General features: G+C 73.8%; 52 protein-coding genes (1 of these 52 running past the window's edge). 24 read left to right on the top strand and 28 right to left on the bottom strand.

Going from position 1 to position 56013, the window contains the following annotated elements; translation table 11 throughout:
- Positions 1-2969, top strand: the 3' portion of a protein-coding gene (locus ACFWJB_RS07510) for an alpha-mannosidase (RefSeq protein ID WP_386920834.1). 52 nt of this gene lie to the left of the window's left edge; only the last 2969 of its 3021 coding nucleotides appear in the window; the start codon falls outside the window, past its left edge; the stop codon is at positions 2967-2969.
- Positions 2970-2981: 12 nt separating this feature from the next.
- Here the strand turns inward: ACFWJB_RS07510 and ACFWJB_RS07505 are convergent, their stop codons facing one another.
- Positions 2982-4385 (bottom strand): lipase maturation factor family protein, encoded by a 1404-nt coding sequence (locus tag ACFWJB_RS07505; RefSeq protein WP_385462352.1) that lies wholly within the window; start codon positions 4383-4385, stop codon positions 2982-2984.
- A 103-nt stretch (positions 4386-4488) separates the two neighbouring features.
- On the opposite strand from ACFWJB_RS07505, the gene ACFWJB_RS07500 reads away from it, so the two are divergent.
- Together ACFWJB_RS07500 and ACFWJB_RS07495 are read left to right on the top strand one after the other, a co-directional pair.
- On the top strand, positions 4489-6573 hold the full coding sequence (locus ACFWJB_RS07500; RefSeq protein ID WP_385462355.1) for a SpoIIE family protein phosphatase: 2085 nt from the start codon (positions 4489-4491) through the stop codon (positions 6571-6573).
- Between the two features lie 107 nt (positions 6574-6680).
- Positions 6681-7544, top strand: coding sequence for an Fpg/Nei family DNA glycosylase (locus ACFWJB_RS07495; RefSeq protein ID WP_386920831.1), 864 nt, complete (start codon positions 6681-6683; stop codon positions 7542-7544).
- Positions 7545-7567: 23 nt separating this feature from the next.
- On the opposite strand, the gene ACFWJB_RS07490 is transcribed toward ACFWJB_RS07495, so the two are convergent.
- The 3 genes from ACFWJB_RS07490 to ACFWJB_RS07480 all read right to left on the bottom strand — a co-directional run bounded on the left by ACFWJB_RS07490 (position 7568) and on the right by ACFWJB_RS07480 (position 9577).
- Positions 7568-8218, bottom strand: a complete 651-nt coding sequence (locus ACFWJB_RS07490) for a zf-HC2 domain-containing protein (RefSeq protein ID WP_386920829.1) — start codon at positions 8216-8218, stop codon at positions 7568-7570.
- A 162-nt stretch (positions 8219-8380) separates the two neighbouring features.
- Positions 8381-8890, bottom strand: a complete 510-nt coding sequence (locus ACFWJB_RS07485; RefSeq protein WP_385462363.1) for a hypothetical protein — start codon at positions 8888-8890, stop codon at positions 8381-8383.
- A 141-nt stretch (positions 8891-9031) separates the two neighbouring features.
- Positions 9032-9577 (bottom strand): sigma-70 family RNA polymerase sigma factor, encoded by a 546-nt coding sequence (locus ACFWJB_RS07480; RefSeq protein WP_385462366.1) that lies wholly within the window; start codon positions 9575-9577, stop codon positions 9032-9034.
- 232 nt (positions 9578-9809) lie between these two features.
- Here ACFWJB_RS07480 and ACFWJB_RS07475 point away from each other — a divergent pair, with 232 nt between their 5' ends.
- The gene (locus ACFWJB_RS07475) at positions 9810-10961 is read left to right on the top strand and encodes a CapA family protein (protein ID WP_386920827.1); all 1152 of its coding nucleotides are present in this window, start codon (positions 9810-9812) and stop codon (positions 10959-10961) included.
- A 24-nt stretch (positions 10962-10985) separates the two neighbouring features.
- On the opposite strand, the gene ACFWJB_RS07470 is transcribed toward ACFWJB_RS07475, so the two are convergent.
- Positions 10986-11459, bottom strand: a complete 474-nt coding sequence (locus tag ACFWJB_RS07470; protein ID WP_385462372.1) for a MarR family winged helix-turn-helix transcriptional regulator — start codon at positions 11457-11459, stop codon at positions 10986-10988.
- 57 nt (positions 11460-11516) lie between these two features.
- Between ACFWJB_RS07470 and ACFWJB_RS07465 the strand changes: the two genes are divergently transcribed.
- Positions 11517-12332: an alpha/beta fold hydrolase gene (locus tag ACFWJB_RS07465; RefSeq protein WP_385462375.1), complete on the top strand. Its 816-nt coding sequence runs from the start codon at positions 11517-11519 to the stop codon at positions 12330-12332.
- Here ACFWJB_RS07465 and ACFWJB_RS07460 read toward each other — a convergent pair.
- Together ACFWJB_RS07460 and ACFWJB_RS07455 are read right to left on the bottom strand one after the other, a co-directional pair.
- A complete protein-coding gene (locus ACFWJB_RS07460) occupies positions 12329-13741 on the bottom strand; it encodes an amino acid permease (RefSeq protein WP_386920824.1) in 1413 nt (470 codons plus the stop codon). The two genes, ACFWJB_RS07465 and ACFWJB_RS07460, sit on opposite strands and share 4 nt — an antisense overlap.
- 102 nt (positions 13742-13843) lie before the next feature.
- On the bottom strand, positions 13844-14305 hold the full coding sequence (locus ACFWJB_RS07455; RefSeq protein ID WP_385462381.1) for a universal stress protein: 462 nt from the start codon (positions 14303-14305) through the stop codon (positions 13844-13846).
- 172 nt (positions 14306-14477) lie between these two features.
- Between ACFWJB_RS07455 and ACFWJB_RS07450 the strand changes: the two genes are divergently transcribed.
- The gene (locus ACFWJB_RS07450) at positions 14478-15314 is read left to right on the top strand and encodes a polysaccharide deacetylase family protein (RefSeq protein WP_385462384.1); all 837 of its coding nucleotides are present in this window, start codon (positions 14478-14480) and stop codon (positions 15312-15314) included.
- A 30-nt stretch (positions 15315-15344) separates the two neighbouring features.
- On the opposite strand, the gene ACFWJB_RS07445 is transcribed toward ACFWJB_RS07450, so the two are convergent.
- Entirely contained in the window at positions 15345-16010 is a 666-nt protein-coding gene (locus ACFWJB_RS07445) for a class F sortase (protein WP_385462396.1), read from the bottom strand.
- Positions 16011-16342: 332 nt separating this feature from the next.
- On the opposite strand from ACFWJB_RS07445, the gene ACFWJB_RS07440 reads away from it, so the two are divergent.
- On the top strand, positions 16343-16837 hold the full coding sequence (locus ACFWJB_RS07440; protein ID WP_385462387.1) for a hypothetical protein: 495 nt from the start codon (positions 16343-16345) through the stop codon (positions 16835-16837).
- 149 nt (positions 16838-16986) lie between these two features.
- Here the strand turns inward: ACFWJB_RS07440 and ACFWJB_RS07435 are convergent, their stop codons facing one another.
- The 3 genes from ACFWJB_RS07435 to ACFWJB_RS07425 all read right to left on the bottom strand — a co-directional run bounded on the left by ACFWJB_RS07435 (position 16987) and on the right by ACFWJB_RS07425 (position 18660).
- Positions 16987-17505, bottom strand: coding sequence for a hypothetical protein (locus ACFWJB_RS07435; RefSeq protein WP_385466558.1), 519 nt, complete (start codon positions 17503-17505; stop codon positions 16987-16989).
- Between the two features lie 242 nt (positions 17506-17747).
- Positions 17748-18512 carry a hypothetical protein gene (locus tag ACFWJB_RS07430; protein ID WP_385466555.1) on the bottom strand — a complete coding sequence of 255 codons (765 nt, stop codon included), beginning with the start codon at positions 18510-18512 and terminating at the stop codon, positions 17748-17750.
- A 16-nt stretch (positions 18513-18528) separates the two neighbouring features.
- Positions 18529-18660 carry a hypothetical protein gene (locus ACFWJB_RS07425; RefSeq protein WP_385466553.1) on the bottom strand — a complete coding sequence of 44 codons (132 nt, stop codon included), beginning with the start codon at positions 18658-18660 and terminating at the stop codon, positions 18529-18531.
- A gap of 776 nt (positions 18661-19436) precedes the next feature.
- Between ACFWJB_RS07425 and ACFWJB_RS07420 the strand changes: the two genes are divergently transcribed.
- The 3 genes from ACFWJB_RS07420 (at position 19437) to ACFWJB_RS07410 (ending at position 23538) form a co-directional block, all read left to right on the top strand.
- Positions 19437-20381 (top strand): SCO0930 family lipoprotein, encoded by a 945-nt coding sequence (locus ACFWJB_RS07420; protein ID WP_386920915.1) that lies wholly within the window; start codon positions 19437-19439, stop codon positions 20379-20381.
- Between the two features lie 203 nt (positions 20382-20584).
- A complete protein-coding gene (locus ACFWJB_RS07415) occupies positions 20585-21397 on the top strand; it encodes an SAM-dependent methyltransferase (RefSeq protein WP_385466550.1) in 813 nt (270 codons plus the stop codon).
- A complete protein-coding gene (locus ACFWJB_RS07410; protein WP_385466547.1) occupies positions 21394-23538 on the top strand; it encodes a putative bifunctional diguanylate cyclase/phosphodiesterase in 2145 nt (714 codons plus the stop codon). Before ACFWJB_RS07415 ends, ACFWJB_RS07410 begins: the two co-directional genes overlap by 4 nt.
- 141 nt (positions 23539-23679) lie before the next feature.
- Here ACFWJB_RS07410 and ACFWJB_RS07405 read toward each other — a convergent pair whose 3' ends face one another.
- Entirely contained in the window at positions 23680-24564 is an 885-nt protein-coding gene (locus ACFWJB_RS07405; protein ID WP_385466544.1) for a LysR family transcriptional regulator, read from the bottom strand.
- 130 nt (positions 24565-24694) lie between these two features.
- Here ACFWJB_RS07405 and ACFWJB_RS07400 point away from each other — a divergent pair, with 130 nt between their 5' ends.
- From ACFWJB_RS07400 to ACFWJB_RS07375, 6 genes are all read left to right on the top strand, one after another.
- A complete protein-coding gene (locus ACFWJB_RS07400) occupies positions 24695-25366 on the top strand; it encodes a succinate dehydrogenase (protein WP_385466566.1) in 672 nt (223 codons plus the stop codon).
- Between the two features lies 1 nt (position 25367).
- On the top strand, positions 25368-27317 hold the full coding sequence (locus tag ACFWJB_RS07395) for a fumarate reductase/succinate dehydrogenase flavoprotein subunit (protein WP_385466541.1): 1950 nt from the start codon (positions 25368-25370) through the stop codon (positions 27315-27317).
- Entirely contained in the window at positions 27314-28063 is a 750-nt protein-coding gene (locus ACFWJB_RS07390; RefSeq protein ID WP_385466538.1) for a succinate dehydrogenase/fumarate reductase iron-sulfur subunit, read from the top strand. Before ACFWJB_RS07395 ends, ACFWJB_RS07390 begins: the two co-directional genes overlap by 4 nt.
- Before the next feature lie 257 nt (positions 28064-28320).
- Positions 28321-29094: a GNAT family N-acetyltransferase gene (locus ACFWJB_RS07385; RefSeq protein ID WP_386920819.1), complete on the top strand. Its 774-nt coding sequence runs from the start codon at positions 28321-28323 to the stop codon at positions 29092-29094.
- Positions 29091-29933 (top strand): lysophospholipid acyltransferase family protein, encoded by an 843-nt coding sequence (locus ACFWJB_RS07380; protein ID WP_386920817.1) that lies wholly within the window; start codon positions 29091-29093, stop codon positions 29931-29933. Before ACFWJB_RS07385 ends, ACFWJB_RS07380 begins: the two co-directional genes overlap by 4 nt.
- A 72-nt stretch (positions 29934-30005) precedes the next feature.
- On the top strand, positions 30006-30911 hold the full coding sequence (locus ACFWJB_RS07375) for a DUF2382 domain-containing protein (RefSeq protein WP_386920815.1): 906 nt from the start codon (positions 30006-30008) through the stop codon (positions 30909-30911).
- A gap of 43 nt (positions 30912-30954) precedes the next feature.
- On the opposite strand, the gene ACFWJB_RS07370 is transcribed toward ACFWJB_RS07375, so the two are convergent.
- Complete coding sequence (locus ACFWJB_RS07370; RefSeq protein ID WP_386920813.1) at positions 30955-33300, bottom strand: ATP-binding cassette domain-containing protein; 2346 nt, start codon at positions 33298-33300, stop codon at positions 30955-30957.
- Positions 33301-33355: 55 nt separating this feature from the next.
- Positions 33356-34375 carry an LLM class flavin-dependent oxidoreductase gene (locus ACFWJB_RS07365; RefSeq protein WP_386920811.1) on the bottom strand — a complete coding sequence of 340 codons (1020 nt, stop codon included), beginning with the start codon at positions 34373-34375 and terminating at the stop codon, positions 33356-33358.
- A gap of 87 nt (positions 34376-34462) precedes the next feature.
- Here ACFWJB_RS07365 and ACFWJB_RS07360 point away from each other — a divergent pair, with 87 nt between their 5' ends.
- Complete coding sequence (locus ACFWJB_RS07360) at positions 34463-34954, top strand: hypothetical protein (RefSeq protein WP_386920809.1); 492 nt, start codon at positions 34463-34465, stop codon at positions 34952-34954.
- 51 nt (positions 34955-35005) lie between these two features.
- Here the strand turns inward: ACFWJB_RS07360 and ACFWJB_RS07355 are convergent, their stop codons facing one another.
- Positions 35006-35221 carry a dodecin gene (locus ACFWJB_RS07355; RefSeq protein WP_385466518.1) on the bottom strand — a complete coding sequence of 72 codons (216 nt, stop codon included), beginning with the start codon at positions 35219-35221 and terminating at the stop codon, positions 35006-35008.
- 279 nt (positions 35222-35500) lie between these two features.
- On the opposite strand from ACFWJB_RS07355, the gene ACFWJB_RS07350 reads away from it, so the two are divergent.
- Positions 35501-36766: an extracellular solute-binding protein gene (locus ACFWJB_RS07350; RefSeq protein WP_386920806.1), complete on the top strand. Its 1266-nt coding sequence runs from the start codon at positions 35501-35503 to the stop codon at positions 36764-36766.
- Between the two features lie 29 nt (positions 36767-36795).
- Here the strand turns inward: ACFWJB_RS07350 and egtD are convergent, their stop codons facing one another.
- Genes egtD through egtA form a run of 4 tightly spaced genes read right to left on the bottom strand, consistent with a single transcriptional unit; the run spans position 36796 to position 41238 of the window.
- A complete protein-coding gene (gene egtD / locus ACFWJB_RS07345) occupies positions 36796-37758 on the bottom strand; it encodes an L-histidine N(alpha)-methyltransferase (protein ID WP_386920804.1) in 963 nt (320 codons plus the stop codon).
- The gene (gene egtC, locus ACFWJB_RS07340) at positions 37755-38564 is read right to left on the bottom strand and encodes an ergothioneine biosynthesis protein EgtC (RefSeq protein WP_386920802.1); all 810 of its coding nucleotides are present in this window, start codon (positions 38562-38564) and stop codon (positions 37755-37757) included. The genes egtD and egtC overlap by 4 nt, the downstream gene beginning before the upstream one ends.
- Positions 38564-39943 carry an ergothioneine biosynthesis protein EgtB gene (egtB, locus tag ACFWJB_RS07335; protein WP_386920800.1) on the bottom strand — a complete coding sequence of 460 codons (1380 nt, stop codon included), beginning with the start codon at positions 39941-39943 and terminating at the stop codon, positions 38564-38566. The genes egtC and egtB overlap by 1 nt, the downstream gene beginning before the upstream one ends.
- Positions 39940-41238 (bottom strand): ergothioneine biosynthesis glutamate--cysteine ligase EgtA, encoded by a 1299-nt coding sequence (gene egtA / locus ACFWJB_RS07330; protein WP_385466503.1) that lies wholly within the window; start codon positions 41236-41238, stop codon positions 39940-39942. The genes egtB and egtA overlap by 4 nt, the downstream gene beginning before the upstream one ends.
- 289 nt (positions 41239-41527) lie before the next feature.
- Between egtA and ACFWJB_RS07325 the strand changes: the two genes are divergently transcribed.
- Positions 41528-42367: a TIGR02452 family protein gene (locus ACFWJB_RS07325; protein ID WP_386920798.1), complete on the top strand. Its 840-nt coding sequence runs from the start codon at positions 41528-41530 to the stop codon at positions 42365-42367.
- On the opposite strand, the gene ACFWJB_RS07320 is transcribed toward ACFWJB_RS07325, so the two are convergent.
- Entirely contained in the window at positions 42352-42816 is a 465-nt protein-coding gene (locus ACFWJB_RS07320; RefSeq protein ID WP_385466497.1) for a type II toxin-antitoxin system PemK/MazF family toxin, read from the bottom strand. The two genes, ACFWJB_RS07325 and ACFWJB_RS07320, sit on opposite strands and share 16 nt — an antisense overlap.
- A 119-nt stretch (positions 42817-42935) precedes the next feature.
- Here ACFWJB_RS07320 and ACFWJB_RS07315 point away from each other — a divergent pair, with 119 nt between their 5' ends.
- Positions 42936-43853, top strand: a complete 918-nt coding sequence (locus ACFWJB_RS07315) for an NAD(P)-dependent oxidoreductase (protein ID WP_386920795.1) — start codon at positions 42936-42938, stop codon at positions 43851-43853.
- Between the two features lie 53 nt (positions 43854-43906).
- Positions 43907-44332, top strand: a complete 426-nt coding sequence (locus tag ACFWJB_RS07310; RefSeq protein WP_385466491.1) for a PPOX class F420-dependent oxidoreductase — start codon at positions 43907-43909, stop codon at positions 44330-44332.
- 32 nt (positions 44333-44364) lie between these two features.
- Here the strand turns inward: ACFWJB_RS07310 and ACFWJB_RS07305 are convergent, their stop codons facing one another.
- From ACFWJB_RS07305 to ACFWJB_RS07295, 3 genes are all read right to left on the bottom strand, one after another.
- Positions 44365-45528, bottom strand: coding sequence for an LLM class flavin-dependent oxidoreductase (locus ACFWJB_RS07305; protein WP_386920793.1), 1164 nt, complete (start codon positions 45526-45528; stop codon positions 44365-44367).
- 34 nt (positions 45529-45562) lie between these two features.
- Positions 45563-46117, bottom strand: a complete 555-nt coding sequence (ssuE, locus tag ACFWJB_RS07300; protein ID WP_386920791.1) for an NADPH-dependent FMN reductase — start codon at positions 46115-46117, stop codon at positions 45563-45565.
- 223 nt (positions 46118-46340) lie between these two features.
- A complete protein-coding gene (locus tag ACFWJB_RS07295; protein ID WP_385466564.1) occupies positions 46341-46427 on the bottom strand; it encodes a putative leader peptide in 87 nt (28 codons plus the stop codon).
- Positions 46428-46591: 164 nt separating this feature from the next.
- Between ACFWJB_RS07295 and ACFWJB_RS07290 the strand changes: the two genes are divergently transcribed.
- Both ACFWJB_RS07290 and ACFWJB_RS07285 read left to right on the top strand, forming a co-directional pair.
- Entirely contained in the window at positions 46592-46828 is a 237-nt protein-coding gene (locus tag ACFWJB_RS07290; protein ID WP_385466482.1) for a hypothetical protein, read from the top strand.
- Positions 46829-47359: 531 nt separating this feature from the next.
- Positions 47360-47956, top strand: coding sequence for a LuxR C-terminal-related transcriptional regulator (locus ACFWJB_RS07285; RefSeq protein ID WP_386920789.1), 597 nt, complete (start codon positions 47360-47362; stop codon positions 47954-47956).
- Between the two features lie 27 nt (positions 47957-47983).
- On the opposite strand, the gene ACFWJB_RS07280 is transcribed toward ACFWJB_RS07285, so the two are convergent.
- The 5 genes from ACFWJB_RS07280 to ACFWJB_RS07260 all read right to left on the bottom strand — a co-directional run bounded on the left by ACFWJB_RS07280 (position 47984) and on the right by ACFWJB_RS07260 (position 55272).
- Positions 47984-49771: an ATP-binding cassette domain-containing protein gene (locus tag ACFWJB_RS07280; protein WP_386920787.1), complete on the bottom strand. Its 1788-nt coding sequence runs from the start codon at positions 49769-49771 to the stop codon at positions 47984-47986.
- The gene (locus ACFWJB_RS07275; protein ID WP_386920912.1) at positions 49768-51567 is read right to left on the bottom strand and encodes an ABC transporter ATP-binding protein; all 1800 of its coding nucleotides are present in this window, start codon (positions 51565-51567) and stop codon (positions 49768-49770) included. The genes ACFWJB_RS07280 and ACFWJB_RS07275 overlap by 4 nt, the downstream gene beginning before the upstream one ends.
- A 134-nt stretch (positions 51568-51701) precedes the next feature.
- Positions 51702-51830, bottom strand: a complete 129-nt coding sequence (locus ACFWJB_RS07270; RefSeq protein ID WP_003972313.1) for a SapB/AmfS family lanthipeptide — start codon at positions 51828-51830, stop codon at positions 51702-51704.
- 32 nt (positions 51831-51862) lie between these two features.
- A complete protein-coding gene (lanKC, locus tag ACFWJB_RS07265) occupies positions 51863-54481 on the bottom strand; it encodes a class III lanthionine synthetase LanKC (RefSeq protein ID WP_386920785.1) in 2619 nt (872 codons plus the stop codon).
- Between the two features lie 152 nt (positions 54482-54633).
- A complete protein-coding gene (locus tag ACFWJB_RS07260; protein WP_386920783.1) occupies positions 54634-55272 on the bottom strand; it encodes a LysE family translocator in 639 nt (212 codons plus the stop codon).
- Between the two features lie 169 nt (positions 55273-55441).
- Here ACFWJB_RS07260 and ACFWJB_RS07255 point away from each other — a divergent pair, with 169 nt between their 5' ends.
- On the top strand, positions 55442-55870 hold the full coding sequence (locus tag ACFWJB_RS07255; RefSeq protein WP_386920781.1) for a VOC family protein: 429 nt from the start codon (positions 55442-55444) through the stop codon (positions 55868-55870).
- Positions 55871-56013: the final 143 nt, after the last annotated feature.

Here is a 56013-nt window from a genome sequence, read left to right as displayed (position 1 = left end):
AGCGCGTCCGCCCCGCCGTGTACCCCGACTCCGTGCCGCTGGACGTGGCGGTCTGGCACGCGCCCGGCGAGCCCGTCCCGGTCGCGGAGGGACTCGCGGCGGAACCCGCGCCCATCGAGGTGGGCGCCCGCTGGGGCGCGCCCTGGGGCACCAGCTGGTTCCGGGTCACCGGCACCGTGCCCGAGGAGTGGGCCGGCCGGACCGTCGAGGCGGTCCTCGACCTCGGCTTCGACGAGAACATGCCCGGCTTCCAGTGCGAGGGCCTCGTCTACCGGCCCGACGGCACCCCGGTGAAGGGCCTCAACCCGCGCAACCAGTGGGTGCGGATCGGTTCCCCCGTGGAGGGCGGCGAGGAGGTGCGCCTGCACGTGGAGGCCGCGTCCAACCCGGTCGTCTTCGGCCCCCGCCCCTTCGTGCCCACCCCGCTCGGCGACAAGGACACGGCGGGCGACGAGCCGCAGTACACGCTCGCCCGCATGGACCTGGCCGTCCTCGACGAGACGGTGTGGAATCTCGTGCTCGACCTGGAGGTGCTCGGCGAGCTGATGGCCGAGCTGCCCGTGGAGTCGCCGCGGCGCTGGGACATCCTGCGCGCCGTGGACAGGGCTCTCGACGCCATCGACCTCCAGGACGTGAACGGCACGGCGGAACGGGCCCGTGCGCGCCTCACCGAGGTGCTGTCCGCCCCCGCCGTCGCTTCCGCGCACCGCATCAGCGCCGTCGGCCACGCGCACATCGACTCGGCGTGGCTGTGGCCGCTGCGCGAGACCGTGCGCAAGGTCGCCCGCACCGTCTCCAACGTGACCGCCCTCCTGGAGGACGAGCCGGACTTCGTCTTCGCCATGTCGCAGGCCCAGCAGTGGGCGTGGGTGCGCGACCACCGGCCCGAGGTGTGGGCGCGGGTGAAGAAGGCCGTCGCGGACGGGCGCTTCGTGCCGGCCGGCGGCATGTGGGTCGAGTCCGACACCAATATGCCCGGCTCGGAGGCGATGGCCCGGCAGTTCGTTCACGGCAAGCGGTTCTTCCTCGACGAGTTCGGCGTCGAGAACGACGAGGCGTGGCTCCCGGACACCTTCGGCTTCGCCGCCGGACTGCCGCAGATCATCAAGGCGGCCGGCGCCAGGTACCTGCTGACGCAGAAGATTTCCTGGTCACGGACGAACGCCTTCCCGCACCACACCTTCCGCTGGGAGGGGATCGACGGCACCCGGATCTTCACGCACTTCCCGCCCGTCGACACCTACAACTGCTCCATGAAGGGCAGCGAGATCGCCCACGCGGCGCGGAACTTCAAGGACAAGGGGGTCGCCCGGCACTCCCTCGCCCCCACCGGCTGGGGAGACGGAGGCGGCGGCACCACCCGCGAGATGATCGCCAAGGCGGCCCGGCTGCGCGACCTCGAGGGCTCGGCGACGGTCGAGTGGGAGACCCCGCACGCCTTCTTCGAGAAGGCCGAGGCCGAGAACCCCCGGCCGCCCGTCTGGGCCGGCGAGCTCTACCTCGAGCTCCACCGCGCCACCCTCACCAGCCAGGCGAGGACCAAGCAGGGCAACCGGCGCAGCGAACACCTCCTGCGCGAGGCCGAGCTGTGGGCGGCCACGGCCGCCGTGCGCGCCGGCTTCCCCTATCCGTACGAGGACCTGGACCGCATCTGGAAGACGGTGCTGTTGCACCAGTTCCACGACATCCTGCCCGGCTCCTCCATCGCCTGGGTGCACCGCGAGGCACGCGCGACCTACGACCGCGTCGCCGCTGAGCTGAACGGGATCGTCGACGCCGCCCAGCGCGCGCTCGCGGGCGAGGGCGGCACCCCGCTCCTCTTCAACTCCGCCCCGCACACCCGCGCCGGCGTCCCGGCGGGCGCCGCCGCCACGCCCGCCGTCGAGGGACGCACCGGCCTCACGCCCCGCCCCGGCGGCGGGCACGTCCTCGACAACGGTCTGCTGCGCGTGGAGATCGACGCGCGCGGCCTGGTCGTGTCGGCGTACGACATCGCCGCCGACCGCGAGACCATCGCCCCGGGCGGGGCGGGCAACCTGCTCCAGCTCCACCAGGACCTCCCCAACATGTGGGACGCCTGGGACGTCGACGAGTTCTACCGCAACACGGTCACCGACCTCACCGACGCCGACGAGGTCGCCCCCGGCGACGACGGCGCATCGGTGCGGATCGTCCGCTCCTTCGGCTCCTCCCGCGTCACCCAGCTGCTGACGCTGGCACCGGGGGAGCGGCGGCTGGACGTGGACACCGAGGTCGACTGGCACGAGACGGAGAAGTTCCTCAAGCTCGCCTTCCCCCTCGACGTGCACGCCGGACGGTACGCGTCGGAGACCCAGTTCGGGCACTTCCACCGGCCCACGCACACCAACACCAGCTGGGAGGCCGCCAAGTTCGAGGCCTGCAACCACCGCTTCGTCCACTTGGAGGAACCCGGCTGGGGCGTCGCCGTGGTCAACGACTCGACGTACGGGCACGACGTCACCCGGACCGTCCGCACCGACGGCGACGCCGGCACGACCACCACGGTCCGCGTGTCCCTGCTGCGCGCCCCGCGCTTCCCGGACCCCGAGACCGACCAGGGCGTGCACCGCTTCCGGCACGCGCTGGTGCCGGGCGCGGGCATCGGCGACGCCGTGCGCGAGGGCTGGCGGATCAACCTCCCGGAGCGGCGGGTCACCGGCGCCCGGGAGGTCGCGCCGCTGGTGACCGTGGACGGGGACGCCGTCGTGGTGACCGCCGTCAAGCTCGCCGACGACGGCAGCGGAGACCTGGTCGTCCGTTTCCACGAGGCCCACGGCGGCCGGGCCCGCGCCACGCTCACCACCGGGTTCGCGGCCACGGACGTCCAGGTGACCGACCTGCTGGAACGCCCGCTCGCGGACGCGGAGGCACCCAGGCCGGACGGCGGCCGGATCGCCGTACGGCTGCGGCCGTTCCAGCTGATGACCCTGCGGCTGAAACGCGCCTGACGGCACCGGCGCTCACACCAGCCGGGTCGGCGGCAGGAACTCCCGGACATACGTCCGCTCCCACCAGGCGCCCGTCTCCCGCAGCTCGCGCCAGGTCGTGTACCGGTAGCGGAACAGGCGCGCCCGGACGAAGCGGGGCGGCGCGCCGGGCGGGAACGGGGAGTGGCGCAGCAGTCCCAGCGTGGCCCGGTCGTCCTCCAGCAGCCGTTCCACGAAGGCGCCGAACCACGGTCCGGCGTACGACGGCGACAGCGCGGCGAACCACATCAGCCAGTCCAGCCGCAGATGGTAGGGCGCGAACTGGCGCGGCCGGCGCCGCGGGTCCCCGGGCTTGCCCCGGAACTCGTACTCCCGCCAGTCCGAGTCCTCGCGCGCCACCTCGTCGGCGGTCCCCTCGATCACCACCTCGTAGCGGACCCGGCTGACGCTGCCGAACGCGCCGTAGGTGTTGACCAGGTGCAGCGGGTCGAAGGACCGGTTCATCACCTGCCGGCGGGAGATCATGTTGAGGACCGGCCGGTGGCTGAGGAAGACCAGGAGCGCCGCCACCGCGAGGACCACGACCACGTACCACAGCGGAGCGCCGGGCACGGACGGCGGACGGGCCGGGAACCGGATCGCCGACAGGGCCAGCACGATGGTGATCCAGTTCAGCCAGGCGAAGTTGCCCGACAGCACCAGCCAGAGCTGGGTGACGATCATGAGCGCCGCGGCGGCGGTCGCGACGGGCTGCGGTGTGAACAGCAGGAAGGGCACCACCAGCTGCGTGACGTGGTTCGCGGCCACCTCCACGCGGTGCGCCGGCCGGGGCAGGTGGTGGAAGTACCAGCTCAGCGGACCTGGCATCGGCTGGGTCTCGTGGTGGTGATCCAGGCAGGTGAGCTTCCGCCAGCACTCGTCGCCGCGCATCTTGATCAGTCCCGCCCCGAACTCGACGCGGAAGAGCAGCCAGCGCAGCAGGAAGAGGACGACGATCGGCGGGGCCACCTCCTCGTTGCCGAGGAAGACGGCGAGGAACCCCGTCTCCAGCAGCAGGGACTCCCAGCCGAACGAGTACCAGGTCTGTCCGACGTTCACGACCGACAGGTACAGCGCCCAGGGCACCAGCCACAGCAGCATGGCCCCCCACAGCGGCAGTAACGAGTCCAGGCCCGCCACCAGCGCCGCCGACACCGCGCAGCCCGCCCAGACACAGCCCGCGAAGAAGCGGTCCGAGTAGCGCAGCTGGAACAGGCTCGGCGCCCGTTTGAACGGCACCCGCTCGACGAACCGGGGCACCGGCAGCATGCCGCGTTCTCCGATCAGCGCGCGGAACTGCAGGGCCGCCGTCACGAACGCGACCAGGTACATGACGGCCAATGCCCGCTGGAAGACCAGCCGGGTCAGCCAGTAGTCGGGTGCGGTGAACCACTCCACGGCGGGCTCCTCTCGTGCCACGCCCCGGGTACCCCGGCCGCCCGGCGTCCCGGCAGCGGATCAGGAGTCGAATAATCGGGCAAATGCTGGCAAGGTGGGGCGCATGGTTGATCGGGGAGCGAGCGCCCTGGCACTCCCGGACGACTGGCCCGCCCACCCGGAGCCGATCCTGGCGCTGAACCGCATGGGGAGCTTCGACTGGGACCTGGACGCCGGGTTGCTGCACATGGACGCCCAGGCGCACGAGGTGTTCGACCTGCGCCAGGACGAGTTCGACGGTCGCCCCGAATCCCTGGCGGTCCGGGTCCCGACGGCCGAGGGACACCGCCTGGACACCCTGGTCGCCCAGGCGATGAAGGACGGCAGCGAGAACTACGGCACCTACTTCCGCATGCGCTGCCGCGACGGCAGCCTGCGCTGGGCCCACACCCAGGGCTACATCCGGCGCGACGGGACCGGCCGGCCCCGCCGCATCATCGGCATCGTGCGCGACGCCACCCAGGAACTCGGCGACATAGAGGCCCGCCGCGAGCAGGCCGCCCAGGACGAGGCCCGCCGGCAGCAGACCAACGTCGTGCAGCTCGCCACGGCCGCCCTCGCGCACGCCCGCACCGTGGACGACGTGATCGGCACCCTCAAGGACACCCAGGGCCTCACCCACCTGGGCGCCACCAGCGTCGTCATGGGCCTGGTGGAGGCCGACCGCATCCTGCTGGTCGCCGAGGGGCCCGACGGCAGTTTCGTCCACGGCACCCGTGTCACCGGCGTCGACGAGGCCTACCCGATGAGCGAGGCCGTCCGCACGCTCAGCCCGCGCTTCATCGAGTCGCCCCAGGAGTTCGCGGAACGCTATCCGATCCTGTGGCCGCACCTCACCGGTCTGCACATCACCGCGGCGGCCTATCTGCCGCTGATCGCCCAGGCACGGCCCATCGGCGCCCTCGGCCTGCTGTACAGCGACCGGCAGGGGTTCTCGCCCGAGGACCGCAACGTGCTCGTGGCCCTCGGCAGCAGCATCGCGCAGAGCCTCCAGCGCGCCATGCTCTACGAGCAGGAGATGGACCTCGCCGAGGGCCTTCAGCAGGCCATGCTGCCGCGCACCATCCCCGACGTCCCCGGCTGCGACGTCGCCGTCCGCTACCGGGCCGCCAGCATCGGCGGCTCCCTCGGCCGCGACATCGGCGGCGACTGGTACGACCTGATCCCGCTGCCCCGCGGACGCGTCGGCGCCGTGATCGGCGACGTCCAGGGCCACGACACGCACGCCGCCGCCGTCATGGGCCAGCTGCGCATCGTGCTGCGCGCCTACGCCGCGGAGGGCCACCCGCCGGCCACGGTGATGGCGCGGGCCTCGGTCTTCCTCCACGAGCTCGACACCGACCGCTTCGCGACCTGCCTGTACGCGGAGGCCGACCCGGTCACCGGAGTGGTCCAGGTGGTCCGCGCCGGGCACCTCGACCCGCTGCTGCGGCACGCCGACGGCAGCTGCCGCCGCGTCCCCGTGGAAGGCGGGCTGCCGCTCGGCCTGTCCGCCGAGTTCGGGCGCCTCGCCTACCCGGTCGGCACCGTCGAGCTGGATCCGGGCAACACCCTGCTGCTGTGCACCGACGGGCTGGTCGAGGAGCCCGGCGCCGACCTCGACGACGGGATGCGGGCCCTCGCGGAGCTGGTCGCCTCCGGCCCGCAGAACGCGGGCAGGCTCGCCGACCGGCTGATCGAGGCGGCCGAGCAGCGCCGCGGCGACGACGACATGGCCCTGCTCGTGCTGCGCCGCCGGGCCCCGGACTCGCCCCGGATCGGCGGCCGGGTCCGCCGGTACGTCGCTCCGGGCGACCCCGAGGCCCTCGCCGGGGCCCGGCACGCGATCCGCGCCGCGGTGCGCGGCTGGGGCGACGAGGACCACGCCGACGCGATCGAGCTGGTCGCCGACGAGCTGCTGACCAACTCCCTCATGCACACCGAGGGCTCCGCCATCGTCACCCTGCGCTTCCTCTCCGGCACCGACCGCCGGCTGCGGGTCGAGGTCGAGGACACCTCCAGCGCGCTGCCGCGCCGCCGCGACGCCGGGGACTCCGGGGTCTCCGGACGGGGACTGTGCCTGGTCGAGACCCTCGCGGACGCGTGGGGCGTCGAGGCGCGCGGCAGCGGCAAGTGCGTGTGGTCGGAGTTCGTGATGCCGCACGCCTGACGCCGCACGCCTGATGCCGCACGCCTGAGAGCGCAGGCCCGAGACCGCACCGTCGAGGGCGCGTGCCGTGGCCCGGCGCCGCCGGCCGGCGGTGGCACCCTGGACACATGCCCGAACTGCCCGAGGTCGAGGCGCTCAGGGACTTCCTGACCGAGCATCTCGACGGCCGCGAGATCGTCCGGGTGCTGCCCGTCGCGATCAGCGTCCTGAAGACGTACGACCCCCCGCCCACCGCCCTGGAGGGCCGTCGGGTGACCGCCGTGCACCGCTACGGCAAGTTCCTCGACGTCGAGACCGCCGGGGGCCTCCATCTGGTGACCCATCTGGCCCGCGCCGGCTGGCTGCACTGGAAGGACAGCCTCCCCGACGGCATGCCCCGGCCCGGCAAGGGCCCCCTCGCCCTGCGCGTCGCGCTGGACACCGGCGCGGGCTTCGACCTGACCGAGGCGGGCACGCAGAAGCGGCTCGCCGTGTACGTCGTGTCCGACCCGCAGGAGGTGCCGGGCGTGGCCAGGCTCGGCCCGGACCCGCTCGCCGACGACTTCACCGAGGCGCGTCTCGCCGCGCTCCTCGCCGGCGAGCGGCGGCAGCTCAAGGGCGCCCTGCGCGACCAGGGCCTGATCGCGGGCGTGGGCAACGCCTACAGCGACGAGATCCTGCACGCCGCGAGGATGTCCCCCTTCAAGCCGACCGCCTCGCTCACCGACGAGGAGACGACACGGCTGTACACGGCGCTGCGCACCACGCTGACCGAGGCGGTCGAACGCTCCCGGGGACTGGCGGCCGGCCGGCTCAAGGCCGAGAAGAAGAGCGGTCTGCGCGTCCACGGCCGTACCGGCGAGCCCTGCCCGGTCTGCGGCGACACCATCCGCGAGGTGTCCTTCAGCGACTCCTCCCTCCAGTACTGCCCGACCTGCCAGACCGGCGGCAGGCCGCTGGCCGACCGGAGACTGTCGCGGCTGCTGAAGTGACGGACCCGGCACCTCCTGGCCGCTCACCCGACGGGGAGGGTCACCAGGCGCTCCCCGTCCATGGTCCGCACCTCGTAGCGGGCGGTCTGGCCGGGGCGCAGCGCCGCGCCGCCGCGCAGGGTGCTGGGCCCGGCGTCGTGGTCCGGGACGCTCCAGGTGGTGACCGTCTCCTCGGCTCCGTCACGGCCGACGGCGACGAGCCTGCAGGAGCGCGGGCCCGCCCCGTCCTTGACCTCGAGCTCCACGTCGCTGCCCCAGGCCTCGTCCTCTGCCGTGACCTGCGCCCACACCCCCGTCCGCTCGTCGGTCGCGGTGACCCGGACACCCGGGGCGTCCCGTTGGGCCTTAAGCGCGAGGGCGGGGCCGGCCACGGCGCACACCACGGCGGCGGCCACCGCGTACAGCAGTCGCCGGCGGCCGGCCCGGTGGTGCGCCGCCACCTGCGACAGCAGGCGGTCCAGCAGCTTCGGCCCGGGCCGGGACAGGGGGTGGACCAGACGCGGCGTCGCCCCCCGGTACAGCATCAACTGACGGGCGGTGGGACCGAACTCCGTCACCTGCGCCGTGCACCGGGGGCATTCCATGAGGTGGTCCTCGAAGCGGAACGCGTCCGCCTCGTCCAGCACGCCGAGCGCGTAGGCGCCGACGTCGCGATGCCTCTCCAGGGACCTCATGCCGAATCCTCGTGCCGTCGGGTGCGGGTGGGGGGTGCTCCGTGCCCCCACCGGTACGCACCGGACAGCCGAATCACTCAAGCCACGCACGGAATCGCCACCAGGAGTTCGGAGCGGCCGGGCCCGTGGATTGGTCCGTGCGCGAAGAAATCGCTTAGGCGGTCAGAAGAGGTGGATGGCGAGGTGGCCGAGGGGCAGCCCCAGCTGCCAGGCCGGGGTCCACACCTTCGGGCCCTCGTCCTCCCCGCCGCCCGGGGCGCCGCCGGGCACCGCGTTCAGGTCCGGGGCGAGCAGTTCGGTCTCCTCGAGCCAGCGCCAGGCCGCCCGGGCCAGTTCCAGGTCCGGCGAGTGCCGCCCGGCGGTGTCGGCCGTGACCTCGGCCAGCCGCTCCCGCACCCACGTCTGCCACGGCTGGTCGTAGGCCGTCAGGGACAGCCACGTCTCCAGGTGGGTGACGACACGGATGCCGCTGAGCTCGTTCTCGGTGTCGGAGAGGAAGACGGTCAGCGCCAGCGCGTCGCGTCCGGCGCGGAACTCGAAGGACGTCGGCGGCATCAGGTCGCCGGTCCGCAGCAACTCGTCGGCGATGTACTCGGCGTAGAGCCACGCCATCGGGACGGTCAGTTCGCCTCCGCCGGTGCCGTCCGTGCTCTCTTGCCCTCTGTGCGGCATCCCTTCCTGCCTTCCTCCGGTGCGTACGCGTCGCCCGGCCCGGGTCATGGGCCCCCGTCCGGAACACGGATGAGGACAGCCGATTACTCAACCGGGGTCCACGGCAAGGCGCTTTACGGAGGCTTGACCCAAGGGTCGGTTTCACCGCAGGTCGGCGGCGTATCCCGGTAGCACCCTGCGCAGGGCGCGCAGCGCGTAGTAAGCGCGCGACTTCACGGTACCGGGCGGGATGCCGAGGGCCGTCGCGGCTTCCGCCACACTCGCCCCCTGGAAGTACACGAGCACCAGGACGTCACGGTGCTCCGGCGTGAGTGTCTTCACAGCCTCCCGCACGTCGAGGGCGGCGGCGGCCCGTTCGGCGTGGTCGGCGCAGACCGGAGCGTTCTCCAGCACCGCGTCGCCGACCTCGGCCGGCCTCGCCTGGCGGGCCCGGCGTGCGTCGATCGCCAGCCGCCGGGCCACGGTGAGCAGCCAGGGCCGCACCGAGTCGAAGGCGTCGGCGCGCAGCGCCTCGGGGTGCTGCCAGGCACGCACCAGGGTCTCCTGCACGAGGTCCTCGGCGCGCTGGCGGTCGCCGTCGCTGAGCCGCAGCAACAGGGCGAAGAGCGGCCGGCCGTGCTCGCGCTGCAGTGCGGCGAGCTCGTGCTCGGCGGTCGTCGCGTCGGGGAGGGTGATTCCGGCCGTCATGGCCGTATGGCATCGCAGGGCCCCGTGCGGGGACAGGGCGCGCGCACGGGTCTGCGACGGACGGTCGATCGCGTCGGTGAACGGTCCGACGAACGGTCGGCGGCCCTCCTTCCGCGCACACCGGACGGGCTAATGGGCGTGTCGGAGCCCTCTGTGACCGTATCGATCTCTTTACCTGTTTATGCGTAAATGTGATTTTTCCTCGTGCATGCGATCCCAGCGGAGTGAACGGATGATCACACGCAGTCGGCAGGTGGCACTGGCCCTGACCGTCCTCCTCACCGCGGGCGCGGCCTGTCAGGCCCGCGACCACGAGCCGCCGGCGCGGCCGGCCCCCGCCCCGTCCGCCGCCCCCGCCGGAGCCTTCACGCTCGTCGCCTCCGGCGACGTCCTGCCGCACGACTCGATCAACGAGCGGGCGCGCTTCGACGCGGGCGGCACCGGCTACGACTTCCGCCCCATGCTGGCGGGCGCGAAGCCCGTCGTGGCGCGCGCCGATCTCGCCCTGTGCCACATGGAGACGGTGTACGGGGCGAACGGCGACTACAGCGGCTACCCCCTCTTCAAGTCCCCGCCCGAGGTCGCCGCGGCCCTCGCCGCCACCGGCTACGACGGCTGCTCCACCGCCTCCAACCACACCTTCGACGCCGGTGCGGACGGCATCCGCCACACCCTCGACGCCCTCGACCGCGCCGGAGTGCGGCACGCCGGCTCCGCCCGGACCGAGGGCGAGGCGCGCACCACGACGATCCTGCGCGCGGGCGCGGCCCGGGTCGCCCACCTCGCCTACACGTTCGACACCAACGGCCGCCCGGCGCCGCAGGGGCAGCCGTGGGCGGTCCAGCTGATCGACGAGGACCGGATCGTCACGGACGCGCGGGCCGCCCGGCAGGCCGGCGCCGACGTCGTCGTGGTGTCCCTGCACTGGGGCACCGAGTGGCAGGACGAACCCGACGACGAGCAGCTGGCCCTGGCCGACCGCCTGACCGCCGCGCGCAGCGGCGACCGCCCCGCCGTCGACCTCATCCTCGGCACCCACGCCCATGTCCCGCAGGCGTACGAGAAGGTCAACGGCACCTGGGTGGTCTACGGGATGGGCGACCAGATCGCCGGCGAGATGATCAACGACGAGGGCGAGCGCGATCCGCGCGGCAACCAGTCGAGCATCGGCCGCTTCACCTTCGCCCCGCCCGCCCGTCCCGGTGAGCGGTGGCGGGTGACGAAGGCCGAGTTCGTCCCGCAGCTCTTCGACCCCGCCGCCGGCCGGATCGTGGACCTCGGCCGCCTGGAGAAGGATCCCGAGGCGCGCGCCGTGCGCGACCGGATCCGGGACGTGGTGCTCAGCCGCGGCGCCGCCGAGGACGGGCTGGTGATGGGGGAGTAGCGCCGTCCGGCCGTCCTCCCGGGCTCACCCGACGTCCACGTGGTCGAGGGCGTGCAGCATCTCGCCGAGTACGCGGAGGCAGGCCGTCACGTCGGCCGCCGTGAGCGCGCCGCCGACCTCGCGGAGCACGGCGTGCTCGTGGCCGAGGACCTCGGTGACCGTGCTCCGGCCCGTGTCGGTGAGCCGGATCAGCGACGACCGCCGGTGGGCGGGGTTCGGGACGCTCTCCACCAGACCGCGGGCCGCCGCGTCGTTCACCATGCGCTGCACGAACTGACGGCTGATCGCCTGCGCCCGGCCCATCTGCGGCACGGTCATCGGCCCGCCCCGGTGCAGCAGGGTCAGCACGGCACGGACCCCGACGGACACGCCGTCGCGGGCCAGGCCCTGCTCGACGCTGCGCTGGGTGCGCCGGTAGAGGGGGCCGACCAGGTCGTACACCTCGGCCAGACGGTGGCCGAGTTCGTCCGGAGCGAGGGGAGCGGTGGTGTCGTCCATCCCCTCATCATGACACCCAGGTTGCCAAATCTCCGCCAGAATGACACCTTGGTTGTCATGAATGCTCCCTCGGATCTGCGCTTCTTCACCTCCACCGACGGCGACCTCGCCTACCGCGACACCGGCACGGGCGACCCGGTCGTCCTGCTGCACTCGGGCTTCGCCGACCACCGGGTCTTCGACGCCCAGGTACCGGCCCTGGCCGCCACCCACCGCGTGATCGCACCCGACGTCCGCGGCCACGGCTCCTCGGCCAACGCCACCGAGCCGTTCCGCTGGGCCGACGACCTCGCCGTCCTGCTGCGCCACCTCGACGCCGGCCCCGCGGTCCTCGTCGGTGTCTCGATGGGCGGCGCCATCGCCACCGACACCGCGCTGGAGTACCCCGAGCTGGTCCGCGCGGCCGTCGTGTGCGGCGCGGCCACCAGCGAGTTCGAGTACACCGACCCCTGGGCCCGCGCGGTGCAGGCCGAGCAGGGCAGGGCCCTGGCCGCCGGAGACCTCGAGGGCTGGCTCGCGGCCTTCCTGCGCTTCGTGCCCGGCGAGCACCGCACGGTCGAGGACATCGACCCGGACATCCTGCGCCGGGTGCGGGAGATGGCCGTCGGCACCCTCTCGAAGCACACACCGGGAGAGAAGAACCACCACGTGCCCGTGACCGACACCTGGGCCCGTGTCCCGAAGATCGACGTCCCGGTCCTCACCGTCAACGGCGCCCTCGACGCCCCGGACCTGATCGCGGAGGCGGAACGGCTCGCCCGTACGGTCCGGGACGGCCGTTCCGTGACCATGGAGGGCACCGCGCACTACCCGAACATGGAGCGGCCCGAGGAGTTCAACCGGATCCTGCTCGACTTCCTGCGCGGCCTCTAACGGCCCGCCAGCTCCGACTTCCGGTAGGAGTAGCTGAAGTAGATCACCAGGCCGATCACGAACCAGACGGCGAAGCGCACCCAGGTCTGCCACTGCAGGAACGTGATCAGCCAGATCGAGAAGACGATGCCCAGCGCCGGCACGAAGGGCATCCACGGCGTACGGAAGGTGCGCGGCAGGTCCGGCTGCCGGTAGCGCAGCACGATCACCGCCGCGCACACGACCACGAACGCCAGCAGGATGCCGATGTTGGTCAGCTCCGCCGCCTCGCCGATCGGCAGGAAGCCGGCGATCAGGGCGGACGCGACCCCGACGATCCAGGTGACCCGGGTCGGCACGTGCCGCGTCGGGTGCGTCTTGGCGAACCACTTGGGCAGCAGCCCGTCCCGGCTCATGCTGAACCACACACGGGTGACGCCCAGCATGAAGGTGAACATCACGGTGAGGATGCCGATGATCGCGCCCACCGCGATGACGTCGGCCAGACCGCTGAGCCCCACCGACTTGAAGGCCGTCGAGAAGCCGCTCTCGGGGTCGATCTCCTTGTAGTCCTGCATGCCGGTCAGCACCAGACAGGCCGCCACGTACAGCACCATCGAGATGATCAGCGAATAGATGATCGCCTTCGGCATGTGCCGCTGGGCGTCCTTGGACTCCTCGGCCGCCGTCGACATGGCGTCGTAGCCGAAGACCGCGAAGAACACCGTCGCCGCACCCGTGAAGGCACCGCCGACCCCGAACGGGAAGAACGGCTGGTAGTTCGAGGTGCTGATGTGGAAGAAGCCGACGCCGATCACCAGCAGCACCACCAGCACCTTCAGCACGACCACCACCATCTCGAAGCGGGCCGCGTTCCTGATGCCGAGCGTCAGCAGATAGGCGATCAGCAGGCACAGCACCGCCGCGAACAGGTCGACCCGGTGCCCGTCGCCGGTGCCCGGCGCGCCGAGCATCCAGTTCGGCAGGTCGGCCCCCATCTCACCGATCAGGAAGCTGAAGTAGCCGGAGATGCCGATGGCGACCACCGCCACGATCGCCGTGTACTCCAGCAGCAGGTCCCAGCCGATGAACCAGCCGACCAGCTCACCCAGCACCGCGTAGCCGTAGGTGTAGGCCGAACCGGCCTTCGGGATGAGGCCGGCGAACTCCGCGTAGGACAGCGCAGCCGCCGCGCTCGCGACACCGGCGATGAGGAAGGAGATCAGGACCGCCGGACCCGCGGTGCCGTTGGCGACCGTGCCGGCCAGGGTGAAGATGCCGGCACCGATGATGCCGCCCACGCCGATGGCCGTCAGCTGCCACAACCCCAGCGACCGCACCAGGCCGGCACCCTGTCCGGCCTCCGTGTCCTCGATGTGCTCGATGGGTTTGCGGCGGAGAACGCCTTCACCCATGCGGAATCCGGCCATGCGCCCCACCTCTTCGTGATCGGCAAACGGCTGACGGTGGATCATGATGACTCACTCGCGTCCCCGACGGAAGGCACGACGCACGCACCGGACCGGCCGATGTCACGGCACCACGGTCACCGGCCAGCGCCCCGCCTTCACCAGCCTCACCGCGACCGAACCGACGATCCGGTGCCCGGCCTGCTCGGACGCCCCCACGACCACGGCGTCCGCGCGTAGCTCGTCGGCCGCCTTCACCAGGCCGTTGTAGGGGTCGCCGCGGAAGGTGTGGAACTCCCAGCGCACGTCGAATATCCCCTTGGACCGCTCGGCCGCCTCCCGGATCTGGGCCACCAGGCCCTCGGCGATCTCGTCGGTCGTGTCCGCCACCGGTGCGCCGAGCGCCGCGCCGGCCGCCAGCACCGGCTGCACGTACACCACGGCGAGCAGCGCGCCCTGCCGCCGGGCCAGACCACCGGCGTAGGCCGCCGCGCGCAGCGAGGAGTCGGAGCCGTCCACCCCGGCCACGATGACCTTCGGCCCGTCCGTGCCCCGTTCGAACTGATGGGAGTGCTGTTGCGTCACGCGGCGAGGCTATCGGACCCCCCGGACCCGCCCGGCCCCGGCCGTTCGCCTCGCGCCGGCCGCGGGGCGGACGGCACCGGGGAGCGGCCCCAATGGGCCGGCCGGGTGGTTCCGTGCCGCCGCACCGGTGGCGTTCGCGGGCGTCGGCCGCCGTCCGGGCGAGTCATGAGTCATGAAGAAGGATCAGTTGCTCACGCGGCGCCGTGCCCTGCTCGCCGGCGTCGCGGCGGCCGGAGCGGCCGGCACCGCCGGCGTGCTGGCGGTGGGCGGGGACCACGGCCCCGGCCGGGTGGCCGCCCCCGCCCCGGGCCCCCCGGCGCGGCGCCCGCTCGAGCCCTCCGCCTATCGCCTCCAGCCCCTGACCGGATACGGCACGCCCGCGGGCGGACCCGACCGGCCCCCGGTACGCAGCGAGCCGATCCTGCGCATGTCCGGACGGGGCCGCACGATGATGCTCACCTTCGACGACGGACCCGACCCCCGCTACACCCCCGGCATCCTGGACACGCTGGCCGAGTACGACGTGCGCGCGACGTTCTTCGTGTGCGGGGAGATGGCCGACTACAACAAGGGCCTGCTGTCCCGGATGGCCGACGAGGGGCACGTGGTCGGCAACCACACCTGGTCCCACCCCCTGCTGACCAAGCTCACGCGGCGCCGCATCCGCACCGAGATGGAACGCACCAGCGAGATCGTCGAGAAGACCTACGGCGAGGCGCCCCGCTGGTTCCGCGCGCCGTACGGGGCGTGGAACCGCGCCGCCTTCCAGCTCGGCGCCGAACTCGGCATGGAACCCCTCGCCTGGACCGTCGACACCCTCGACTGGACCACCCCCGGCACCGCCACCATCATCGACCGGGTCGAGGGCGGCGCAGCCCCCGGCGTCGTGGTGCTCTCGCACGACGCCGGCGGCAATCGCTCGCAGAGCGTGCGCGCCCTGCGGACCTATCTGCCGCAGTTGCTGGACTCCGGCTACCACCTCACCGTCCCCCGGCGGCAGCAGGTGTGACGGGGGCCGAGCCCGCCCGGCCGGGTCCGCTCAGCGGACCTGGACCAGGCGGGCGAAGGCGACGACGTTCCCGTCGTAGCCGTTCTGCTTGGTGAAGCCGCCGCCGCAGGTGATGACCCGCAGCTCGGGGCCGCCCTTGGCGGCGTACACCCGGTCGCCGGGGAAGTCGTCCTTCTCGAACACCTCGACGCCGTAGATCTCGAACACCGCCGTCCTGCCGTCCTGGCGGGACACCTCGACCCTGTTGCCCTTCTTCAGCGCCCCGAGCCCGTAGAAGACGGCGGGGCCCTGTGTGTTGTCGACGTGGCCGACCACCACCGCGGTGCCGTTCTCCCCGGGGGACACCGCGCCGGTGAACCAGCCGGCCAGGTTCGGGTCCTCAGGCGGCGGCGCGCCGACCCAGCCGTCCGCGTCCAGGCCGACCGGCATGATCGGCGCGTCGACCTGGATGGCGGGGATCACGACCCGGTCGGGGACCGCGTACGCCAGCGGCGCGAGTCCCGCGACGGCGTTCTCCCCTCCGGCGACGCGCGTGTCCGACGCGGCCGCCGAGGCGGGCTGCGGCGGGCCCACGTCGAACTCACCCGAACCGTTGCGGATGAGCGCGAGCCCGGTCAGCAGAACCAGCGCTATCACGCCCCAGGGAGCGCGCTTCCTCCTCCGCTCCTCCTCGGCCAGTTCCTCGGACCCGTGCATTCGCCTTCCCCTCTCGACCCGGCCGTCGCCGTGTCCGTCGCGCATACGAGCACGCTAAGCGCGGGGCGTCCGGGCGGCGACGGGGCGCATGCGAACGGGTGGCGCGCGCACCCGGCGGTGAGCCATCCGGGACACGCCCGGCGGAAATTTCCTGACGGTCCGTGACCTGCGGTGATATCCGCTCGCCCGGTTCCGGCCCGGCATGCCCGCTCACCAGGACGGACCAGCCCCGAAATGCGGCTGCGAGCAGGGCAACTGAGGGTCTTTCCGGGAGGCGCTTTCTCGCCGATCGACCGGGGACGGGTCCCGGGGCGTCTTCCGCGGAGGATCACATGCGCAACTTCCGTGCCCTGGCGGCCGCGGGTGCCGCGGTCGCCGTTCTGGGGGTAGCCGCTCCCACGGCCACCGCCGGCGGCGACCACAACACGCCCAGCAACATCGTCGCCCTGCCCAGCGTCGTCGCCCGCGGCGGTGAGCTGACCGTCACGGTCGACGGCTGCCCGCAGGGCGGGACGATGACCTCGAGCGCGTTCGGCCGGGCCCACCTGACGCCGGTGAGGGGAGCCAACGAGACGTCCAGGGGCACCGCCACCATCAGGGACGAGGCGCGGCCCGGGTCCTACGACATCACCGTCAACTGCTCGGGCAGGACGCTGACCCGGCCCGCGGCCTTCACCGTCATCGGCGGTGTCCGCGGCGGTCTCGGGGGCAGCAGTTCGAACGGGGCCACGCCCACGGACATCGCGATCGGCGGCGGGCTGGTGGCCGCGGCCGTCGCCGGTGGCGGTCTGTTCTGGCTGCGCCGCCGTTCCGAGCGCCGGATCTGACCGCGCCCGAAGCGGGACCGTGCGGGCACCGCCGCGGGGGAGCGGGCCCGCCTTCCGCCGCCCCCGGGCCGGCGTACGCCGGCAGGGCTTCGCCCCGGATCCTTCCTTCAGGAGATCCGGGGCGAAGCCCTGTGAGCGGGTCGGGGAGGTCAGGCGCGCCCCTCGCCGGAGCGGCGGCGGGACAGGTGGTACGCCGCGCCGACGGAGCCGGCGACGAGGGCGAGACCGAGCCCGATCTCCTTGAGGTCGAAGCCGGCGATGCTGCCGCCCTCGCCGGCGTGCACGCCCTTGGGCGGCACGGTGCCCGGGCGGTGCGAGTGGCCGCCGGCGATGGTCAGGTCGGTGGTCCCCGTCCTCCCGTCACAGGTGAACGACACCTTGTACACCGCGCCGGGGCGGGCGTCCCGGTCTACCTCCGCCTGCGCCGAAACGTGCTGGCGCGGGATGACGACCGTGTCGAACACCGGGGACGAGACCGTCACGCGGCCCCGGCAGTCGCCGTCGTTCCGGTCCACCCGCAGGGTGACCTCCCCGCCCGGGGCGACGACGGACGGCCGGACGCTGAAGCCGAACGGCGTGCTGCCGCCGACGGCCGCGCCGGCCGGCACACAGGAAGAGAGAGCGGCGACGCCGAGCAGCGCGGCCGAGGCGACGGGTATCGCGCGCATGGTGAATCCTCCGGGTCCCGAGGAGCAGCTGCGGACCTGTTCCGCTCGCGCCGGAAATGCACCTCGATGCCCGAAACGCTAGGAAGCCCGGCCCGGGGGCGCGATCGCAGTCGCGCGAATGGGGCAGGTGCGTGGGCCGACCGGGGGACGGTGCCGTGGCGGCCGTGGGACGGTGACGGCGTGTCGACGCGCCGGCGGGCGGCCCCCGGGTACGAGCGGCCGGGGGCGGCCCGTGCGGACCGTCAGCCCTCGACGCCCGGGAAGAGGCTCAGGAACGGCTCCGTCGACGCGGCGACCCCGCGGCTGTAGGGCGCGTCGAAGTCCCAGATCAGGAAGAGCAGGAAGGCGATCAGTGCGGAGAACAGCCCGGCGAGGACCAGTTCCCGTGGCGTGCGCCGGATCTGCAGGGCGAAGACCATGCCGATGGTGATGACGGCACCGGCGATGAGCCCGAACCACACCACGCCCGGCATCGTCGCCCCCGTGGAGTCGGCGCGGGCGGTGCGGGCCTGGTCCGCGACGGCCACCTGGTCGACGAGCGGCTGGTAGGCCTGGGCCTCGAAGTCCGACGCGGGCTCGTAGTCGGTGACGTCCGCGCGGACCCGGTCGAGGAGTTCGGTGCCGCGCTCGGTGACCTCGCCGTCGTCGGCCATGGACTTCCACTCGGTGGTGACGACGTGTCCGACATAGGCGTTGACATCCTCCCGGATGCGGTCACGCACCTCGGGGGGATAGACCCGGACGCGCTCGGAGATCTCGTGCAGCGCCACGGCCTCCGCCTGCACGTGGTCCTCGGCCGCGCTGCGCGCCTCCCAGACACCGGCGATGGCCAGGCCCAGGACGATGGCGTACACCACACCGATCCACATCGTCATGTACTCGATGACGTCCGGTGTCTCGGTGATGTCCTCGTCGTCGGACGCCGCGCGGTGCCGCAGGAAGGTCACGACGACCACGACGGCGCAGGCGGCCAGCATCGCGAGGATGAGAACAAGCCATTCCGGCAAGAGAAGCCTCCAGGGGTCAGCGCGCGCGGAGCGCGGCGACGGCTACCACCGCGGGCACCGTGATGAGCAGGACGAAGACGAGCGGTGAGGTGGTCCCGCGCGAGGACCGCTGCTGCACCCGGGCGGTGCGGTACCGCGGGTAGTGCACCGGGGTGAGCGAGGGGCGCGGCGCCGGCGTGGCCGACGGGGCGGGCGCGGGAGGGGCGGGCCGGTCGGGCGTCCGTGGGGGCGCCGGTGCCGGTGTGGGGGTGGGCGTCGGGCGGGCCGGGGCCGGGGCCGGGCGCGGAGGCGGCGGCTCGGGCTTCGGGGCGGGCGGCGGCGGAGGTTTCGGGGCGGGCGGGGGCGGAGGAGTGGGCTTCGGCGTCGGTGGCGGCGGCGGTGGTGGTGTCGGTGTCGGTGTCGGGGTGGGAGTGGGCGGCGGGGGCGTGGGCTCCGGGCACGGCGGGAAGGTGGGCCAGGAGAAGCTCCCGGCGACCGCCACCGCCTCGGTGCCGCCCGGGCCCGTCGACGCCCACGCGCAGGCGTCGGCCCGCGCCGTGCCGACCGGCACGCCGACGAGCGTGAACGTCAGCGTCACCAGGGCCAACACCCGGCCTGCGACGCCGGATCGGGTCGGTTCAGGTCCTTGCACGACGAGATCATCGGGTTTGGCGCGCGGTGCCACGCGGGAGAACCCGGCGATTGCCCCGAAGGAGGGACATGAGCCGGTCGGCGGTTTGACCGGCCGCCGGCCCGCCGCGCCGGGATGCGTACTCACGTGCGCACTCCGGGGGGAGGTGTCCCTCCGCCCGCCGCACCCGGGGCGGGCGGCCGCGAAGAATTCCGCGTCCCGGTTGAACACAACCCGCACCGTCGTGCGTACCCAGTGTCGTGCGGCGGGCCAGCAGGGCGCCGTAACACCGTTGCGATGATCGGGGATTGACCATGAAGACCTCCTGGCGGAGCGCCTCACTCGCGGCGAGCGCTGCGGCGGTGCTGGCACTGACGACGGCGTGCGGCCAGGACGGCGGCAGCACCACGGGCAGCCAGAACGTCGGTGCGACGGCCGCTCCCGGTGACGTCGGCAGCATCGGGGCCGGAGCCGGGACCGGCGAGGGTCTCGGTGCCAAGGGAGGGCAGGCCTCCGCGGTTCCGCCCGCCTCCGCCGGCAAGCTGTCCGCCACCGCGAACGCCGAGCTCGGCGAGGTCGTGACCGACGGCGCGGGCCGCACCCTGTACCGGTTCGACGAGGACACCGCCCAGCCGCCGGAGACGACGTGCGAAGCCGACTGCGCGACGGCCTGGCCGCCGGTGGCGGCGGACGACGCCATCGCCGGCGAGGGCATCGACAAGTCGCTGCTCGGCGAGGTCACCCGCGCCGACGGCACCAAGCAGCTCACCATCGGCGGCTGGCCGGCGTACCGCTACGCCAAGGACGCCGTCGGGGAGGTCAAGGGCCAGGGCGTCGGCGGCAAGTGGTACGCGCTCGCCCCCGACGGCAAGAAGGCGAAGGCCGCCGACGCGGCGGGACTGTCCACCCGCAACGACCCCGAACTCGGCGAGATCGTCGTCGACGGGAACGGCATGACCGTCTACCGCTTCATGAAGGACGAGGCGTGGCCGAAGCCGGTCTCCGCGTGCACCGGGGCCTGCCTGGAGAAGTGGCCGGTCGTGGCCCCCGTCGAGGCGAACGACACCAAGGGCGTCGTCAAGAAGGGCCTGATGAGCTTCACCCGGCCCGACGGCGCCGCGCAGCAGACGGTCGACTGCTGGCCGATCTACACCTTCGCGGGGGACAAGAAGGCCGGCGACACCAACGGCCAGGGCGTCGGCGGCACCTGGTACGCCGTCGCCCCCGACGGGAAGCCGGTCGGCGCCCCGAAGAAGTGACGGCACCCTCCCCGGGGCCGTCCCCTCCGCCCGCACTCGGAGGGGACGGCCCCATTCGCGCGCTTTGGCGTGCCTTGGCGCCCGGCACGTGCCGCAGGCAGTGACCGGGAACGGACGGTCGGTCTCCGCTCGGGCTCGCCCCATTGACGGGCGATCAGTAGCCTCAGCTCGAACACCGGATCGCCCGAGCCTTGGAGAGATAGATGGAGCGTCCCGCCTGGGCCCCACGGAGCATCGACATCTCGGTGCCGAGCGTGTCCCGCATCTACGACTTCTACCTGGGCGGTTCGCACAACTTCGAGGTCGACCGCGAAGCGGCCCGCAGGGCCATGGAGTTCATGCCGGGACTCCCCAGGATCATGCAGGCGAACCGGGCGTTCATGCGCCGCGCCGTGCGCTTCGCGGCCGCCGAGGGCATCGACCAGTTCCTCGACATCGGTTCCGGCATCCCCACCTTCGGCAACGTCCACGAGGTGGCCCGGGCGGCCCGGCCCGGGGCCCGTGTGGTGTACGTCGACCACGACCCGGTCGCGGTCGCGCACAGCCAGGCGGTCCTGGAGGGCGCCGAGGACGCGGACGTGGTGGCGGCCGACCTGCTCAAGCCGCAGGACATCCTCACCAGCCCCCAGGTGGAGCGGCTGATCGACCTGAATCGGCCGGTGGCCCTCCTGCTCGTCGCCATACTGCACTTCGTGGAAGACGCGGACGACCCCTGCGCGGCGGTGGCCGAGCTGCGCGACGCGCTCGCACCCGGCAGCATGCTCGTCCTCACGCACGCCACGTACGAGGGAATCCCGCTGCCCGCCGAGCGTGCCGCGGGCGCGGTGGACGTGTACAAGGACATCCGCAATCCGCTGATCATGCGTTCGCGCGACGAGATCGCCCGGTTCTTCGAGGGGTACGACATGGTGGAACCCGGACTGGTTCCCTTGCCGCACTGGCGGCCCGAGACGGCGCCGGAGGACGAGGACCCGTACGCCTTCTCCGGCATCGCGGGCGTGGGGCGTACGGCGTGACCGCGGCACCGGACGGACCGGAGGACAGACTCCGCAGGTTCGCGACGATCTGGAGCCGAGCGGTGTTCCCGGTGACCTCGACGTCTTCGACCCGTCCCGAGTTCGAGGAGGAACTGCTCCCGCTGGCCCGCCGGTTGAGCGCGCTGCTGCGGGCCCACGGCCTCGACACCGGCGAGGCGAAGGCGGTCGGCGCCGCGCTCGTGGACGTGCACTGCACCGACCCCGACGCGCTCGCCCGCACGCTGGACTGCGTGGACGCCTACCTGGTGCTGTACTGCGGCGAGGGCGGCGACCCCGAGGACCTGCGGGCACGTTCCGCGCGCATCCAGCACGCCATGGCGGCGGGGTACGCCGGGGCGCTGCGCCGCCGGACGCTGGCCGAGCAGGAGGCCATCGCGCAGGCCGCGCTCAAGGCACAGGGCGTGGTGGCCGAGGCCCTGCACGCCAGTGAGGCCCGCTTCCGCGCGGTGTTCGAGGGAGCCGCCATAGGCATCGGCATCGCCGACCTCGACGGCAACATCCTTCAGGTCAACGGCGCCCTGACCCGTATGTTCGGGCTGACCGACCCGTCGTTGCGCGGCCGCAACGTCAGGGAGTGGACCCACCCCGACGACGCGCCGCAGACCTGGCGGCTCTACCAGGAGCTGGTGCGCGGCGAGCGCGAGGCCTACCACTGCGAGAAGGCCTTCTACCGGCCCGACGGCACGGTGCTGTGGACCAACCTGACCGTCTCCCTGCTGCGCGACGCCGACGGCAGCCCGCAGTACCAGCTCGCGCTGATGGAGGACACCACCGAGCGCCGCCTGCTCAATCTGCGGTTGCGCTACGAGGCCACCCACGACGCGCTCACCGGCCTGCCCAACCGCGCCTTCTTCTTCGAGCGCCTGGAGAAGGCCCTCGGCGCGGGACCGGGCCAGCGGTTCGGCCTGTGCTACCTCGACCTCGACGGCTTCAAGACCGTCAACGACAGCCTCGGCCACGCGGCCGGCGACCGGCTGCTCGTGGAGGTCGCCGACCGGCTGCAGGCCTGCGCCACCGCGCCCGGCGAGATGGTCGCCCGGCTCGGCGGCGACGAGTTCGTGGCGCTGACCACCGGCCCGGACACCCGGCACGAGGTGGACGAGCTCGCCGGGCGCATCATGAACGCGCTGCTCGCGCCCATCAGCGTCGACGGCCGCGAACTGACGGTGCGCGGCAGCATAGGCGTGGTCGAGGGCCCGGCGGGCGAACGCAGCCCGGCGGAGGTGCTGCGCAGCGCCGACATCACCATGTACCGGGCCAAGTCGGCGGGCGGCAACCGCTTCGAGCTCGCCGACCCCGAGGCCGACGCCCGGGTCATCACCCGGCACGGGCTGACGACCGCGCTGCCGGCGGCCCTGGAGCGGGGCGAGTTCTTCATCGAGTACCAGCCGCTGGTGCACCTCGGCGACGGCAGTGTGCACGGCGCCGAGGCCCTGGTGCGCTGGCTGCACCCGCAGCACGGCGTCCTCGGCCCGGACCGGTTCATCCCGCTCGCCGAGCACACCGGGCTGATCGTCCCGCTGGGCCGCTGGGTGCTGGAGCAGTCCGTGCGGCAGGCCCGCGTGTGGCGGGAGCGGTACGGCGGGACGACCGCGGCGGGGCCGCTGCGCATCAACGTCAACCTCTCGCCCTGCCAGCTCACCCACCCCCGCCTGGTCCAGGACACCGTCGACATCCTGGAGCGCACCGGCGTGGCACCCGACGCGCTCTGCCTGGAGGTGACGGAGTCCGCGCTGATCGGCGCGGACGACGACCTGCTGAAGCCGCTGCGCCGGCTCGCCGAGATGGGCGTGGACATCGCCCTGGACGACTTCGGCACCGGCTACTCCAACCTCGCCAACCTGCGCCGGCTGCCGGTGAGCGTCCTCAAGCTGGACCGCTCCTTCACCCAGAGCATGCAGCAGTTCCCGGCCGACCCGGTCGACCTCAAGATCGTGGACGGCATCGTCGCCCTCGCCCACAGCCTGGACCTCAAGGTCACCGTGGAGGGCGTGGAGACCGGCGCCCAGGCCGAGCAGCTGCGCATCCTGGGCTGCGACACGGCCCAGGGCTGGTACTACGCCCGGCCGGGCCCGCCGGACCGCCTGCACGACCTGGCCCTGGTCGACGCGACGGGCTGACCGGGGGCACCCCGGACGGGCGGTGGCCCGTGGGCCCCGGTGGCCGCCGGTACAGGGGCCGGCTCCGCGTGGGGCCGGCTCCGTGCGGGGCCGTCACCGTGCGGGGCCGGTTCCGCGGGGGGCCGGCTCCGTGCGGGGCCGTCACCGCTCCAGCAGCATCCGCTGCAGCTCCCGTGCCGCCCGGGGCGGAGCGACGTCGCTGCGGTGCGCGAGCGCGATCGTCCGGTGCAGTCCGGGCCGGGCCAGCGGCGTGACCCGCAGGCCCCGCCCGGACCGCGCCGCCACCATCCGGGGCACCACCGCCATCCCCAGCCCCGCCCGCACGAAGCCCAGCACCGCGTCCATCTCCCCGCCCTCCACCGCGAAGTCCGGCTCGAACCCCGCGGAGCGGCACGCGGCCACCGTCAGTTCCCGCAGGTCGTAGCCGTGCCGGAACATCACCAGCCGCTCGCCCTCCAGGTCGGCGATCCGTACCGTCCGCCGCCCGCCGCCCGGCCGGGGCGCCTCCGGCGACGACACCACCACCAGGTCCTCCCGCAGCAGCTCCACCGTGGTGAGGGCCGGGGACGCGGTGGGCAGCGGCAGCACGACCAGCGCCAGGTCGAGCGCGCCGCGGGCCAGCTCCCGTACCAGGTCGTGCGAGCCGCCCTCCTCGATCAGCAGCCGGACACCGGGATAGCGGTCGTGGAAGGCGCGCAGCACGTCGGGGAGCAGGCCGGTGCACAGGCTCGGTGTCGCGCCGAGCCGGACCCGCCCGCTGCGCAGCTGCACCAGCTCCAGCACCTCGTGCCGCGCGGTGTCCGCGTCGGCCAGGATGCGCCGGGCCAGCGGCAGCAGCGCCTCCCCGGCGTCCGTCAGCGTGATGTTGCCCCGCGCCCGCAGGAAGAGATCCGCGCCCAGCTCCCGCTCCAGCGCCTTGATCTGCTGCGACAGCGACGGCTGAGCCACGTGGACGGTCTCGGCGGCCCGGGTGAAGTGCCGGGTCTCGGCGACCGCCACGAAGTACTGGAGCTGCTGGAACTGCATGCCCCCAGCATAGATCCCGATAGGCGGAACCTATGGAAACGAGGCGGACCATGTCTTGGACCGATGACCCCTCACCCCCGTAGCGTCTGGTGGCATGGCTCTGGCAACGCGGACGGACCGACGGCCGTCCATGGCGCGCACCGTGTGGGACTCGTCCGTCGGCAAGAAGACAGTGATGGCGGTCAGTGGTCTCGTCATGCTGCTCTACCTGGTCGCCCACATGATCGGCAACCTGAAGATCTTCTTCGGGACGAGCGAGTTCAACCACTACGCCCACTGGCTGCGCACGGTCGGCGAGCCGTTCATGCACTACGAGTGGACGCTGTGGCTGATCCGCGTCGTGCTGGTCGTCGCCGTCGTCGCCCACGCCACGTCCGCGTACCAGCTCAGCCGCCGCGACATCAAGGCGCGGCCCAGCAAGTACGTGCACAAAAAAGCGGGCTCGAGCTACGCGACCCGCACCATGCGCTGGGGCGGGGTCATCCTCGGCCTGTTCATCGTCTGGCACATCCTGGACCTGACCACGGGCACCGTGCACTCCGGCGGCTTCGAGACCGGCAAGCCCTACCAGAACGTGGTGGACACCTTCTCCACCTGGTACGGCAACGTCGTCTACATCGTCGCGATGCTCGCCCTCGGCCTGCACATCCGGCACGGCTTCTGGTCCGCCGCCCAGACCCTCGGCGCCGGCAGCCGCACGCGCGACCGCGCCCTGAAGACCGTCGCCAACGTCCTCGCGCTGCTGCTCACGGCCGGCTTCGTCGCCGTTCCCGTGGGCGTCATGACCGGAGTGGTGAGCTGAGATGACAACCTACGCCGACTACACGACCGGAGAGCCGGTCGCCGACACCAAGGCCCCCGCCGGGCCGGTCAACGAGCGCTGGGACAGGCGCCGTTTCGAGGCGAAGCTGGTCAACCCCGCCAACCGGCGCAAGCAGACGGTCATCGTCGTCGGCACCGGCCTGGCGGGCGGCTCGGCCGGCGCCACCCTGGCCGAACAGGGCTACCGCGTCGTGCAGTTCTGCTACCAGGACTCGCCGCGCCGCGCCCACTCCATCGCCGCGCAGGGCGGCATCAACGCGGCGAAGAACTACCGCAACGACGGCGACTCCGTCCACCGGCTGTTCTACGACACCGTCAAGGGCGGCGACTTCCGCTCCCGCGAGTCCAACGTGCACCGGCTCGCGCAGATCTCCGTCGAGATCATCGACCAGTGCGTGGCCCAGGGCGTGCCCTTCGCCCGCGAGTACGGCGGCCTGCTCGACACCCGCTCCTTCGGCGGCGTCCAGGTCTCGCGCACCTTCTACGCCCGCGGCCAGACGGGCCAGCAGCTCCTGCTCGGCGCCTACCAGGCGCTCAGCAGGCAGATCGCGGCCGGCAACATCGAGATGCACCCGCGCACCGAGATGCTCGACCTGATCGTCGTGGACGGGCGGGCGCGCGGCATCGTCGCCCGGGACCTGATCACCGGGAAGATCGACACGTACTTCGCGGACGCCGTGGTCCTCGCCTCCGGCGGCTACGGCAACGTCTTCTACCTGTCGACCAACGCCATGAACTCCAACGCCACCGCGATCTGGCGGGCGCACCGGCGCGGCGCGTACTTCGCCAACCCCTGCTTCACCCAGATCCACCCGACGTGCATCCCGCGCACCGGCGACCACCAGTCCAAGCTGACGCTGATGAGCGAGTCGCTGCGCAACGACGGCCGGATCTGGGTGCCGAAGGCCAAGGGCGACGACCGGCCGCCGAACAGGATCCCCGAGGACGAGCGCGACTACTACCTGGAGCGCATCTACCCGTCCTTCGGCAACCTGGTGCCCCGCGACATCGCCTCCCGCGCCGCCAAGAACGTCTGCGACGAGGGCCGGGGCGTGGGCCCCGGCGGACAGGGCGTGTACCTGGACTTCGCCGACGCGATCCGGCGCATGGGCCGCAAGGCCGTCGAGGCCAAGTACGGCAACCTCTTCGACATGTACCAGCGGATCACCGACGAGGATCCGTACCAGGTGCCCATGCGGATCTACCCGGCCGTGCACTACACGATGGGCGGCCTGTGGGTCGACTACGACCTCCAGACCACCGTCCCCGGCCTGTTCGCCGTCGGCGAGGCCAACTTCTCCGACCACGGCGCGAACCGGCTCGGCGCCTCCGCGCTGATGCAGGGCCTGGCGGACGGCTACTTCGTCCTGCCGGCCACCATCAACGACTACCTCGCCCGCCACCCGCACAAGGACGAGGTCGACGACGACCACCCGGTGGTGCGGGAGGTGCTGGCCGAGACCGAGGACCGGCTCAACCTGCTCCTCTCGGTCGACGGAGACCGCACCCCGGACTCCTTCCACCGCGAACTCGGCGAGCTGATGTGGGAGTTCTGCGGCATGGCCCGCACCGAATCCGGCCTGCGCAAGGCCCTCGCACGCATCCCGCAGATCCGCGAGGAGTTCTGGCGGCGCATCAAGGTCCCGGGGACCGGCGAGGAGTTCAACCAGTCGCTGGAGAAGGCCAACCGCATCGTCGACTACCTGGAGCTCGCCGAGCTGATGTGCCTCGACGCGCTGCACCGGTCCGAGTCCTGCGGGGGCCACTTCCGCGAGGAGTCCCAGACCCCCGACGGCGAGGCGGCCCGCAAGGACGACGAGTTCGGGTATGCCGCCGCCTGGGAGTTCACCGGCACCGGCGAGGCTCCCGCCCTGCACAAGGAAGACCTGGTCTTCGAGTACGTCCACCCCACCCAGCGGAGCTACGCATGAAGCTCACCCTGCGCGTCTGGCGCCAGAAGAACGCCGACGCCGAAGGCGCCATGTCCACGTACGAGGTGGACGGGATCTCGCAGGACATGTCGTTCCTGGAGATGCTCGACACCCTCAACGAGGAACTCATCCTCAAGGGCGAGGACCCCGTCGCCTTCGACCACGACTGCCGCGAGGGCATCTGCGGCGCCTGCTCGCTGGTCATCAACGGCGACGCCCACGGCCCCGAGCGCACCACCACCTGCCAGCTGCACATGCGGTCCTTCGAGGACGGCGACACCATCGACGTCGAGCCGTGGCGGGCCGCCGCCTTCCCGGTCGTGAAGGACCTGGTCGTCGACCGCTCGGCCTTCGACCGCATCATCCAGGCCGGCGGCTACGTCACCGCGCCCACGGGTGCCGCGCCGGAGGCGCACGCGACGCCGGTGCCCAAGCCGGACGCCGACTTCGCCTTCGAGCACGCCGAGTGCATCGGCTGCGGGGCCTGCGTCGCCGCGTGCCCGAACGGGGCGGCGATGCTGTTCACCTCCGCGAAGATCAACCACCTGAACGTCCTGCCGCAGGGCGCGCCCGAGCGGGAGACGCGGGTGCTGGACATGGTCGCGCAGATGGACGACGAGGGCTTCGGCGGCTGCACGCTCGCCGGCGAGTGCGCGACGGCCTGCCCGAAGGGCATCCCGCTGATGTCGATCACCAGCATGAACAAGGAGTGGCTGCGGGCGACGCGGAAGGTGACGAAGCGGTAGTCGCCCCCGCGGGCCGCGGGTACCTCGTGGCCCGCCGCGCACGCCCCCGCGGCCCGTCCATGGGGCGCGCCCAGTGAACGTTCGCCGGAAGGTGCGGACGGGCGGGGCCGGGAGAGGTGCTCCTCCCGGCCCCGTCTCGCTGTCCCGCCCCTGGCATTCAGCAACCCCACACCCGCTCTCCCGGCACCGGTCACGCACAGGACAGCCCGCGTCGGAAGAACTGTGGCGGACCCGGCCCCGTCACCAGGAGAGCACCCATGACCGGTGTACTGACCGCAGACCGCGCTCCGGCGCCCGCCGCACCCCCTCGCTACACCGTCGGCCTCGCCCGCGACGAGGAGGAGGTGCGCGAGGCCCAGAGGCTGCGGCACGACGTCTTCGCCGGGGAGATGGGCGCCCTGCTGGCGAGCCCGCGGCCCGGGTACGACATCGACCCCTTCGACGCCCACTGCGACCACCTGCTGGTGCGCGAGGAGACGACCGGGCAGGTCGTCGGCACGTACCGGCTGCTGCCGCCGGAACGCGCCGCGATCGCCGGACGGCTGTACGCGCAGGGCGAGTTCGACCTCACGGCACTGGACGCGATCCGGCCCTCCCTGGTCGAGGTCGGCCGTTCCTGCGTGCACCCCGATCACCGGGACGGCGCGGTGATCGGGCTCATCTGGGCAGCTCTGGCGAGTTACATGAGCGAGCGGGGCCACGAGTGGCTCGCGGGCTGCTGCTCGATCCCGCTCGCCGACGGCGGCGCCCTCGCCGCCGCCGCATGGGACCGGGTCCGCAGCAGGCACCTGGCACCCGAGGAGTACCGCGTCCGGCCGCTGCTGCCCTGGACGCCCGGCGCCGCGGCGCCCGCAGCCCGCGACCGACTGCCCGCCCTGCTGCGCGGCTACCTCCGCCTCGGCGCCTGGGTCTGCGGGGAGCCCGCGCACGACGTGGACTTCGGCGTGGCCGACCTGTACGTGCTGCTGCCGATGAGCCGCGTCGACCAGCGCTACCTGCGGCACTTCCGCTCGCTGCTGCCGGCCCGATGAGCGCCTGGCTGCCCGTCGCGCCCTGCACTCCGGGGGCCTGCCTGGAGCCCGTCCGGACCCCGGTCGGCGTACCGCGCGCGGTGCTGCGGCTGACGGCGGTCGCCGTCCTCCTCCTCGCCGGGAGCGCGGTCGCGCTGTCGCCGCTGCGGGAGCGGGTGCCGGCCGCCCTGGTGCGGAGCTGGTGCCGGTGGACCGTGCGCGCCGCCGGCGTCCGGGTGCGTGTCACGGGCGCCGCCGTGCCCACCGGCGGCCTGCTGCTGGTCGCCCACCACGTCTCCTGGCTGGACGTCCCGTTGCTCGCCGCCGTACGCCCGGCCCGGATGCTGGCCAAGAGCGAGATACGGCGGTGGCCGGTGGCCGGGCCGCTCGCCGCGCGCGGGGGAGCCCTGTTCATCGAACGGGACCGTCTGCGGGCGCTGCCGGACACGGTCGCCGTGGTCGCGGGGGCGCTGCGCGGGGGAGCCGCGGTCGCCGCGTTCCCCGAGGGCAGCACCTGGTGCGGGCGCGCGCGGGGCCGCTACCGCCGGGCCGTGTTCCAGGCCGCGCTCGATGCCGGCGTGCCGGTCCAGCCGGTCCGCATCCGTTACCGCACCGGAGGGCGGACGCCGAGCACCGCGCCCGCCTTCGTCGGCGAGGACACGCTGCTCGCCTCCCTGTGGCGGGTGGCGACGACGCGCGGGCTGACGGCCGAGGTGGAGGTGCTTCCGGCCGTTCCGCCCGGCCGCCACCGCGACCGCCGCTCCCTGGCCTCCGCGGCCCAGCTCGCGGACCCGGGGACGGGGACCGGCGGCCACGGTCACCAGCGGAAAGCACCTTCGAAAAGTATGTGCCCTTTGTGAGGTATGCGCCGTTTTCGGGCTGCTGATGCGGACAGTCGGAGTACAGACACTCCGGAAGGAGGGTGATGGCAGATGATCACCCGTGAAGAGATCGCCGACCTCCTGGACCATCCGGTCTACGACGGGGACGGCAACAAGATCGGCGACGCCAAGCACGTCTTCTTCGACGACATGACCGGGCGTCCCGAGTGGGTGAGCGTGAAGACCGGCATGTTCGGCTCCAACGAGTCGTTCGTGCCCATCCGCGACGCCTCGCTGGTGCACGACCACCTGGAGGTCCCGTACCGCAAGGACCAGGTCAAGGGCGCGCCCAATGTCGACGTCGACGCGGGCGGCCATCTGTCGGAGGCAGAGGAGCACCGGCTGTACGACTACTACGGCATCAACTGGGACAGCGTGCTGTCCGAGGCGGAGCGCACCGACGACATCGGGCGGGCCGAGGGCCCCGGCACCACGGGTACGGCCGGTACGGCCGGAGCGGCCGGAGCGGCCGGGGCAGCCGGAGTGGCGGGCACGGCGGGCGCGGGCACGGCGGACACCACCGGGCGCGAGAGCGCACCGGGCCGCAGGGGCATGCCCGGCGACGACGCCATGACCCGCTCGGAGGAGCGGATGCACGTCGGCGTCGAGGAGCACGAGGTCGGCCGGGCCAGGCTGCGCAAGTACGTGGTCACCGAGGAGGTCGAGCAGACCGTTCCGGTGCGCCACGAGGAGGTCCGCGTGGAACGCGAGCCGATCACCGACGCCAACCGGGACGAGGCGATGGCCGGACCGGATCTCGGCGAGGCCGAGCACGAGGTCACGCTGCACGAGGAACGCGCCGTCGTGGAGACCGAGACGGTGCCGGTCGAACGGGTCCGGCTCACCACGGAGGAGCACATCGAGAACGAGACCGTGCGCGGCCGGATCCGCAAGGAGCGCATCGAGGCCGAGACGGAGCGCACGGCCGAGGACGACACCCGGCGGGGCCGCGAGTAGCGGGCCGCCACCGTCCGGCAGGGCGCGCGCCGGTGGAACGGTCTCACCGGCGCGGCCCGCCGTGCACGACCTCGGCCAGATACGGCGCGGTGGCGCTTCCCGCCGCCCCCGCCACCTCGGCCGGAGGGCCCGCGGCGACGATCCGCCCGCCCGCGTCGCCGCCGCCCGGCCCCAGGTCGATCACCCAGTCGGCACCCGCCACCACGGTCATGTCGTGCTCCACCAGGATCACCGTGTGCCCGGCGTGGACCAGGCCGTGCAACTGACGCATCAGCACCTCGACATCGGCCGGGTGCAGACCGGTGGTCGGCTCGTCCAGGAGGTACAGGGTGTGGCCGCGGCGGCCGCGCTGGAGCTCGCTCGCCAGCTTGATGCGCTGCGCCTCCCCGCCGGACAGCTCCGTCGCGGGCTGGCCGAGCCGAAGGTAGCCGAGACCGACGTCGAGCAGCGCGGCCAGGCTCCGCGCCACCGTGGGTGTGTCCGTGAAGAACTCCGCCGCACCCTCCACGGTCAGGTCCAGTACCTCGGCGATGTTCCGCCCCCGGTAAGCCACTTCGAGCGTCTCGGGGTTGTAGCGCGCTCCGCCGCAGTCCGGGCACGGCGCGTAGGTGCTCGGCAGGAACAGCAGCTCGACGCCGACGAACCCCTCGCCCTGGCAGGTCTCGCAGCGTCCGCCCGGCACGTTGAAGGAGAACCGGCCGACGCCGTACCCCCGTTCGCGTGCCGCGTCGGTGGCGGCGAAGACCTTGCGCACGACGTCGAACAGGCCCGTGTACGTGGCCAGGTTGGACCGCGGGGTGCGGCCGATCGGCTTCTGGTCCACGGAGACCAGCCGCTCCACACCCGGCGCCTCCTGGGTGACGGCGCCGATGAGCGTCGACTTCCCGGATCCGGACACGCCGGTCACCGCCGTGAGCACGCCCAGGGGGAACTCGGCGCTCACCCCGTGCAGGTTGTGCCGGGTGACCGGCCCCACCGTCAGGGTGCCCCGGGACCGGCGCACCTCGCGGACGGGAGCGGGGGAGCGGTCGAAGAGGTGGCGGGCGGTGGCCGACTCCGCGACCTCGGCGAGCCCGGCCACCGGACCGCTGTACAGCACGCGCCCGCCGTGCTCGCCCGCCCGCGGACCGACGTCCACGATCCAGTCGGCGCCGCGCATCACCGCGAGGTGGTGCTCCACCACGAACACCGAGTTGCCCGCCGACTTCAACCGCTCCAGCACCGTCAGCAGGGCCTCGGTGTCCGCCGGGTGCAGGCCCGCGGAAGGCTCGTCGAGGACGTAGACGACGCCGAACAGCCCGGAGCGCAGCTGGGTCGCCAGCCGCAGCCGTTGCAGCTCCCCCGCCGAGAGCGTGGGGGCGGGGCGGTCGAGGCTCAGATAGCCGAGGCCCAGCTCGACGACGGGCGTGATGCGGGAGGTCAGGTCGGCCGTGAGCACCCGTGCCGTCTCGTCGCCCGTCGGCAGCAGCCCGGTGAGTTCCGTCAGCGGCAGCGCGGCCAGCTCGGCGATGGAGCGGCCGCCCACGGTCACCGCGAGGGCCTCCGGCCGCAGCCGGCCGCCGCCGCACACCGGGCAGGGCGCGCTGGTGAGGAACCGCTCGGCCTTCGCCCGCAGCGTCGCGCTCTTCGAGTCCGAGAACGTCTTCATCACGTACCGGCGGGCACTCATGTACGTGCCCTGGTACGGCCGCTGGATGCGGCCGGCCTCCCGCACCGGGTGCACGGTGACCACCGGCTGCTCGTCCGTGAACAGGATCCACTCCCGCTCCTCGGCGGGCAGCTCGCGCCACGGCCGGTCCACGTCGTGGCCGAGCGCGTCGAGGACGTCCCGCAGGTTCTTGCCCTGCCAGGCGCCGGGCCACGCCGCGACGGCGCCGTCCCGGATCGACAGCGACGGGTCGGGGACGAGCAGTTCCTCGGTCGTACGGTGCACCCGGCCGAGCCCGTGGCACTCGGGGCACGCCCCGGCCGCCGTGTTGGGCGAGAAGGCGTCCGAGTCGAGCCGCGCGGCGCCGGGCGGGTACTCCCCGGCGCGCGAGAACAGCATCCGCAGGGAGTTGGACAGGTTCGTGACCGTGCCGACCGACGAACGGGACGTCGGCGCCGCCCGGCGCTGCTGGAGCGACACGGCCGGAGGCAGCCCGGTGATCTCGCCGACCTTCGGCGCGCCGACCTGCTGGATCAGCCGGCGGGCGTAGGGCGCGACCGACTCGAAGTAGCGCCGCTGCGCCTCCGCGTAGACGGTGCCGAAGGCGAGCGACGACTTGCCGGAGCCCGACACGCCGGTGAACACGGCCACCACGTCCCGCGGGACGTCGACGTCCACGCCCCTGAGGTTGTGCTCACGGGCGCCGCGAACGCGGACGTACGGGTCGTGGGGGCTGTGCATCGGGGAACTCTCCGTACGGTCTTCGGTCACGGCCGGCGGGACAAACCCCGCGATTCTATGCCGGGTCGGCTCGCGTGCCCGCGCCGGTGACGCGGGCGAGCCGCCGGTAGGAGTCCAGCAGGGCCTCGCGGTCGTGGGTGCTGGTGGTCACCAGCACTTCCTGGGCGCCGGTCGCCCTCAGGAGCGCCTCCAGTTCGGCGGCGACCTGCTCCTCGGTGCCCGCGATGTGACCGGCCAGGCCGGACTCGTACAGCTCGCGCTCCCTGGCGGTCATCGACCGGGCCTCGACGTCCTCGGCCGGCGGCAGCGGCGGGAAGGTGCCGCGGGTGCGGGCGTGGGCCATGGACCACGCCTCCGGGAGCAGCAGGCGCCGGGCGGCCTGCGGGGTGCCGGCCACGGCCACGGTGCCCGAGACGACGACGTACGGCTCCCGGCTCCATCCGGATGGGCGGAAGGCCGCGCGGTAGCGGTCGATGCCGCGCAGCATCCGGTCGCGGTCGCGCAGGTCGCCGATGACCATCGGCAGGCCCGCGCGGGCGGCGACGGCCGCGCCCTCGCCCATGGCCAGGACGAACGGCGGCACGGTCAGCCCCTCCGCGGGGCGGGCGTGCACACCCGTGGGGGACGTCCCCCGGAACCAGCCCAGCAGCTCCGCCAGTTGGGCGTCGAAGTCCTCGGCGTCGTCCTTGCCGCGGCCCAGCGCCCTGCGCACGCCGTCGGTGAAGCCCACCGACCGGCCGAGGCCCATGTCGATCCGGCCCGGGAACAGCGACTCCAGCACGCCGAACTGCTCGGCGACGACCAGGGGCCGGTGGTTGGGCAGCATCACGCCGCCGGTGCCGACCCGGATGCGGCGCGTGGCGGCGGCGACGGCGGCGGCCAGCACCGTCGGCGCCGAGCCGGCCACTCCGGGCACGCCGTGGTGCTCCGCCACCCAGAACCGGTGGTAGCCGAGCCGCTCCGCCTCCCGCGCCAGTGACACGGTGTCGCGCAGCGCCTCGGCGCCGGTGCCGCCCTCGCGGACGCGGGAGCGGTCGAGGACGGAGAAGCGGGTCGTCGCGATCACTGAGCTCACACCGGGTTCAACGCGTGCGAGGCGTCAGGATTCCCGGCCCGGGGCGCGCGCTCGGCCCACCGGGCGCGACGGCCCTACGGTGGGGGTGTGACCGACAGCAGCAGGCCTCCGCTGGCCGTGTTCGACCTGGACAACACCCTCGCCGGCACCGCGCACCGGCAGCGCTTCCTGGAGCGCCGGCCGCGTGACTGGGACGCCTTCTTCGCCGCCGCGCCCCATGACCCGCCGCTGCCGGAGGGCATCGCGCTGGTGCGCGCGAGCGCGGGGGAGTGCGAGATCGTCTACCTGACCGGGCGGCCCGAGCGCTGCCGGCGCGACACGCTCGACTGGCTGGCCGCGCAGGGGCTCCCCGAGGGGCGGGTGTACATGCGGGGCAACGCCGACCGCCGGCCCGCCCGGCGCACCAAGCTGGAGATCCTGCGGCGGCTCGCCCGCACCCGGGAGATCCGCGTCCTGGTCGACGACGACGCGCTGGTGTGCGACGACGCCGAACGGGCCGGCTTCACCGTCGTCCGCGCGGACTGGGCCACCGGGTCGGCCGAGCTGAAGGACGCGCAGGAGCGCCAGGGGCGTACCTGACCGCCCCGGCACCCGCCGTCGCCGCGCGCCTCGCCGGCGTCCGCCGGGGCGTCAGTCCGACTCCTCCAGGCGGAAACCGACCTTCAGCCCCACCTGCCAGTGGGCGACCTCGCCCTCCTCGATCTGGCCGCGCACCTGGGTGACCTCGAACCAGTCCAGGTTGCGCAGGGTCCGCGAGGCGCGGCCGATGGCGTTGCGGACGGCCTGGTCGACGCCGTCGGGCGAGGTGCCGACGATCTCGGTGACCCGGTAGGTGTGGTTCGACATGCGGGTGCTCCCTTCCCGGGGGCCGGTGGCGGTGACGCGTGTGCCGTGTGTCACTCCACCGTGCCCCACGCGGCGACGGAGCGCGAGACGTCGGCGTCCCCTCCGGCCGTCCCCGCCCCCGTCCCGTTGGGGCCTCCCCCTTGACCTGTGCATTGGTCCATACCAAAATCCCCTACACCCGTACGAGCCTCACGCTCGTCCCCCCACGTCGGGTTTCCCTTCGCGTGCGCGGGACCCACCGGTCCGTCACCGACACCTGTTCGACCAGAAGGACCCCTCGTGAGACGTCGCCTCCTCGCCCTTGTCTGTGCCTCCGCCACCCTGCTCGGCGGCTGCGGCCTGATGTCCTCGGACGGCGGCGGCGGGCGGCGCGCCGTCACCGTGTGGCTGATGAAGGGCAGCGCCTCGGACGACTTCCTCAAGCGCTTCGCCGAGGACTTCGAGCGCGAACACCCCGGCCTCGAACTCGACATCCGCATCCAGGAGTGGACCGGCGTCGGCGAGAAGGTGCAGACCGCGCTGAAGTCCGACGGCGGCGACGGGCAGCCGGACGTCATCGAGGTCGGCAACACCCAGGTCCCGCAGTACGCCGAGGGCGGCCGGCTGGAGGACCTGACGCTGGAGTCGATGCGGGACTGGGGGATCCGCGACTGGCTGCCCGGCCTCGCCGAACCGGGGGAGTACCTGTCCCAGCAGTTCGGCATCCCCTGGTACGCCGCCAACCGCGTCGTCATCTACCGCAAGGACATGTTCGAGCAGGCGGGCATCACCGGACCGCCGCGTACCCGCGACGAGTGGCTGACCGCCACCGAGAAGCTCGACCACGGCACCGACCAGGGCATCTACCTGGCCGGACAGGACTGGTACACGCTGGCCGGGTTCATCTGGGACGAGGGCGGCGACCTGGCCAAGGAGAGCGGTGGCGCCTGGACGGGCGCGCTGGACAGCCCGGCCGCCCTGCGCGGCATGGACTTCTACCGCGAACTCCAGGCCCTGGGCGAGGGACCCGTGGACGCCGACGAGGAACACCCCTCGCAGGCCGGTGTGTTCGCCAAGGGCAGGGTCGCCCAGATCATCGCCGTGCCGGGGCTCGCCCAGTCCATCCTGCGCGAGAACCCCGGTCTCAAGGACAAGCTGGGCTTCTTCCCCGTGCCCGGCAAGAGCGCCGACGCGCCCGGGGCCGTGTTCACCGGCGGATCCGACCTCGTCGTACCGGAGAACACCGACGACCGGGACGGCGCCGTCGCCGTGCTGGAGGCCCTCACCTCGGCCAAGTGGAACACCGACCTGGCCCGCACCATGAACTACGTCCCCAACAAGAAGTCGCTGGCCGCGGACGTCGCCGGCGAGGACGGGGTCGAGGCGATGGCCGCCGGCGCGGCCCGGGGCCGGGCGACCCCCGGCACCCCCCTGTGGGGTGCCGTCGAGGCGGACAACCCCATCAAGGAGTACATGACCAAGGTGCTCAAGGGCGCCGAGCCACGGCCGGAGGCCGAGCGGGCCTCCGACCGCGTCACCGCGCTCCTGGACCCCAACGCCCGCTGACGCGGCGCCGGGCCCCGGGCACGTCCGGCTCAGCGCGCCCGGCTCAGCGACAGCGCGAAGCGTCCCTCGCCGTCGGTCCACCAGTGGGTGAGGTCCAGCCCGGCCGCCGCCAGTTCCGTCCGCACGCCCTCGCGGCGGAACTTCGCGGACACCTCGGTGCGCACTTCCTCGCCGGCGGCGAAGTCCACGGCCAGGTCGAGCGCCTGGATCTTCACCGTCTGCGCCGTGCGCGAGCGCAGCCGCATCTCGATCCACTCCCGCTCCGCGTCCCACACCGCGACGTGGTCGAAGGCCGCGGGCACGAAGTCGGCCTCCAGCTCGCGGTTGATCACGGCCAGGACGTTCTTGTCGAACGCGGCCGTCACCCCGGCCGCGTCGTCGTAGGCCCGCACCAGCACCCGCTCGTCCTTCACCAGGTCCGTGCCCAGCAGCAGCGCGTCGCCGGGCGCGAGCAGCGCACGGACGGACGCCAGGAACGCGGCCCGCTCGGCGGGCAGCAGGTTGCCGATCGTGCCGCCGAGGAACGCCACCAGCCGGGGGCCCGGCGTGTCCGGAAGCGTGATTCCGGCGGTGAAGTCGGCGATCAGCGCGTGCACATCCAGCCCCGGCCGCTCGGCGGCGATCGCCCGTCCGGCCTGTGTGAGCGCGCTCTCGCTCACGTCGACCGGCACGTACGCCTCCAGCCCGGTCAGCGCGTCCAGCAGGTGCCGGGTCTTCTCCGACGAGCCCGAGCCCAGCTCGACCAGGGTGCGGGCGCCGGTCGCCGCGGCGACCTCGCCGGCCCTGTCGACGAGGATCTCCCGCTCCGCCCGGGTGGGGTAGTACTCGGGCAGCCCGGTGATCTCCTCGAACAGCTCGCTGCCCCGGGCGTCGTAGAACCACTTCGGCGGCAGTGACTTGGGGTCACTCGTCAGGCCCGTCCGGACGTCGGCGCGCAGGGCGGCGTCCGTGGTGTCCTCGGGCAGCGTGCGGGTGAGGCGGAACGGGCTCACGTGCGGGGCTCCTTCGCAGCCGGGGCGGCCGTGGCCGCGGGTACCAGGGTGTTCTCGCGCGGGTCCTCGAGGGGGGTCAGCAGCACGTCCGTGCCGCTCGCCGCGAGCAGGGTGCGGTCGGGGACCTCCTGCCAGTGCGGGTCGTCGTCGTACGGCTCGGAGGCGACGACCGTGCCGCCGCCCGGCCGGGCCAGGTACCAGAGGGTGTCGCCCCAGGCGGTGGCCGCGATGGTCTCGCCGTCCGTGAGCAGCAGGTTCAGCCGCGAGGCGGGCGAGGCCGCGGCGACCTCCAGCACCGTGTCGGCCAGTGCCCGGGGGCCGGTGCCCCCGGCGCGCAGCCGGTGCAGGACCAGGGCCCACACGAGCGCCGAGTCGTTGCGGGCCTCCAGCGACAGCAGGTCCCCCGCCGGGAGGGACCCCGCCACCCGGTCCAGCGAACCGGGCCAGCCCGCCACGGCGCCGTTGTGGCTGAACAGCCAGGGCCCCGCGGCGAACGGTGCCGCCGCGGCCTCCGCGTCGGCACCCGCCAGCGTCGCGTCCCGCACCGCGGCCAGCAGCGCGCCGGCGCGCACCACCCGGGCCAGGTCGGCGAAGGACTGGTCCGCCCAGATCGGCCCGGCCCGGCGGTAGCGCCCCGGCACCGGGTCGCCCTCCGCGTACCAGCCGACGCCGAACCCGTCGGCGTTGACCGTGCCGTACCGCTGGTGCCGGGGGGCCCAGGACTGGCGGTACAGGGCGTGCTCCGGCTCCACCAGGAGGCGGCCCAGCGGCTCCGGGGGGCCGACGTACGCCAGATGGCGGCACATCAGGAGGCCTCCGTGGTGCGGGCGGTGCGGAAGCCGGAGAAGATCTGCCGCCGGATCGGGTAGTCCCAGTTGCGGAAGGTGCCCCGGCAGGCCACCGCGTCCACGGCGAACGAACCGCCGCGCAGCACCTTGTGGTCCGGCCCGAAGAACACCTCCGAGTACTCCCGGTACGGGAACGCCCGGAAGCCGGGGTACGGCGCGAAGTCGCTCGACGTCCACTCCCAGACGTCGCCGATCAACTGCCGCACGCCGAGCGGGGACTCGCCGGCCGGATAGCTGCCCGCGGGTGCCGGGCGCAGATGCCGCTGACCGAGGTTGGCGTGCTCCGGGCCCGGGTCGTCGTCGCCCCACGGATAGCGCATGGAGCGGTCACCGGCCGGGTCGTACCGCGCGGCCTTCTCCCACTCGGCCTCGGTGGGCAGCCGCCGCCCGGCCCAGCGGGCCCACGCGTCGGCCTCGTACCAGCACACGTGCACCACCGGCTCGTCGGGCGGCACCACCTCGGTGACGCCGAAGCGGCGCCGCAGCCACTGCCCGCCGTCCCGGCGCCAGAACAACGGGGCCGTGATCGAGTGGCGCCGGATGTGGTCCCAGCCCTCCGGCGCCCACCAGCGCGGATCCGAGTAGCCTCCGTCCTCGATGAACGCCTGGTACGCGGCGTTGGTCACCGGCGTGGTGTCGATGAGGAACGGGGCCACCTCACGCCGGTGCGCGGGCCGTTCGTTGTCCAGGGCCCACGGCTCGTCCGAGGTGCCCATCGTGAACGGGCCGCCCGGCACCAGGACCTCCGCCGGACCGGTGAACAGCGGTACCGGCTCCGGGTCCGGGGCGGTCAGGGCCTGTGGGCCCCTGCGGAGCTGGTGGGTGATCAGCATGGTCTCGTCGTGCTGCTGCTCGTGCTGGGCGATCATCCCGAAGGCGAAGCCCGCCTCCGTCAGCCGCGTGCCGTGGAACGCGGCGCCCTCCAGCACGTCCAGGGCCCGGCCGCGCACGTCCGCCGCGTACCGGCGGGCCTCGTCCGGCGGCAGCAGCGGCAGCGCGGGGCGCTCGGCGCGCGGGTGCTCGAAGGCGTCGTACAGGCTGTCGATCTCGGGCCGTATCGCCTCCTGCCCGCCGACGGCGCGCAGCAGCCACTGCTCCTCCTGGTTGCCTATGTGCGCGAGGTCCCACACCAGCGGGGACATCAGCGGCGACACCTGGGCGGTCAGGTCGGGGCCCTCCACGCAACTGGTCAGCAGCGTGGTCCGGTCACGTGCCGTGACGAGCGTGGCCAGCGCCCGCTCACGCAGCGTCTCGGGGTCCGGCCGGGGGCCGGCCGCGGGCTCGGCGGCGGGGCCCGTGGCCGGGCCGCGGGGGCTGTCCGTGGCGGAGTCGGTCATGGGGTCTCCCTCCCGTGCGGGCCGCGGCCCGCGCCGTCGTGCGCGTCCAGCAGGTCGTCGGCGGGACAGCGGCCCCGGGCGACATAGCGGTCCAGGTACGCCGCGACGGCGTCCGTCACCCCGGTGGTGGCGCCGAGCCGGGGCAGCGCGTCGAGCGCCGCCGCGAAGCACACGGCGGCCGCGTCCCGCAGTTCCGGATCGGTGAGGGCGTCGCGGGCCGCGTCCCGGTACAGCGGGTTGTGCGGGGCGGACAGGCCGAGGGTGCGCTCGGTGAGGCGCTTCACGGCCCGGTAGGCGGTCTCGGACGCCTCCTGGTCGTCGAACAGCGCCGCCGTCACGGCGAGCGGCACGATCCAGCCGTCGTCCCCGGGCTGCGCGTCGATCATGCGCAGCTCCAGGTGCCCGCGCGGTCTGACCGGTGGGAACAGCGTGGTGAGGTGGTAGTCGAGATCCTCCTCGGTCGGGGCCCCGGGCGACCGGGTCCTGGTCCACTCGCGGAAGGTCATGCCCTCGGGCACGTCCCAGGGGCCGCGGTCCCGGCGTACGCACATCACCGGGGCGTCCAGCACGTGGCGGGCCCAGGCGCGGCGCGGGTCGGCGTCCAGGGGCGGGCCGCCCGCCCGGGCGGTGCCGATCTGCGTCCACCGCAGCTGCCGCGTGGACCGCCAGCCGGTGGGCCGGCCGCCGGACAGCGGGGAGTTGGCGAACGCCGCCACCAGGACCGCGCCCAGCTGGTGGGCGAGCCACCAGCGGCGGACGTGACCGAGCGTGCCGGGCTCCTCGTGCCCGGCGTCCAGGCACACCTGCACGGAGGCGGTGGCGCACATCATGAAGCGGCCCGCGGACCCGGTTCGGTCGAGGCAGGCCTCCATGGCGTCGTACCGCGCCTGGCGCAGGAACCGGCGGGGGGAGTGCCGGGGCTCGTGGCCGAGGCCGACCAGGGCGAGCCCCTCCTTCCCCAGGACCGCACGGACGGCGTCGAGGTCGGCGGAGACGGCGCGGACGCACTCCGTCAGGGAGGCGGCGGGCAGCGAGCTCAGTTCCAGCTGGCCGCCGGGTTCGACGGTCAGCGCCGAACCGAGGGGCACGGTCCGCAGCGTGGCGTAGACCGCTTCGAGTCGTTCGGATGTCACGGGGAGCCACGGCGCGCGCGGCTCGTGGATCAGCCACTCCACCTCGACGCCGAGGCGCGCGGGCGGGCCGGTCTTGAAGCAGATGCCCTGGACCAGCGCCTCGGCCTCGGCTTCCGTGACGGGGGTGCGCGGCCGCGTACAGCCGCTTACCGCATCGGACATGTCGGGATCCTCCTGAGATTCCACCATGTCGCCGACCCTCTTCGGGGTGGGCCGGGTCGGCACACTCGTCCCACCCAAGACCCTCGCGCCGCTCCGCACAAGGGTGCATATCGGGACGTTCCATCTCGGGCATCTCCACGACCCGACCGTTTCCGGGGGCTTCTCCCCGTCGTTGCCCGGGCCGGGAAATCCCGTTGCGCCGCATCACCAGCATCACCCAGGATTCCCGCATGAGCACGACGGGGGAGGCCGCCCGGCGCGCGGTCACGGCGTCCACGGGGGTGGCGCCATGAGCGCGCGCCTGCGCGGCATCGCGAAGGAGACCGAGCAGATTGTCGCGGCGGGGGGCTACCGCACGCCCGGCGGACGCGAGGTGCGGATCGCGGCGGCGGTCGAGGCGGCCCGCGAGGGCACCCGGACGCACGGTCCGGGACCGGTCGCGGTGCCACCGTCCGCCCCGGTGGCCACGGTCTTCGAGGTCACGGGCGAGAGCAGCACCGAGGCCGCCCGCCGGCTCGGCGGCGAGGTCGCCGTACTGAACTTCGCCTCCGCCCGCAACCCCGGCGGCGGTTACCTCAACGGCGCCCAGGCCCAGGAGGAGGCCCTGTGCCGGGCCTCCGCCCTGTACACCTGCCTGCTACGGGCCCGCGCGTTCTACGACCACCACCGGGCCCACCGCGACCCGTTCTACACGGACCGGGTCGTCCACTCACCCGCCGTGCCGGTCTTCCGCGACGACCGCGGAGTGCTGCTGGAGCAGCCGTACACGGCCGGGTTCCTCACCGCGGCCGCACCGAACGCGGGCGTGGTGCTGCGGACCGCGCCGGAGCGCGCCGGCGAGCTGGGCCCCGCGCTGGCCGTACGGGCCGAACGGGTGCTGGAGACGGCCGCCGCCCACGGCTACCGGCGGCTGGTGCTCGGCGCCTGGGGCTGCGGCGTGTTCCGCAACGACCCGGCCCGGGTCGCGGGCGCGTTCCGAACGCTGCTCGGACCCGGCGGGCGCTTCGAGTCGTCGTTCGAACGGGCGGCGTTCGGCATCCTGGACCGCTCGCCGGGCGGCACCGTCCGCGCGGCGTTCGCCCGGGCCTTCCCGGAGGCCGCCGCCGACGGGCGTCAGCTCCAGCCGTAGCGCTCCCGCAGCCGCTGCCGTACGAGCCCGAAGCGCATCCGGTCCAGCGCGCACGCCTCACGGCGCATCCCGGCGTCGTGCAGCCGCAGCACCCGGTCCACGGCGACCCAGGAATCCCGCCCCGACCGGTCCCAGGGCCCGCTGCCGATGGGCACCCACTCCCGGTCCCCGTCGTGCCGCCTGCTGGAGAGCTGCACCGCGAGCACCGTGCCCGCCGCCTCCCGTGCGACGACGAGCACCGGCCGGTCCTTGCCCCGCCCGTCGTTCTCCTCGTACGGCACCCACGTCCAGACGATCTCGCCCGGATCCGGGTCCCCGTCGTGCGCGGGCGAGTACTCGGTGCGCACCCGGCCCACGCCCCGCGGGTCCGCCTCCGTCGTCGCGGAGGGGCCGTGGCGGCCGGGCACAAGGGCGTCGCTGTCATCGGTCCTGCGGGTGTAGGCGTCCACGGCCGTACCGTACGCGACGCGTTCCGCGGCGGAACGGCCGGTCGGCGCGGCCCGCGGTGGGATGGCAGGCTGGCACTCGGCCACCCTCCGCACGAGCACCAGAACAGGAAGCCGACGCTATGACCGACAAGCTCACCGTGTGCGTCCTGGGCACCGGCATCATGGGCGCGGCGATGGCCCGCAACCTCGCCCGCGCCGGACTCGCCGTCCGCGCCTGGAACCGCAGCCGGGACAAGGCCGAGCCGCTGGCCGCCGACGGCGTGCACGTCGCCGGCAGCCCCGAGGAGGCGGTGCGGGACGCCGGTGTAGTCCTCACCATGCTGTACGACGGCCCGGCCGCCCTGGACGTCATGCGCCGCGCCGCCCCCGGCCTGCGCCCCGGCGCCGCGTGGGTGCAGTCGACCACCGCCGGCCTCGACGCGCTCGCGGACCTCGCCGCCTTCGCCCGCGAGCACGGCCTCGTCTTCTTCGACGCCCCCGTGCTCGGCACCCGGCAGCCCGCCGAGGCCGGTCAGCTGCTCGTCCTGGCCGCCGGCCCGGCCGGCGCGCGGGACACGGTGGCGCCCGTCTTCGACGCGGTCGGCTCCCGCACGGTGTGGACCGGCGAGGACGGCGCCGCCGGCAGCGCCACCCGGCTCAAACTCGTGGCCAACAGCTGGGTCCTCGCCGCCACCGGCGCGGTCGGCGAGGTCCTGGCGCTGTCGCAGGCGCTGGGCGTGGACCCGGACGGCTTCTTCGACGCCATCGCCGGCGGCCCTCTCGACATGGGCTACCTGCGCGCCAAGGCCGCCCTGATCCGTGACGACGCCCTCACCCCGGCCCAGTTCGCCGTCACCACCGCCGCGAAGGACGCCCGCCTGATCGTCGAGGCGGGCGAGCGCAACGGCGTGCGCCTGGACGTCGCCGCCGCGACCGCGGAGCGCCTGGAGCGCGCCGCGGCCCAGGGCCACGGCGACGAGGACATGGCGGCGGCCTACTTCGCCAGCTTCGACGGACAGGCGTCCGACCCGGCGCACCCGGGGTACCGGACGAACTGAGGAAACGGAACGCCGAAGCGGCCTCCGAACGACCACCACGCGAAGGAGTTCTCATGTCCAAGCCCCCGCTGCCGCCCGAGGCCGTCGACCTGCTGCGCCGTCCCAACCCGTGCGTGATGGCCACGCTCCGCTCGGACGGCAGCCCGGTCTCCACACCCACCTGGTACCTGTGGGAGGACGACGGCCGGGTCCTGATCAGCCTCGACGAGGGCCGGGTACGCCTCAAGCACCTGCGCCGCGACCCGCGGGTGACGCTCACCGTCCTGGACGGCGACGACTGGTACACGCACGTCACCCTCATCGGCCGTGTCACCGAGACCCGCGACGACGAGGGCCTGGCCGACATCGACCGGCTCTCCACGCACTACACGGGCAACTCCTACCCGGACCGGGTCCGCGCCCGGGTCAGCGCGTGGATCGAGGTCGAGCGCTGGCACGGCTGGGGTTCGCTGAAGGACAGCGACCAGGCGTCGACCTGACGGCGGCCCGGCCGGTTCCGCGCCGGCCGGGCTCAGCTCGCGAAGGCCGCCCCCGCCGGCTGTTCCGCCCAAGGGGGCGGGGCCGCCGCCGGCTCGCCGTCCGGGTGCCGCCACAGGCCCCGCCCGGCCAGCCGCGGCAGGACGCCCTCGCCGAACCAGTACGCCTCCTCCAGGTGCGGGTAGCCGGAGAGCACGAACTCCTCGATGCCCAGGGACGCGTACTCCTCGATCCGCTCGGCGACCTCCTCGTGGCCGCCGACCAGGGCGGTGCCCGCGCCGCCGCGCACCAGGCCGATACCGGCCCACAGGTTGGGGTGGATCTCCAGCCCGTCCCGGGCGCCGCCGTGCAGGGCGAGCATCCGCCGCTGCCCCTCCGACTCGCTGCGGGCCAGGCCCTCCTGCACGGCCCGTACCGTGTCCGGGTCGAAGCCGGACAGCAGCCGTTCCGCCTCGGCCCAGGCCTGTGCCGAGGTGTCGCGGGTGATGACGTGCAGCCGGATGCCGAACCGCGGGGTGCGGCCCTGCCGCGCGGCCGACTCACGGACCCGGGCGATCTTCTCGGCGACCTGCGCGGGCGGCTCGCCCCAGGTGAGGTAGACGTCGGCGTGCCGCGTGGCCACCTCGACCGCCGCGGGCGACGAGCCGCCGAAGTAGACCTCGGGCACCGGGTCGGGCACGCGGGCCAGCCGCGCGCCCTCCACCCGGAGGTGCTCGCCGTCGAGGTCGACATCGTTGCCGCCCCACAACCGCCGGACCACGCTCAGGAATTCGCCGGTACGGCGGTAGCGGGCGTCCTTGTCGAGGAAGTCGCCGTAGGCCCGCTGCTCCCGGCTCTCGCCGCCGGTGACCACGTTCAGCAGCAGCCGTCCGCCGGTCTGCCACTGGAAGGTGGAGGCCATCTGCGCGGCGAGCGTGGGCGACAGGAACCCGGGCCGGAAGGCCACCAGGAACCTCAGCCGCTCGGTGTGCCGGCTGACCATGGCGGTGGTCAGCCAGGCGTCCTCGCACCAGGCGCCGGTGGGGGTGAGCGCGCCGGTGAAACCGAGGCTCTCGGCGGCCCGGGCGATCTGGCTCAGATACCCCACCGACGGCGGCCGGTCCCGGCCGGACGCCGTGACCGGAGTGCCGTGGCCGCCGCCGACGACGTCGCGGCTGTCGCCGTTGGTGGGCAGGAACCAGTGGAAGGTGAGGGACATGCCGTCTCCGTTCGGGGTTCCGGGGCGTCCGGTGTCAGCTCGCCGCGGCGAGCAGCGGGGCGTGCCCGAGGGCTGCGGAGAACTCGTCGAGCACCTGGGTGAGCGCCTCGGCGGCGGCCGGGGCGACCGACAGGGAACCGTCGTCGTGCCGGGTGAGGTCCCGGTCGAGGGTGAACCAGCCCTGGACGATGTGCCGCGCGCCCATCGAGCTGAGGACCGGCCGCAGGGCGTAGTCGATGGCCAGCACATGGGCGATGCTGCCACCGGTCGCCAGCGGCAGCACGGTCTTGCCCGTGAGCGCGTGCTGCGGGAGCAGGTCGAGCAGCGCCTTCAGCACACCGGAGTAGGCGGCCTTGTAGACCGGCGTGCCCACGACCACACCGTCCGCGGCGGCGAACAGCTCGGTGGCCTCGACGACGGCCGGGTGCGTGAGGTCGGCGCCCAGCAGCGCCTCGGCGGGGATGGTGCGGACGTCGAGCGGGAGCACCCGGTGGCCCTGGGCGACGAGCCGTTCGTCGAGATGACGCAGCAGACGGTTGGTGCGGGAGGAGGCGGACGGGCTGCCGGAGACGGACAGGACGGTGGCCATGGGGACCTCTTTCGGGAACACCGGAGCACCTGCGCGCACCGGAGCACGCGGGGGCCGGGAGAGCGGGCACGAGGACCGGCACGCGCGGACACGGGCGGGGGAGCCGCCCCGTGCGGGCGCCGGGGCACGCGGGGGAACGGGAGGGGACGACGCACCCGCGGGAGCGGCGGTCGCCGCGGGCCTCACGGCGCCGCGGAGAGAGCGGGTCCTGCCGGACGGAGCGTCAGAACGGGCGGCGACAGCAGGCGCTGGAGACCCGCGCGAGGTCGACGTGGCGTCGCCGCGTGAGGTCCGCTCGCGTCTGCTTCATGACGGCGATCGTGGCAGCCGGCGCGCGCGGCCGTCAAGGAACGGCCGGCCGTTCCCGTGCCCCGGCCGGGGATTTCACACGGGTGTGACAAGAGCACCGGCGCCGTGCGGGCGGTCGGCCCCCGCGCGGCCATGCGGCTCCGCCGTCGGGGTACGAGAATCGGCATGACGCTGCCGAAGCCGCTCAGATGGTCTCTGTTGACCGTGCTGGCCTACGTCTGCGTCGTGCTGGTCCTGCGGTACCGGCACGACGGCATGGACTGGGGCCCGGCGCTGCTGATCGCCCTGCTCGTGACACCGCTGGCCCTGCTGCTGTCCCGGGGGCGGGAACGGCTCATGGACAGGGCGCGGCGGGCGGGTGAGCGGGCCCGGGAGCGCCGGCGGGGACAGGCCGCCGGGTAGTCCGGTGCCCCGCGGTGCCCCGGGTCGCGGCGCGGCGTCCACGGGAACGGCGGACGACGTGACGGACGCCGCGAGGGGTGCCGGGACGGGCCGCCCGGCGCGCGGCCGGGCCGGGCAGGGCCGCGGCACGGACCCGAAATCGCCCTGCGGGGCAAGTCGGGGCGGGCCGAACGCGGGGTTTCGGGCCACATTCACTTCGACGCTTTTCGGCCTGTGGGATCCGGGCGCGAGGGGTCCCCTCCGAGTCCCTCCCGCGCGCTCGCGTCACTCCCGTGGCGAAAGACGCCGCTGCGAGCGGCCGGCCGGGTGGAGGCTCTTCGTCCGGTCCGCCCCGCAACGACGCGATCCGGCCTGACGACCCTTCCCGGCCGCGTCCTCCGGCACCGTCGAGAACGGCGGATTGATGTCGCTGTCTCCCGGTGCGGCCGCATTGAGTGCTTCTCGGGTGGGACCCCGGGGCAGACGGCTGGGGACATTGGGGGACGAGCCCGGTGGTCCGCGCGGACGGCCGGGAGACCTTGGGGGTCGTACATGGTTCGTGTTCTTGTGGTGCACGATGCGCTGCTGCTGCGTTCGGCACTGGCGCAACTGCTCCTGTCCGCCGACGGACTCGAGGTCTCGTCCATGTCGTCCCGGGGCGAGGAGCCCGACGAGGACGACTTACCCGCCGACGTGTGCGTCGTGGACGGGGACTGTCTGGAGGCCACGGAGGAGCTGTGCCGTACGCCCTTCTGGGACCGCTGCGGGGCCCGGCAGGTCGTCCTCGCCGCACCGGAGCGGCGGGGCGTGCTGCGCAGGGCGTTCGACGCGGGGGTGCTCGGCTTCGTCGCCAAGGACGCCCCGTCCCACCGTCTGATCGCCGCCGTGCACACCGTCGCCAAGGGCGAACGGTTCCTCGACGAGAGACTCACCGTCCCCCTGCTGGAAGCGTCCCAGTCACCCCTGACGGCCCGTGAGCTCCATGTGGTGGCGCAGGCCGCCCAGGGCTCCTCCGTCGCCGAGATAGCCGGCCTCCTGCACCTGTCGCGCGGGACGGTCCGCAACTACATGGCCAGTGCGATACGCAAGGTCGGCGCACGCAACCGGGTCGACGCCATACGCATAGTCCAGAGCGCCGGCTGGGTGTGAGGAGGCGGGGCACGCGGCGCGCCCGGGTCAGCTCAGGGTCTCGCCCCAGTGCCCCACCAGATCGCGGTAGAGCGGTGAACGGCCGAGGAGTTCACGGTGCGTCCCGCACTCGGCACCGACGCCGTCCAGTACCAGGATGCGGTCGGCCCGCAGCGCCGACGACATGCGGTGGGCCACCACGACGAGCGCACCCGGACGCCGGGCGAGGGCCTCCTCGGCCCGTGCCTCGGCGGCCGGGTCGAGATGGCAGGTCGCCTCGTCGAGCAGGAGCAGACGCGCCGTGGACAGGTACGCCCGCACCAGCACGAGCAACTGGCGCTCGCCCTGCGACAGACCGGCCGGTGCCAGCGGCGCGTCGAGTCCGCCCAGGCGCTCGACGAGGGCCTCGGCGCCGAGTTCGCGCACGGCCGCCAGGATGCCGTCCACGGAGGCGTCCGGACGCAGGTACGTGAGATTGTCCCGGACCGTCCCCGTGAACACGTACGCCTGCTGGGGCAGCAGGACGCGCAGGGCCGCGAGCTCGGCCGGGCTCCGGCCCGCGACCGTACGGCCGGCCACCTCGACCACGCCCCCGCCCGGCGCCAGCGTCCCGGCGACCAGACGGGTGAGGGTCGACTTGCCGATGCCGCTGGGGCCGACGACGGCCAGGTGCTCGCCGTCCTCGACCCGCAGGTCGAGCCCGTCGAGGACCGGTTCGGCCCGTGCTCCGTAGGACAGTGTCACCGACCGCAGCTCCACGGCGGGGGCCGGCGGTTCCGCCCGCCGGTCCGGGTCCGCGGCGGGCGTGGCCGGCGGCGGGCCGGTGAGGGGCGCGGACGGCCCGGAGCCGGTGATGCGGTCCAGGACCACGAGCAGCCGCGTCCCCGCGGCCCCGATCGCCGTCATCAGGGTGTGGAGCGCCGGCAGCAGCGCCTGGGCGAGGTAGGTGAAGGCACCCAGCAGCGCCCCGGTGGTGACCCCCTTGCCGCGCAGCCACGGCACGGTCACCAGCAGGAGCAGGACCGGCAGTTGCCCCGCGACACCGAGGGCCAGCGTGCGTACCGCGGCCCAGCGGGCGAGGACCCGCGCGGTGCCGGCGGCCTCCGCGACGAGCCGCTCACCGTCGCGCGCGGCCTGCGCCTGCGTACCGCAGGCGGTGATGTCCCGCAGCGCCCCCCGGGTCCGCGTCGCGTGATCGCCCAGAGCCTCGTCGGCGGCGAGGGCCCGCCGCTGCGCCGCCGCCATGGGCCGCAGCGTGACCAGGAACAGGGCCAGGCCCCCGGCGAGGGGCGGCACGACGACCAGCAGCAGCGCCGGATCCAGGGAGAACAGGCCCAGCAGCGCGCCGGCGGCGGTGAAGACGAACGAGCGCATGGTCAGCACGAGCCCGGCGAAGCTGTCCCGCACGATCTCGACCTGGTTCGTGAGCCGCGAGACGGCGGCCCGGTCCCCGCCACCGGGACGGGCCTGCGCCTCCGCCATGGACCGCGCGACCGCCCGCCGCACCAGACCGTCGCGCAACGGCTCCGTCAGTCCGGCCAGTTGGGCGAAGACACCCCGGACCACGGGCGCCCCGAGCAGCACGGCGACCGCGGCGACCGCGAGCCAGCCGAGCCCGGCGGCCGTGTCACCGGCCAGGAAGCCCCGGTCGAGGGCCTGGGCCACGCCGTACCCGACCAGGAAGGTCTGCGCCGACTCGGCCACCGACCACGCCCCGAGCCGGGCGAGGACGCCCTTGCGCCCGGCCAGGAAGCGCCGGGCGGGCGGCAGGACCCGGCGCAGCGGTCCGGGCCCCCGGCCGTACCGCGGCACGGGGCCGCCGTCGGTGGCGGTCACGGCCGCACCTCGCCGTGCAGGGAGGCGATCGGGTCGCCCGCGGGCCGTGCGTCCGCGCCGTCGGCGGCGGAGGCGGCGGATCCGGCGCCGGTGGCGAACACCGCACGGTAGGCGGCCCGTTCCCACAGCAGCCGGTGTGGGCCGACCGCCCGTACCCGTCCGGCCTCCAGCCAGATCACCAGGTCCGCCCGTGCCGCGACCGACGGGCGGTGCGCCACGACCAGACGGGTGGTGCCCTCGAGGGAGTCGCGCACCGCCCGGTCCACGGCGTGCTCGGTGGCGGTGTCGAGGCTGGAGGTCGCGTCGTCCATCACGAGCAGCCGGCCCGCGTGGGCGAACGCCCGGGCCAGCCCCAGACGCTGGTACTCCCCTCCGGACAGCGGGACGTCGGCGAGCGGGGTGTCGTACGTCCGCGGCAGGCGGCGCACGAAGGCGTCGGCGCCCGCGACACGGATCGCCTCCCGCACCCGGTCCGGCGTCGCGGGGCGCGTCCCGGCCGCGACCGCCTCCGCCACGGTGCCGTCACCGAGCACCGGACGCGCGAAGGCGAAGCCGACCTCGGCACGCAGGCTCGCACGGGTCAGGGAGCTCAACGGGACGCCGTCCAGCAGGACCTCTCCCTCGTCGGGATCGACGAGCCGGCCCGCCACGGCCGCCAGGACGGACTTGCCGGAACCGCTGCGGCCCACGACCGCGGCCGTCGCCCCGCCGGGCACCACCACGTCGTCCGCCCGCAGCACCTCCGTCCCCTCCCGCAGCACGCGCACTCCGCGCAGCGCGAGGGCCCCCGGGCCGCCCGGCGGCAGGGTCCGGCCGCCGTGGGGCAGGGCGGGCAGCGCTTCCAGCGCCGTGGTGCGTTCCCGTGCCGTCCGCCCCCGGACCAGCGCGCCGAGCAGCGTGGCCGCACTGCCGAACCCGGCGGCCAGTTGCGCGTAACGGCACGCCGCCAGCAGTTCGCCGACGCTCAGGGCGCCCGCGCCGAGCCGGAGCCCGCCGACGGCCGTGGCCGCCACGGTCAGCAGCGGGACGAGCACGCCGCCGGTGGCCAGCGCCCGCCCGTGCAGGATCCACATGCGCTCGCCCAGGGCGCCGAGCTCCGCCAGTGGCCGGAGCACCCGGCGGCGTTCACGGTCCGCGGTCCCGGCGGCGGCGATGGTCTCCGCGCCCTCCATGGCCTCCAGCAGGCGGCCCGCGATGTCCGACTGCACCCGCTGGTAGGCACGCACCGACGTTCCCGTGTCGCGCGCGAAGACCCGCAGCACCAGCACCAGGGCGGGCAGACCGGCCAGGACGCATCCGGCGACCCACAGGTCGACGAAGGCCAGCGCCACGAGCGCGCCGGCCGGGGTGATCAGCGAGGCGGCGAGGGCGGCCCGGGCGGCCGGGGCCCCGCCCGCGTCGGAGGCGTTGAGCGTCAGCCGCGTCGCGACGTCTCCCGCGGAGTACGGACGCGTCGCGTCCGGTACGGCGTGCAGCAGGCCGGTGAGGGCGCGGGAGCGGATCGACGCCGTCCAGCCGGCGGTGCAGCGGCCGGTGAGCAGCGCGGTCAGTCCGTCGAGGAGGACCTCGCCGACGAGCAGCCCCACGCTCACCGTGAGCCAGGCCCCGGCATCGCCTCCGTCCAGCAGCAGGTCCAACACCCGGCCGAGGACCAGGGGCTGTGCGACCGCGGCGGCCGCCGCCGCCACCGAGCAGAGCAGCACCAGCAGTTCGGGCACCCGGCCGGGATCCGCGCCGGGCGGTCCCGGCGGACCGGGCGCCGCGTCCCCGCGCAGCCGGACCGGGGTCTTGTCCACCAGCCGCCCCTCCTCGTGGTCGGCGCCGTGCACCGCGGCGACGAGACACGGCACCGGCGCCCCGGCGGTGAGCCGGGACGCCGGTACCGGACCGGGCGGCCCGCCGCGGTGACCGCGACGAGCCGCCTCGGACGTCAGTTACAGGTCGTGATGCTGAGGCTGCTGTCGCCGCAGAGCAGCAGGCTGGCGCGGCTGCCGGTCTCGACGTCCCCCATGGCCTCTTCCTTCGGGGTTTCCATCGACTGCAGGTCGAACAGGTTCATGTGATCATCCCTTCGTACGGACAACGGGTTGTTCACGGCCCCTCGTGGGACCGGCTCGTGGGCCGCGGCTCGGGCCGCGGCGGTGGGAGGAACGGCAGACCGGTGGGCCGGTCGCCGCGTACGGACGCGAGGGCCAGCAGGCAGCCGGCCGTCCCGGTGGACAGGTCCATCGACAGGCGCATCATCTGCTCGCCGGGAAAGGCGAGGTGGCCGCGGTAGGACATGGCGTGCCAGGCCAGCGCGTCGATCTGGCGCCGGACGGCCTCGGGGCCGGTGCCCGGGCCGGGCGCCGTGGTCCGGCCGAGGTACAGCACCATGCCGGCCACGCCCCGGTACAGGCCGGGCTGGGCGTAGAACATGGCCTGCGCCGCGCGCACGATCTCGGTGCGCGCCCGCTCGAACTCCTCGTCGGGGCGGTGCGCCAGGTAGTCGTCGAGCACCATGCCGATGCCCACGCTGCCGGCTCCGAGGTACGGCATGGTGCGCCAGCCCTCGTCCACCTGGAGGGCGCCGCCCGCGCCACGGACGCAGCGCGCGAGGTCCTGGCGCAGCGCGGTGCCCGCGAGGTCCAGCAGACCGGTGTCCCCGGTGCGCTCGTACAGGCGCAGGAAGAGCAGGGCGCTGCCCGCCGCACCGTGCAGCAGACCGGCGCGGGGCCGGCGTCCGGACCCCCCGTCCGCCGGGGCGGCGGTGATCGTCCGGGCGCTCAGCTCGGCGCACCGCAGCGCGGCGGTGCGCAGGGCCGGGTCCCCGGTGGAGGCGGCCAGGGAGTCCAGCATCAGGCCGATGCCGGCCGTGCCGCTGTGCAGGTCGGGGGCGAGTCCCTCGAGCGGCTGCTCGAGGAGCGTCCCGGTCAGGTCGAGGGCCCGGGCGCGATGCCCGAGGTGGTCCAGCGTCCAGGCGGTCCCGGCGATCCCGTCGTGGAAGCCCAGCGGCATGCCGGACGGCGGCTCCTTCGTCCGCTCCAGCAGCCACTGCTCCCCGTCCTCGTCGCGTCCCGCACCGCTCTCGGCGAGGGCGTAGAGCACGCCGGCCGCTCCGTGACCGAACGTCAGGCCTCCGCCCGCGGTGGCGAACTGGGCGACGTCGCCGGGGAACAGCCGGTCGTCCCGGGACGGGGTCGCCGAGGCGCGGACGGCCGCGGCCATCGAGTCCCGGCTGCGGGGCCAGTCGCCCGGTTCGACCGGGACGAATCCGTCACCGTCCCGTCGCGCCGCAGGCGGGCGGGAGGGGGTGCCGGTGATCTCGGCGACCGCCGCGTCCAGGAAGGACCGCGGCACCGGGAACTGGCGCGCCACCACGTCGGCGAGGTGCTCGGCCTTGCGGCGGTCCAGCGCCAGCAGGCTGGTCAGGGGCAGGAACAGGGCGAGCCGCAGGCAGGCCAGCGCGTACCGGTCCACGGCGGGACCCCGCCGGCCGGGCGGCGCCACGAACCCGGGGTGGGCGACGGTCTGCCGGCCCGGCTCGTCGACGTGATGGGCGGCCTCGAAGTCCAGCAGGGCCACCCGGCCGTCGTCGCGGATCATGATGTTGAACAGGTGCAGGTCGTTGAAGACCACGCCCCGCTCGTGCACCTGCGTGACGGCACGCTCGACCTGGGCGTGGACGTCGAGCGCCCACTCGGTGTACTCGGCGAGCCGCGTCTCGTCCGGATCGGCCTCGATGAGCGGGTGGCGCCGGGCGAAGAAGGTGTTGAGCGGCTTGCCGTCGAGGTGCTCGAGAACGAGGAAGTGGTGCTCGCCGACGGTGAAGGCGTCCCGCACCTCGGGGGTGCAGTCGAGGCCGGACAGCTGCTCCAGCGCCCGGCGTTCGCGTTCCAGCCGGGCCACCGCGTCCGCTCCGTCGGCGGCCAGACCCGCGTGCCGGCGGGCCTCCTTGAGGACCACGAGCTCACCGGTGCGCGTGTCCCGCGCCCGGTAGACGCCACCGCCGTTGGAGAAGTGGAGCGCCGACTCGACGGTGTACGGGATGTCCGCCAGGGTCACCGTCGCCCGCGCCTCGAGGTGGGGCTTCAGGAACGCCGGCACGCTCACCCATTCGGGCACGCGGAACACCGGACCGCGCGGGTCGGGAACGAGAACCCCGTCGGGATCCGCGATCGCCGGTCTCAGCTCGCCGTCCTCGTCGTAGCAGTTGCGGCGGGTGAAGCTGCCGTAGCGCACGTGCACCGGGCCGTCGCCGAGCCTGAGGTCGCTCAGGATGTGCGGGCCGGGCTCGCCGGCCAGCAGGGCGGTCAGCTCGCCCGCGAGGCGCTCGAACCGCTCCTCGTCCTCGGGGTACACGGTGATGAACTTGCCGCTGCCCGCCCGGTCGGCGTACTTGGCGTTGCGCTGGTGCAGCAGATAGCGGCTCGGGACGAACTTGAACGCGACACCCTGCTCGAAGCAGTGCCGTCGTACCCGCTCCAGGACGGACTCGGCGTTGTCCAGGCAGGCGGAGACGTGGATCTTCCAGCCCTGGGCCGGCAGTTCGGCGTCCACCGGCCGAAGGGCCAGCCAGTCGCCGCTCTCGCCACGCTGCCAGCCGGCCGGGACGGGCTCGGTGGCCGCCGCGTACCGGGTGCCGGCCGCCGCGGTGCCGGGGGCGGTGCGGTGCGGCGCGTCGTAGAAGTGCGGGTCCGCGTCGCAGTACACGGCATAGCCCTTGTTCACGCCTTCTCCCTCCGCCGGTCGGTGCCGAGGAAGACGTTTTCACGGGCCGCCGTGCCCGGCACAGTCACCGCTGTCACCTCTCGAACGTGCGGAACGCACAGGTAACTTGGGACGCGCCGGCGCCCGGTCGCCCACGGTCCGGACGCGGCGGGCTAGTCCTTGCGCCCGGTCACGGCCACGGTGACACCGAGGCCGATCATGGCCAGGCCGCCCGCGCCACCGACCGCGGACAGCCGGCGCGGGGAGCTCGCGAACCAGTCGCGCGCCGTGGCGGCGAGCAGCCCCCAGGCGCTGTCGCAGGCCACCGCGATGACGTTGAACACCAGGCCGAGCAGCAGCATCTGCGCCGCGACACCGCCCCGGCCGCGGTCGACGAACTGCGGCAGCACGGCGGCGAAGAAGACGATGGTCTTGGGGTTGGTGACGCCGACCGCGAACCCCTCCCAGAAGGTGCGCCGGCCGCCGTGCGCCTCCCCGGCTCCGGTGAACGCCGCACGCAGTGAACGGCGTTCGCGCCAGGCCCTCACCCCGAGGTGCACGAGGTAGGCGGCGCCCGCCAGTTTGAGCACCGTGAAGAGCAGGAGCGAGCGCTCCACGGCCGATCCGACCCCGAGCGCGACGGCGACGACCAGCACATACGCGCCGAGGGTGTTGCCCACCACCGTGGTGAGCGCGGCCCGGCGCCCCTGCGCGAGCGCCCGGCCGATCACGAACAGCACACTGGGCCCCGGCACCACGATGAGCAGCAGCGACAGGGCGGCGAAGGCGAGCAGACGGTCGGAGGACACCATGGCGGCATGCAACCACGCGGTCGGCGCGGGCCTCCACGGCATTTCCGCCGACGGCCGGCCCGTCGACATGCCCGGACCGCTCGCCTAGGATCTTCCGCGCGGCATCGCGTGCCGGTCACCGACCGGGTGAGGCATGGAGGCGCCGCGGATGCCCGTGGAGGCATTGCCCGTGTCAGTCGAGTTCAACCACACCATCGTTCTCTCCCGCGACCGGGAGAGGTCCGCCCGTTTCCTCGCCGGAGTCCTCGGCCTCGAGGTCGGGGAGCCCACCGGGATGTTCCTGCCCGTGACGACCGCCAACGGCGTCACGCTGGACTTCGCCACCGTCGACATCGACATCCCGGTCCAGCACTACGCGTTCCTCGTCTCCGAGGACGAGTTCGACGAGATCCTCGCCCGGCTCGTGGAGGGCGAGGTCCCCATCCAGGCGGACCCGCACGGGCGGCACCCGCGCCGGATCAACCGCAACGACGGCGGGCGCGGCGTGTACTTCACCGACCCGTCCGGGCACGGCATGGAGGCCTTCACCCGCCCCTACGGCAGTGACCCGGCCTCACCGCTGAACGGCGTCACGGAGGACGTCCCCGGAGCGCACTGACCCGTCGCCGGCGGTTGCCCGCGCACACGCGTGCTCCCGGGGGCGACGGCACACCACCCGTGCCGCACGGTCCCCGCGCGCCGGCCGGGCCGCCCCGCCCCCCGCCCGGGGCCCGTCCGGCACCCGGGCCCCCCCGGCGCCCC

The sequence above is a fragment of the Streptomyces sp. NPDC127100 genome (assembly GCF_042724095.1).
In the GTDB taxonomy this organism is placed as follows: domain Bacteria; phylum Actinomycetota; class Actinomycetes; order Streptomycetales; family Streptomycetaceae; genus Streptomyces.
Note: the sequence above shows the minus strand (reverse complement) of the source record. Positions and strands in the feature narration are given on the sequence as shown.

Excerpts from the sequence above, each read along its gene's own strand:
- ACFWJB_RS07500 (WP_385462355.1), top strand. The coding sequence starts at position 4,489 with ATGGTTGATCGGGGAGCGAGCGCCCTGGCACTCCCGGACGACTGGCCC.
- ACFWJB_RS07495 (WP_386920831.1), top strand. The coding sequence starts at position 6,681 with ATGCCCGAACTGCCCGAGGTCGAGGCGCTCAGGGACTTCCTGACCGAG.
- ACFWJB_RS07490 (WP_386920829.1), bottom strand. The coding sequence starts at position 8,218 with ATGAGGTCCCTGGAGAGGCATCGCGACGTCGGCGCCTACGCGCTCGGC.
- ACFWJB_RS07485 (WP_385462363.1), bottom strand. The coding sequence starts at position 8,890 with ATGCCGCACAGAGGGCAAGAGAGCACGGACGGCACCGGCGGAGGCGAA.
- ACFWJB_RS07480 (WP_385462366.1), bottom strand. The coding sequence starts at position 9,577 with ATGACGGCCGGAATCACCCTCCCCGACGCGACGACCGCCGAGCACGAG.
- ACFWJB_RS07475 (WP_386920827.1), top strand. The coding sequence starts at position 9,810 with ATGATCACACGCAGTCGGCAGGTGGCACTGGCCCTGACCGTCCTCCTC.
- ACFWJB_RS07470 (WP_385462372.1), bottom strand. The coding sequence starts at position 11,459 with ATGGACGACACCACCGCTCCCCTCGCTCCGGACGAACTCGGCCACCGT.
- ACFWJB_RS07465 (WP_385462375.1), top strand. The coding sequence starts at position 11,517 with ATGAATGCTCCCTCGGATCTGCGCTTCTTCACCTCCACCGACGGCGAC.
- ACFWJB_RS07460 (WP_386920824.1), bottom strand. The coding sequence starts at position 13,741 with ATGGCCGGATTCCGCATGGGTGAAGGCGTTCTCCGCCGCAAACCCATC.
- ACFWJB_RS07450 (WP_385462384.1), top strand. The coding sequence starts at position 14,478 with ATGAAGAAGGATCAGTTGCTCACGCGGCGCCGTGCCCTGCTCGCCGGC.
- ACFWJB_RS07445 (WP_385462396.1), bottom strand. The coding sequence starts at position 16,010 with ATGCACGGGTCCGAGGAACTGGCCGAGGAGGAGCGGAGGAGGAAGCGC.
- ACFWJB_RS07440 (WP_385462387.1), top strand. The coding sequence starts at position 16,343 with ATGCGCAACTTCCGTGCCCTGGCGGCCGCGGGTGCCGCGGTCGCCGTT.
- ACFWJB_RS07435 (WP_385466558.1), bottom strand. The coding sequence starts at position 17,505 with ATGCGCGCGATACCCGTCGCCTCGGCCGCGCTGCTCGGCGTCGCCGCT.
- ACFWJB_RS07420 (WP_386920915.1), top strand. The coding sequence starts at position 19,437 with ATGAAGACCTCCTGGCGGAGCGCCTCACTCGCGGCGAGCGCTGCGGCG.
- ACFWJB_RS07415 (WP_385466550.1), top strand. The coding sequence starts at position 20,585 with ATGGAGCGTCCCGCCTGGGCCCCACGGAGCATCGACATCTCGGTGCCG.
- ACFWJB_RS07405 (WP_385466544.1), bottom strand. The coding sequence starts at position 24,564 with ATGCAGTTCCAGCAGCTCCAGTACTTCGTGGCGGTCGCCGAGACCCGG.
- ACFWJB_RS07400 (WP_385466566.1), top strand. The coding sequence starts at position 24,695 with ATGGCGCGCACCGTGTGGGACTCGTCCGTCGGCAAGAAGACAGTGATG.
- ACFWJB_RS07395 (WP_385466541.1), top strand. The coding sequence starts at position 25,368 with ATGACAACCTACGCCGACTACACGACCGGAGAGCCGGTCGCCGACACC.
- ACFWJB_RS07390 (WP_385466538.1), top strand. The coding sequence starts at position 27,314 with ATGAAGCTCACCCTGCGCGTCTGGCGCCAGAAGAACGCCGACGCCGAA.
- ACFWJB_RS07385 (WP_386920819.1), top strand. The coding sequence starts at position 28,321 with ATGACCGGTGTACTGACCGCAGACCGCGCTCCGGCGCCCGCCGCACCC.
- ACFWJB_RS07380 (WP_386920817.1), top strand. The coding sequence starts at position 29,091 with ATGAGCGCCTGGCTGCCCGTCGCGCCCTGCACTCCGGGGGCCTGCCTG.
- ACFWJB_RS07375 (WP_386920815.1), top strand. The coding sequence starts at position 30,006 with ATGATCACCCGTGAAGAGATCGCCGACCTCCTGGACCATCCGGTCTAC.
- ACFWJB_RS07370 (WP_386920813.1), bottom strand. The coding sequence starts at position 33,300 with ATGCACAGCCCCCACGACCCGTACGTCCGCGTTCGCGGCGCCCGTGAG.
- ACFWJB_RS07355 (WP_385466518.1), bottom strand. The coding sequence starts at position 35,221 with ATGTCGAACCACACCTACCGGGTCACCGAGATCGTCGGCACCTCGCCC.
- egtC (WP_386920802.1), bottom strand. The coding sequence starts at position 38,564 with ATGTGCCGCCATCTGGCGTACGTCGGCCCCCCGGAGCCGCTGGGCCGC.
- egtB (WP_386920800.1), bottom strand. The coding sequence starts at position 39,943 with ATGACCGACTCCGCCACGGACAGCCCCCGCGGCCCGGCCACGGGCCCC.
- egtA (WP_385466503.1), bottom strand. The coding sequence starts at position 41,238 with ATGTCCGATGCGGTAAGCGGCTGTACGCGGCCGCGCACCCCCGTCACG.
- ACFWJB_RS07325 (WP_386920798.1), top strand. The coding sequence starts at position 41,528 with ATGAGCGCGCGCCTGCGCGGCATCGCGAAGGAGACCGAGCAGATTGTC.
- ACFWJB_RS07315 (WP_386920795.1), top strand. The coding sequence starts at position 42,936 with ATGACCGACAAGCTCACCGTGTGCGTCCTGGGCACCGGCATCATGGGC.
- ACFWJB_RS07310 (WP_385466491.1), top strand. The coding sequence starts at position 43,907 with ATGTCCAAGCCCCCGCTGCCGCCCGAGGCCGTCGACCTGCTGCGCCGT.
- ACFWJB_RS07305 (WP_386920793.1), bottom strand. The coding sequence starts at position 45,528 with ATGTCCCTCACCTTCCACTGGTTCCTGCCCACCAACGGCGACAGCCGC.
- ssuE (WP_386920791.1), bottom strand. The coding sequence starts at position 46,117 with ATGGCCACCGTCCTGTCCGTCTCCGGCAGCCCGTCCGCCTCCTCCCGC.
- ACFWJB_RS07295 (WP_385466564.1), bottom strand. The coding sequence starts at position 46,427 with ATGAAGCAGACGCGAGCGGACCTCACGCGGCGACGCCACGTCGACCTC.
- ACFWJB_RS07290 (WP_385466482.1), top strand. The coding sequence starts at position 46,592 with ATGACGCTGCCGAAGCCGCTCAGATGGTCTCTGTTGACCGTGCTGGCC.
- ACFWJB_RS07285 (WP_386920789.1), top strand. The coding sequence starts at position 47,360 with ATGGTTCGTGTTCTTGTGGTGCACGATGCGCTGCTGCTGCGTTCGGCA.
- ACFWJB_RS07270 (WP_003972313.1), bottom strand. The coding sequence starts at position 51,830 with ATGAACCTGTTCGACCTGCAGTCGATGGAAACCCCGAAGGAAGAGGCC.
- ACFWJB_RS07260 (WP_386920783.1), bottom strand. The coding sequence starts at position 55,272 with ATGGTGTCCTCCGACCGTCTGCTCGCCTTCGCCGCCCTGTCGCTGCTG.